A 42,303-nucleotide genomic window follows, 5' to 3' on the forward strand; every position below is an offset into this window, starting at 1 on the left:
TGCCCAAGGGCGTGACCGTCACCCACCGGACGGTCGTCAACGCCGTGGACACCATGGTCGCGCAGGCCGGAGCCGCACACGGGGCACGGATCCTGGTCGCCGCCTCGTTCGGTTTCGACGTCGCCACCTTCGAGACGTTCGCCGCGCTCACCACGGGCGGCAGCGCCGAGATCGTCCGCGACGTGCTGGAACTGGCCGAACGCGACCACTGGGACGTCGACGTCGTCTGCTCGGTGCCCTCGGCCCTCGCCGAACTCGTCGACCAGTTGCCCGGCCGGATCGACCCCACGGCCCTGAACATCTCCGGGGAGGTGCTGACCCCGGCCCTCGCGGCGCGCGTGCGCTCCCTGTGGCCCGCGGCGCGCGTCATCAACAGCTACGGGCCCAGCGAGACCTTCTACGCCACCAGTCACCTCCTGGACCCCGACGAGCCCTACCCGGGCGGCGTCCCCGTGGGCCGTCCCTTCCCCGGTGTCCGGGCGTACGTGCTGAGCCCCGCCCTCGCCCTGCTGCCCCCGGGCACCCCGGGCGAGCTGTACCTGGCCGGGGCGGGACGCGGCTACCACCGCCAGCCCGGCATGACCGCGGACCGTTTCGTCGCCGACCCCTTCGGGCCGCCCGGCTCCCGCATGTACCGCACCGGCGACCTCGCCCGCCTCACCCCGGACGGGGAACTGGACCACCTCGGGCGCATCGACACCCAGGTCAAGATCCGCGGCTACCGCATCGAACCGGGAGAAGTCGAAGCCGCCCTGACCGCCCACCCCGGCGTCGCCCAGGCCGCCGTCGTACCCCGGCAGGCCGGCGGCACCCGGTACCTGGCCGCCTACGTCGTCCCCGCCCCGGGCGGGAGCGCCCCGGACCCGGCCGGACTGCAGCGCCACCTCGCCGAGCGGCTGCCGGACTACATGGTGCCCGCCGCGTACGTGCCGCTCGACCGGCTGCCCCTGTCGCCCAACGGCAAGCTCGACACCAAGGCCCTGCCCGTCCCCGACCTCACCCCCACCACCGCCTTCCGGGCCCCCCGCAGCGCCCGGGAGAAGGCGCTGGCCGTCCTGTTCGCCGAAGTGCTGGGCGTCGGGCGGGTCGGCATCGACGACAACTTCTTCACGCTCGGCGGGCACTCCCTGCTCGCCACCCGGCTGATCAGCCGGGCGCGCGCCGAGTTGGGGACCGAGATACCCATCCGCACGATCTTCGACCTGCCGACCGTGTCCGCGCTCGCCGCGTGGTCCGAGGAGTCGGCCGTACCCCTTCGCCCCAACCTCCGCCAGATGACCGTCGAGGAGTGAGACCCGTGATTCCGCTGTCGTTCGCACAACGCCGCATGTGGCTGACGCACCAGCTCGAGGGAGGGGCGGAGACCTACAACATCTCCCCGGCGTTCCGGCTGACCGGGCCGCTCGACCCGGACGCCCTCGCGGCGGCCGTCCGCGACGTGGTCGGCCGCCACGAGACCCTGCGCACCACGTACGTGACCGACGAGGACGACGAGCCCCACCAGCGGATCCTGGCGGCCGCGGACGCGCCGGTGCCGCTGCCGGTGACCGACGTGACCCCCGGGGAGCTGCCCGCCGCGATCGACGAGGTCATCGCCCACCGCTTCGACCTGGCCGCCGAGATCCCCTTCCGGGCGCACCTGTTCCGCTGCTCGCCCGAGGAACACGTCCTCGTGCTGGTCATCCACCACATCGCCTCCGACGGGGTCTCCGGAGGACCGCTGGCGCGTGACCTGACCGCCGCCTACACCGCCCGGCGCGAGGGCCGCGCGCCGCAGTGGACGCCGCTGCCCGTGCAGTACAAGGACTATGCGCTCTGGCAGCGCGAACTGCTCGGCGACGTGAACGACCCCGGCAGCCTGGCCGCCGCGCAGATCGACCACTGGCGCAGGGAACTGGCCGGCGTGCCCCAGCCCCTGAACCTCCCCCTGGACCGGCCCCGGCCCGCCGAGCGCAGCTCCCAGGGCGAGGCCGTCGACGTCGTGGTGGACGCCGCGGTGGCGGCCGGCCTGCAGCAGCTGGCCGACGAGCGCGGCATGACCATGGCGATGGTGCTGCAGGCCGCGGTGGGCGTGCTGCTCGGCAAGCTCGGCGGCGGGGACGACATCACGATCGGCGGCCCGATCGCCGGGCGGACCGACGAGGCGCTGGCCGACCTCGTCGGATTCTTCGTCAACACCCAGGTGCTGCGCGTGGACCTGTCCGGCGACCCCACCTTCGCCGACCTCCTCGCGCAGGTCCGGGACAAGGCGCTGACCGCCTACGAGCACCAGGACGTGCCGTTCGAGACCCTGGTCGAGCAGATCAACCCCGAACGCTCCCTGGCCTACCAGCCGCTGTTCCAGGTGATGTTCGCCTGGCAGAACTTCGCCCGGCAGGACTTCGAACTGCCCGGGCTCAAGGTCGAGTTCGAGCAGTACCTCACCCAGACCGCCCTGTCCGACCTGTTCTTCAGCATCGCGATGGACGACACGGGCGCCCTGCGGGGCGACCTGCAGTACGCCACCCAGCTGTTCGACCGGGACACGGCCGAAGCCGTCGTCGCCCGGTTCGTCCGCGTACTGGACCAGGTGGCCGCCGACCCGCTCCGGCCGGTGAGCGCGGTGGAGGTGCTGTCGGCGGGGGAGCGGGAGTGGTTGCTGCGGGGGGTGAACGACACGGCGGTGGCGGTGGAGCCGGGGACGCTGCCGGGTGCGTTCGAGGCGCAGGTGGCGCGGGATCCGGACCGGGTGGCGGTGATCGCTGAGGGTGAGTCGCTGACCTACGGGGAGTTCAACCGGCGGGCGAACCGGCTGGCGCACTGGCTGGTGGAGCGGGGCGCGGGTCCGGAGCGGCTGGTGGCGGTGCGGGTGCCGCGGTCGGTGGAGCTGCTGGTGGCGGTGTACGCGGTGGTGAAGTCGGGAGCGGCCTACGTGCCGCTGGACGTCGACCTGCCCGAGGACCGGGTGCGGCATGTGCTGGACGGTGCACGGCCGTTGCTGGTGCTGGAGGGGGACCTGCCGGATGTGTCGGGGTATCCGGAGACCGACCCGGTGCGGGAGCTGCTGCCGGACCACGCGGCGTATGTGATCTACACGTCGGGTTCGACCGGTGGCCCCAAGGGGGTGCCGGTGGCGCACCGGTCGATCATGAACCGGATCCGGTGGGGCCTGGACCACTTCGCCGTCGGCGTCGAGGACCGCATGATGGTCAGCACCTCGGCCTCCTTCGACGCCTCGGTGCCCGAGATGTTCGCCAACCTGCAGATGGGCGCCAGTGTCGTCGTCGCACGCGCCGACGGGCACCGCGACCCCGCCTACCTGGCCGAGCTGATCCAGCGCGAGCAGGTGACCGGCGCCTTCTTCGTGCCGTCCCTGCTGGCCGCCTTCGTCGCCGAGCCCCTGGCCAAGCAGTGCACCAGCCTGCGCTGGATCGAGGTGGCGGCCGAGGCGTTCCCGGCCGCCCTCGCCAACCGCTTCACCGAACTGCTCCCGGGCTGCTCCGCCAACAACCTCTACGGCCCCACCGAGGCGACCGTCGAGGTCACCGGATGGCAGCACGTCCCCGGCGCCGACCGGGTGCCGATCGGCGCGCCCATCTGGAACACCCAGGTCTACGTCCTCGACGCCGCGCTGCGCCCCGTCCCGCCCGGCGTCGCCGGCGAGCTGTACCTGGCCGGCGTGTGCCTGGCCCGCGGCTACCTGGGACAGACCCCGCTCACCTCGGAACGGTTCGTGGCCTGCCCCTACGGAGCGCCCGGCACCCGCATGTACCGCACCGGGGACCTGGTGCGGTGGACCAAGGACGGCCAGGTCGACTACATCGGCCGCACCGACTCCCAGGTCAAGGTCCGCGGCTTCCGCATCGAACTGGGCGAGATCGAGCACGTGCTGACCGGCCACCCCGCGGTGGCCCAGGCGGCGGTCGTCGTGCGCGAGGACCAGAAGGGCGAACAGCGCCTGGTCGCCTACGTGGCGCCCGACCCGGACGCCGCGGTGGCCGACGCCGAGGCCCAGGTGGACGAATGGCGCCAGGTCTACGACGAGAGCTACGCCGACTCCGCCGAGAAGGCCTGGGGCGAGGACTTCCAGGGCTGGAAGTCGGTGTACGACGGCGAGCCGATCCCCGAGGAGCAGATGCGCGAGTGGCGTGACGCGGCGGTGGCGCAGGTCCTGCGCTTCGCCCCGCGCCGGGTGCTGGAGGTCGGTGTCGGCTCCGGCCTGCTCCTGGCCCGGATCGTCGGCGAGGTCGAGGAGTACTGGGGCACCGACATCTCGGCCACCGTCGTGGACCGGCTGCGGGCACAGACCGCGCGGGCCGGCCACGCGGACCGGGTCCGGCTGGCCGCGCAGGCCGCCCACGACGTCTCGGGGCTGCCCCGCGGCGCCTTCGACACCATCGTCGTCAACTCGGTGGTGCAGTACTTCCCGAGCGCCGCCTACCTGGACCTCGTGCTGGGCGAGCTGATGGACCTCCTCGCCCCGGGCGGCCGGCTGATCGTCGGTGACGTCCGCAACGCCGCCACCCTGCGGCTGCTGACCACCGCGGAGAAGCGGGCCGCGCAGCCGCACGCCTCGCACGAGGAGATACGCGCGCTCGTCGAGCAGGCGCTGCTCGCCGAGCGGGAGCTGGTGGTGGCGCCGGAGTGGTTCACCGAATGGGCCGCGGACCGTGCCGCCGGCGTCGACATCCGGCTGAAGGAGGGGCACGCCCACAACGAGCTGACCCGGCACCGCTACGAGGTCGTCCTGCACAAGCGGCCGGCCGCCCTGCGCGACCTGGCCGGGGTGCCCGCCCTGGCCTGGGGCCGCGACGTGACCGACTGGGCCCAGCTGGCCGGCCGCACGGGCGGCGGCCCGGTCCGGGTGACCGGGATCCCCAACGCGCGGCTGGTCGCGGAGGCCGCCGCCGCGGCCGCCTCCGGCGTGAGCGCACCGAACGCCCCGCAGGGCACGGCGGTGGATCCGCAGGAGATCGCCGACAGCGCCCGCCGGCACGGCGGGGAGGCCGTCCTCACCTGGTCCGCCGAGGCCGCCCACTGCTTCGACGCGGTGCTGCTGCCCGAGCCGGAGGCCGTCGGCGGGGTCTTCGTCCCCGGCCCGGCCACCGGACGCATGCGGATCAACGCCCCCGCCCTGGCCAAGTCGATCGGCCCCCTCCTGACCGAACTGCCCGAGTACCTGCGCGAGCGCCTGCCCGACTACATGGTCCCGGCCACCGTCGTACCGCTCGCGGAGATCCCGCTGAACCCCGCCGGCAAGCTCGACCGGCGCGCCCTGCCCGCGGAGCACACCACCACCGTGAGCAGCGGCGAGCCGCGCAACTCCCACGAGGAGAAGCTGTGCGCCCTGTTCGGCGAACTGCTGGGCCTGGAGCGGGTGGGCATCGACGACGACTTCTTCGTGCTCGGCGGGCACTCCCTGCTGGCCACCCGGCTCAGCGCCCGCATCCGCAAGCAGTTCGGCCTGGACGTGCCGCTGCGGACGATCATCCAGTACCCGACCGTGGCCGAGCTGGCGGCGCTGGTCCTCATCGGCGGCATCCCCGACGACCACAACGGTTCGTTCGAGGTCGTGCTGCCGCTCAACCGGGACCCCGGCACGGGCAAGCCGCCGGTGTGGTTCCTGCACGGCGGCGGCGGCCTCGGCTGGGCGTACTTCACCTTCGTCCCCTACGTCCAGGACCGCCCGGCCTACGCCCTGCAGTCCCGCGGCTCCAACGGCACCGACCCGCTGGCCGGTTCGGTCCAGGAGATGGTCGACGACTACCTCGCCGAGATCCTCCGCATCCAGCCGGAAGGCCCGTTCCACCTCGTCGGCTGGTCCTACGGCGGCCCGATCGCGCACGCCCTCGCGGTGGAACTGGACCGGCTCGGGCACCGGGTCGACCTCGTCGCCGTCCTGGACGCCCAGCCCGCGACCACCCACCCGGAGAGCGGGTTCAAGCAGGTCTCCGGCAGGACACCGGACCTGTACCGGGCCGACGTCGAGGAAGTCTTCGGCCAGTTCATGAACACCCGCAGCATGGACAGCTTCCTGGACACCATGTCGAAGGTGGGCGCCAACAACCTCAACAAGATGGGCGACTTCGAATCACCCGTCTACCGCGGCGACCTGCTGTACTTCAACGCCAGGCTCGACAAGACCGAGGAGGTCTCCTCCTGGGGGCCCGACTGGCGGCCGCACGTGCTCGGCTCCATCGAGGAGCACGCGGTGGACGCCACCCACCACGACCTGCACATGCCCAAGCCCGCGGGCCAGATCATGAGCGTCATCGCCGAGCGGCTGGCGCGGTGACCGGCACCGCGGGGCCCGCACCGCAGCGGGACCGGAACGTGCTGGTGTGCGCGCCGTTCGCCGGAGCGGGTCCGTCCTTCTTCCACCCGTGGCGGGCGCTGTCCGGCGGCCGGTGGCGCGTGGTCCCGGTCGAACTGCCCGGCCGCGAGCGGCTGATCCTGCGGACGCCGTACCGCAACGTCGCGGAGGCGGCCCGCAACACGGTCGACGACCTCGTCGCCGAGGCGGGCCCCGGGGCGCGGATCTCCCTGTTCGGGCACAGCCTGGGCGCCGTGCTCGCCTATGAGCTGACGCATCTGCTGACCGCGCGCGGCGTCGCCGTCGAGCGGCTCGTCGTGAGCGGCTCGCCCGGCCCGTGGACCCAGCGGGCGCGGCGCGCCACCGGCCTGCCCGACGAGGAGTTCCTCGCCCGCGTCGAGGAGTTCGCCGGCTTCCGGCACGAGGCCCTCGACCATCCGGAGATGCGGGAACTGATCCTGCCCGTGCTGCAGGCCGACTGCGAGATGCACGAGAACTACGTGCCGAGCACCGACGAACCGGTCACCGTGCCGATCTGCTCCCTCCGGGGCGCCCGCGACGGCCTGGTCAGCGCGGACCAGGCACACGAATGGCAGAAGGCGACCACCGGCTCCTTCCGCTACGCGGAGTTCCCCGGCGACCACATGTACCTGGTCGACCACGGCCGCGAGGTCCTGGACCTGATCGAGGCCGAGTCCGCGCAGGACAGCCCCTAGCGGGGCCCGCCGGCCGCGGTGCGCACACGGCGCACCGCGGCCGGCGGCACAGCCGCGCGCGGGTCCGCCCCAGCCTGCCCACCGTTCGACGAGGATGCCGAGGAGAGCACCCCATGGACGAGCCCATCGTCAGCCTGACCGACCCCGAGTTCGTGGAGGACCCGGTCCGCGCCTACGCGCGCCTGCGGGAGCGGTCCCCGCTCGTCCGCGTCGGATTCCCCGGCGGGCCACGCGTGTGGCTGATCACGCGCAACGAGGACATCAAGACGGCCCTGAACGACCCGCGGCTCGTCGTGGACCACAGCAACGTGCCGGGCCACCGCGGACCGAGCCTGGTGGACCAGATGGTCGCCTCCCTGGACCTGCCGGACGAGTTCCGGGACTACGTCGCGGCCAACATGATGCTCAAGGACGGCCGGGACCACGCGCGCCAGCGCCGCCTGGTCACCCCGGCGTTCACCGTCCGGCGCATCAAGCAGCTGCGCCCGCGCATCGAGGAGATCTCCGCCCGCCTCCTGGACGACCTGGCCCGCAAGGGGAGCGGTGACCTCATCGAGGACTACTCCTCCCCCCTGACCGGGACCGTCATCTGCGAACTCATCGGCATCGACGAGGCCGACCAGCCCCAGGTGCGCACCTGGATGAACGACTACGCCGACGCCGACGCCGACCTCGCCGGGAGCGCCCAGGGCATGGTCGACTACGTGCGCAAGCTCATCGTGCGCCGCAGGGCGGACCCCGCGGACGACATGATCTCCACCCTGGTGCAGACGAGCGACGAGGACGGCGACCGGCTCAGCGAGGCCGAGATCATCTCGATGGTGCTGCTCGTGGTGAACAACGGGCACCACTCCACGTCCCACTTCATCCCCAACGCGGTCCTCGCCCTCCTCGACAACCCCGAGCAGCTGGCCCTGCTCAGGGCCAGGCCGGAGGCGCTGCCGCACGCCGTGCACGAGCTGATGCGGGTGGCGAACCCCGTCCCGGCCGCCGGCCCCCGCTACGCCACGGAGGACCTGGAGTTCGCCGGGACGCCCATCCGCCGGGGCGACGCCCTCATCGGCTCCCTGGTCTCCGCCAACCACGACCCGGACGTCTTCCCCGAACCCGGACGGTGCGACGTGGAGCGCGTCCTGCCGCGCGGGCGGAGCCACCTGGCCTTCGGCGCGGGCCCGCACTACTGCACCGGCGCGGCCCTGGCGAACCTGGAGGGCGAGATAGCCCTCGACCACCTGATGCTCCGGCGCGACACCCTGGAGGTCACCGTGGACCGCGCCGACCTGACCTACACCGAGGCCACCCCCGGCGGCGCACGGCTGCTCGACGCGCTGCCGGTCCGGTTGTGAGCGGCTGACCGGCCCCTGGGACACCGGGCCCCCGGACGCGGCGGCGTCCGGGGGCCCGGCTCACGGGCGGCGGCGCGTCAGCGCCCCCGCTGGTCCTTCACGAGGTCGCCCAGCCGGTCCACGCCCAGGCCGATCTGCTCCGGGGTGAGCACACTGAAGGAGAGCCGGGCCTGGTGGAATCCCGAGGTGCCGGCGTAGAAGTGGTGCATGGGCGTCCACAGCACGCCGAACTTGGAGGCCGAGTACTCCAGCATCTCCTCGTCCGCCACGAACGGCAGGGTGACGACGACGAACATCCCGCCCTGCGGCGCGTTCCACGAGACCTCCCGCGGCCGTCCGGGCACCGGCGGGAACACCGACGCGAGCCGGTCGAGCACGGCGGCCAGGTTCCGCCGGTAGACCCCGGCCTCCCGGGCGGTGGCGCGCTTGAGGCTGCACCCGTTCTCGATCAGGTAGCCGCCGATCACCGCCTGGGCGACGGTCGAGGTGTTGAGCGTCACCATGCTCTTCAGCTTGGCGAGATGGTCGGCGAGGAGCACGGGGCCGGCGGCCCGGTCCCCCGCCGAGGACACGGGCTGGTCCGCGATGATGTACCCCACCCGGGCACCGGCGAAGGCCGACTTGGCGAAGGACCCGAGGTGGATCACCTGGCGGTGCTCGTCCAGGGACTTGAGCATGGGCAGCCGCGCACCGCCCGCGGAGAAGAAGGAGTAGGGGTTGTCCTCCAGCACGAGGATCCGCTCCCGCCGCGCCAGTGCCAGCAGGGCGACCCGGTCCGCCGTCGACATGCTCGCGCCGCTCGGATTGGCGAAGTCCGGGACGACGTAACAGGCGCGCGGGCGCAGTCCTTCACGCCGGGCCGCGGCGATCTGCCGCTCCAGGTCGGCCAGGTCGATGCCGCCCGGGCCCTCCCGGACCGGACGCAGGGGCGCCCCGGCCACGCGGGCCGCGCCGATGAACCCCACGTAGTTGGGCTCGGCCGCCAGGATGACGTCGCGGCCGTCCCGGACCAGGGCGCGCAGCAGGATCACCATCGCCTCCTGGCAGCCGGTGGTCACCACGATGCTCTCCGGGTCCACCGTCAGGCCCTCGTCGACCTGCAGTTGACGGGCGATCAGTTCGTGGATGAAGCCCTTGGTGCGGCCGTACTGGAAGAAGGTGCGCCGCACCTGCTCGGCGGGGAGGCCGACCTCGTCCTCCAAGTGGCGCCGGAACGTCGTGAGATGGCGGGAGAGGTCCTCGACGTCGTAGAAACCCTCGAACGGGCGGCCGGCGGAGAAGGAGACGGCGCTCGGATAGCGTCCGGCGAGTTCGTTGAGCAGGGTCATGGAGGTCAGCGCGGGGTCGTCCACCGACTCGTGCAGGTCCGTGATGCTCAGGAACGCGGGCGCCGGGTGTACGGCCATAGTCACGCCATCCTCATCCGTTGGACACGTTGGACACGTTGGACACGTTCGGCACATCGGGCACGTCGGGTGGGGCCGGAGCTGTGGGGACGGCCCGGCGGCAGGAGGGAACAGCCGCGCGCTCGGCCGTGTGCCGCACCGGGGAGACGGGAGCCGCCGCGGCGCTGGGCCCGCTCGGATGCGAGGCCGCCTCGTCGGGCCCTCATAGTAGACGCGCGGCGTGACGCACCGCAGTGCTTCGCCGCGCACACCGGACGGGCGGCCGCGCCCGTGCCTGTCCCGTCAGCGGGACACCGGGAGGAAAGAGACCGCTCTCCCTTACCGGAACCGCGGGGGACGGCCGGGGAACATTGACACCATTCCGTGCGGCGGACAGAGTGTTGAACCGCCGGGGAACCGCCGGGGAACCGGCGAAAAGGCGCGGGGGAGTTCCGCTGCGACCGGCCGGCGGCAGCCGGCCGAAGGATGGCCGGCGGACCCGCATTCCGTTCCCGCACGCCGTGAACGTGACACGTGAACCGCGTCCGCCGGTACGAGACTTTCATCGCCGGGCGGTCGCCCCCGTCGACCACGCCCGAACTGCCGGTGAGACCGCGCCGGCACCCCGGCCCACCACTTTTCCACGTCCGGAGCCATGAACCGCCGAAGCCCGTGAAGCGGGAATCCGCGACGGTTTCGAGAACGTGTCCCGCAAGGCGGCATCACCTCACAACCCGAAAAGGAAGTGACGCATGAACACACTGGGCGAGGGCGTTCTGGAGAAAGCCGCGGCGGAATACGCCGAACAGGGCTTCTCCATCATCCGCGGTGTCGTGCCGCGCGATCTGCTGGACGAGGTGCGTGCTCACGTCGACTGGCTCACCGGAAAGTACCCGGACTTGCGTCCCGAGCACTTGCACCACCCGTTGATCCGCAATGACGCCTTCTGGGCCCGGCTGGTGTCGGACTCCCGTCTGGTGGACATCGCGGAGTTCTTCCTGGGGCCGGATCTCGCGTGCTTCACCGCCCACTACATCTGCAAGCCCCCGTACGACGGGCAGCCCGTGCTGTGGCACCAGGACGGCGCGTACTGGACGCTGAGCCCGATGCAGGCGCTGACGGTGTGGCTGGCCGTCGACGAGAGCACCACCGAGAACGGCTGCCTGCGGATGATCCCCGGCAGCCACGAACTGCCGCTGCACAAGCCGCAGGTGCGCACCGACCAGCCCAACATGCTCTTCTCCAGCTCCGACGAGACCCTGGTACGGGAGTGGGCGGACAAGCGCGGTGTCGTGGACATCGAGCTCCAGCCGGGTGACGTGTCGATCCACCACCCCCACCTGCTGCACTACTCGGAGGCGAACACCTCCGCCAAGCGGCGCTGCGGTCTGGACATCGGCTACATCTCGACGGCGACCCGGATCCACAGCGAGGGCATCTATCTCGACCCGCTGCTCGTGCGCGGGACCGACGCCGCCGGCCTCAACCAGTACCGCCCCTTCCCGGTCTACCAGGAGGGCGAGACGATCCCCTTCGCCGGCCGGGAGGAGTGGAACGACAAGGTGGCCGTGCGCAACGAGGCGCTGCCGTCGAGCTCCTTCGCCCTGGCGCAGGAGAGCCCGATCGAGACGACCCGGCACATGATCGACCGGCTGCGCGAGGGCACCGTCAAGAGCTGACCCCCGCACACGGCCGATGGCCCGCCGCTCCTTCGCGGCGGGCCATCGGCCGGTCGGTGCTTGCGGCGGCGGGCCGTCCGCGGGCCGGTTGCTGCGGCGCGGCGGGGCCGCGTCGCTCACCAGTCGAACGTCTCCCCGTCACCCCGCTTCTCGACGCAGTACGTCCGGAAGGCCCTGGCCTTGGCCACCATGCCGTCGTCTCCGGTCAGCCGGGCGGCCTCCACGTACCAGTCGAAGGCGGCCGTGGCGTGCGCGTGCCGCTCGAAGTGCAGCTCGGCGAACCGGCGGAAGGCCGGCCGCATCGTCTCGGGGGTGAAGTCCCGCCCCGACTCGATGAGTTCGCGCAGCTCGGCGTCGGCCGGCTCGGGCCGCTCGACGATGCGGACCGGCTCGGTCGCGGGGACCGCGTTGCGGATCTCGACCGGCTCCTCGGAGTCCGCGAAGTCCAGGCACAGGGACAGCCGCGCGGTCCGGGAGGTGCTGCGCGCGGAGTGCGGGTCGGTCGAATGGATCTTCCAGACCTCGCCGCGGCGGATGTGGTAGACGGACTCGTTCTCGGAGTGCAGGGACTCCTCGCTGGTGCGCAGCGGGACCTGCAGCCGGGTGCCCGGCTCGGAGAACTCCAGGAAGTCCACGTGCGGCGAGATCAGCCCGTCCCGGAGGCTGAAGACACGCACCCACTGCAGCCGGTCCAGGGGGAAGTTGTCGGTCACCAGCGCCATGATGTTCGGCAGCCGCTTGCCCAGGTCCGTCAGGGTCAGCCGGCCGTCGTGCGGGCGGAACGCGGTGTCGGAGTCGGCGCCCGTGCCGTTCGCCAGCACATGCGACGACCACGAGCCGAAGGTGAAGGCGTCGTAGTCTCCTCCGTAGTCGTGGTGGTCCACGACGGACAACTCGGATTCCAGGTCGTACGCGTCGATGGGCAGCACCGCGAGCCGTTGCGACTTGAGCAAGGAAATCCCCTCCGGCAGATGGTCGTTCGATGAACGCGGAGGTTCGTGGGCGCCCTCCGGGGCGTCACAGTAATTCTTCGAAAATGCGATGGCAATGACGTGCCCGCCGGGGCCGCGCGTGGCCCCCGGGGCCGGTCCGAAACGCCGATCCGCTCGCCCGGGAGGGCCAGGGATGGCACGATGGGCAGCCTGAACTTCCCCTGGTGGACGCCGTTCCCGGGGTTCGTCGCCGCATTGTCCCGGCGCCCCCGCGGTGTCCCGTCGGCGGGACAACCGGCCGCCCGGGCGAAGGTCCGCGGCGCCCGGTCCGTGTCTTTCGCAATTCAATTCCGGGCTTTAACCTCGTCCGGTGACCGAAATTCTATGAACGTCCCGCGCGGCATGTGAATGCCCTCTGAAACGGGCTTTTGTGTCCCTCGGAGAAAGGAAAAGGTGGCGATGGAATCGCGACCGCGGGCTCACCGGCAAGGTGGACGACACGAGGCGACCGAGGCGCGCACGGCACCCGACGGTGCGCCCGAGGCGCTGGTGCCCGAGGCACTGGTGCAGGAGGTCTGCGCGCTGTGGGCGGAGCACCTCGCCGGCTGCGAGGTCGGGGCGGACGACGACTTCTTCGCACTCGGCGGCAACTCCCTGACCGGGATCGCGATCATCGACCGGGTCAAGCGCGACCACGGCGTCGAGCTGTCGGTGCGCGACTTCTACCTGGCCCAGACCCCCGCCCGGGTCGCCGCACTCATCGAGCGGGGAAAGGCGCTGACATGAGGCTGACGCCCGGCGCCGCGCGCGAGGTCGACCTCGACCGCGTCGACCTGTTCGACCTGGACCTCTACACCCACGGCGACCCCCACCCCGTCTGGGACGCCATGCGCGCCGAGGCCCCGCTGCACCACCAGGTCCTGGCCGACGGACGGGAGTTCTGGTCCGTGACGCGCTACGACGACGTCTGCCGGGTGCTCGGCTCCCACCAGGAGTTCACCTCGGAACGCGGGACGGTCGTCACCCACCTCGGCGTCGACGACGTCGCTGCGGGCAAGCTGATGACCTCCACCGACCCGCCCCGGCACACCCAGGTCCGCAGGGCGATCGGCTCCCGGCTCACCGCGCGCGCCGTCGCCCCCTGGGAGGACCGGATCCGGCAGGCGATCGTGCGGTTCCTCGAGCCGGCGCTCGACGGGGAGGTCTTCGACCTGGCCGAGCAGGCGCTGCGGCTGCCCGCCATCGTCACCGGGCCGCTGCTCGGCATCCCGGAGCGCGACTGGGACGAACTCGTGCAGCTGACCGCCATGGTGACGGCCCCCTCGGACCCGCACTTCCGGCAGGGCAGCGAAGCCGCGACGCTCGCCATCTCCCACCACGAACTCGTCGCCTACGTCACCGCGTGGGTCACACAGCGCCGCGCGGCGCAGGACGAGGACACCAGCCTCCTGGACCACCTCATGAACGCGCGGGCGGGCGAGGCGCCGCTGACCGACGAGGAGATCGCCCTCAACGGCTACAGCATCCTCCTCGGCGCCAACGTGACGACCCCGCACACCGTCTCGGGCACCGTCCTCGCCCTGGTCGAACGGCCCGAGCAGTTCGACAAGGCCCGGGCCGACCCGTCCCTCGTGCCGAACCTGGTGGAGGAGGGGCTGCGCTGGACCTCGGCCGCCTGCAACTTCATGCGCTACGCCGTCGCGGACACCCGGATCGGCGGCGGCACCGTCCCGGCCGGCGGAGCGGTCGTCGCGTGGATCGGCTCGGCCAACCGGGACGCCGCCCAGTTCACCGACCCCCACACGTTCGACATCACCCGCAGCGGCGCCAAGCGCCAGGTCGCGTTCGGGTTCGGCTCGCACTTCTGCATCGGCGCGCCGCTGGCCCGGATGACCCTGCGGGTCTTCTTCGAAGAGCTGCTGCGGCGCTGCGGATCGATCGACGTCGCCGGCGAACCCGAGCACCTGCGGTCGTACTTCATCGCCGGCATGACCCACCTGCCCATCGTCGTCGGGAAACGCAGGACGCCATGACATCCGGATCCGCCACCGCCACCTCACCCTGGTTCGTCCGGCCGCCGGCCCGCACCGGCCACCCCGCCCGGATCTTCTGCTTCCCCTTCTCCGGAGCCGGCGCCTCGGCGTTCGGCGCCTGGCCGGCCGCGATCGACGGGGCCGAGGTCTGCCCGGTGCAGTTCCCCGGCCGGGAGAGCCGGATGGCCGAACCGCACTACGGCACCTACGAGGAGCTCGCGGACGCGCTCGCCGAGGCGCTGGTGCCGCTGCTGGACCGGCCGTTCGCGTTCTTCGGGCACTGCGCGGGAGCCCTGCCCGCCTTCGAGACCGTGCTCCGCCTCGCCGACCGGGGGCTTCCCGTGCCGCAGTGCCTGTTCGTGTCGGGCCAGCCCGCGCCGCACCACGCCTCGCGCGACCGCATGCTCGCCATGACCGAGGCGCAACTCAGGGCCGAACTGGAGTCCTTCCTGCGCGACCGGGGGATCGAGCCGCGGCCGGACATGGTGGACATGGGCCTGGCGGTGCTGCTGCGCGACCACGCCGCCGCGGGCGCCTACCGGCGCACCGAACCGGTGACGCTCCCGTGTCCGGTCGTCGTCCTGCACTGGCGGGACGACCCCGACGTGGACCCGGACGACCTGCGGGCCTGGCGTCCCTACGCGGAGTCGGTCGACGTCCGGGTCGTCGACGGCGGTCACTACGACTTCATGCACGCGCCCGAGGCACTTGTGACGTCGCTGGGCTCCTGGCGCTGAACACGGCGGACCGCCCGTGCGCGCCACGGGCCCGGCAACCGGAAAGGATTCGTATGAGTGGCCCAGCCACCGGCATCGCCGTCATCGGGATGTCGTGCCGCTTCCCCGGAGTGAACGGCCCGGGGGAGTTCTGGCGCCTGCTGCTCGACGGCCGCTCGACCGTCGGCACGTTCCCCGAGCAGCGGGCGGCCGGCGTCCCGGATCCGGCCCACGCGGACGCCGGCACCCTGCGGGCGGGTTCGTTCTTCGACGCCATCGACGCGTTCGACGCGGAGTTCTTCGGCCTGGACGGCGCGGAGGCGGCCGCCATGGACCCCGTGCAGCGGCTGGGACTCGAACTGGCCTGGGAGGCCGTCGAGGACGCCCGGATTCCGGCGGGCGCGCTCGCCGGGCGCGAGATCGACGTGGTGGTCGGCAGCGCCCCCTCCGGATACGACCGGTTGCGCAGAGCGTCGGGCAGCGACCGGGACGACCACCACGCCGCGCTCGGCTCGGCCGGCGCGCTGATCGCCAACCGGATCTCCGGCCTGTTCGACGTCCGCGGCATGAGCTACTGCGCGGACTCCGGCCAGTCCTCCTCCCTGGTGGCGCTGGCGCTGAGCTGCGACCGGATCAGCAGCGGCGCCGTCGACACGGCGCTGGCCGGCGGCGTCGAGCTGATCGCCGATCCGGAGTCGGGACTGGCCCTGGCGAACATGGGCGCCCTGTCGCCCGACGGCCGCTGCTTCTCCTTCGACTCCCGCGCCAGCGGCTTCGTCCGGGGCGAGGGCGGCGCGTTCGTGCTGCTCAAACGGCTCGACCTCGCCGTCGCCGACGGCGACCACATCTACGCGGTGGTGCGGGGCTGGAGCGTCGGCAGCGCGGGCGCCACCGCCCGGATGCCGGATCCCAGCCCCGGCGCCCAGGCGGCGACCGTGCTGTCGGCGCTGGCACGCGCGGACGTCCCCTTCGACACCGTCGACTACGTGGAGGCCCACGGCACCGGCACCCGCCTGGGCGACCCGGCCGAGGCGGCCGGTCTGCGCGAGGTGTTCCGGGCGACCGGCCGCGAACGGCCCCTGACGCTCGGCTCGGTGAAGACGAACGTCGGGCACCTGGAGCCCGCCGCGGGCATCACCGGTTTCGTGAAGGCGGCCCTCTGCGTGGACCGCGGCCTGCTGGTGCCGAGCCTGAACTTCGTCTCGCCCAACCCCGCCATCGCCGACTTCCACCGCGACTTCGAGGTCCCGGGCACGGCCCGGCCCTGGCCGGGCCCGCCCGGACGGCCGCGCCGGGCGGGCGTGTCGTCGTTCGGCATGGGCGGGACCCACGCCCACGTCGTCCTCGAACAGACCCCCACGACACCCGCGGCCCGCGATGCCGGCACCAGCGTCCGCCCGCCCACGGCCCGCGCCGGGTCCGGGTCCGGCCTCCGCCCGCCCACGGCCCGCGCCGCCGGCCCCGGACCCGGCCCGGGGACCGCGCAGGTGCTGCCGTGGGCGCTGTCGGCCCGGTCCGAGGCGGCCCTGCGCGAACAGGCGCTCCGGCTGCGGGACTTCGTCGCCGCCGACGCCTCCCTGACCACCGCCGACGTGGGCCACTCGCTCCTGACGACCCGGACCGCGTTCGCGCACCGGGCGGTGCTGCTCGGCGGCGACCGCGACGAGGCGCTGGCCGGCCTCGACCGGCTGGCGGCCGGCACCGCCACGGCACGGACCGTGCGGGGCACGGTTTCCGGGCCGGCCGGACCGGTCGTCTTCGTCTTCCCCGGGCAGGGCTCCCAGTGGCCCGGCATGGGCCGCCGGCTGTACGCGCAGTCGGCGGAGTTCGCGCGGGGCATCGACGCCTGCGCCCGGGCACTTGAGCCGTGGGTGGACTGGTCGCTGGTGGACGTGGTGACCGCCGCCGAACCGGCCGTGGCACTGGACCGGGTCGACGTCGTCCAGCCCGTGCTGTTCGCGATGATGGTGTCGCTGGCCCGGGTCTGGCGCTCGTTCGGGGTGGTGCCCGACGCGGTGGTGGGGCACTCGCAGGGCGAGATCGCCGCCGCCTGCGTGGCCGGCGCGCTCTCCCTGGAGGACGCGGCGCGGCTGGTCGCCCTGCGCAGCCGCGCACTGACCGCGCTGGCCGGCACCGGCGGGATGAGCGCGGTGTCCGCGCCCCCGGAGTGGGTGCGCGAACGGCTGCGGCAGTGGCCCGGGCGGCTGTCCACCGCCGCGGTCAACGGACCTGCGTCGGTGGTGGTCTCGGGGGACGACGAGGCGCTGGAGCTGTTCGCCGCGCGGGCCGCCGAGGAGGACGTGCGGGTGCGCCGCGTCCGGGTGGACTACGCCTCGCACTCCCACCACGTCGAACACATCCGGGACCGGCTGCGCACGGCTGCCGCGGACCTCGCGCCGCGACCCCCCGAGGTGGAGTTCTGGTCCACCGTCACCGGCGGGCCGCTCGGCACACGGCCGCTCGACGGCGCGTACTGGTACGACAACCTGCGCTCCACCGTGCGGTTCGGCGAGGTCGTCGACCGGCTGATGCGCGCCGGGTCCGGGGTGTTCGTGGAGGTCAGCCCTCATCCGGTCCTCGAAGTGGCGATGGCGGAGACGGCCGACGCGCTCGCCGTCTCCCCGGTGACGGTGGGCAGCCTGCACAAGGAGGACGGGAGCCACGCCGACCTGCTGGCCTCGCTCGCCGAACTGCACGTGCGGGGAGCGCCGGTGGACTTCACAGGGCTGTTCGCCCCGCACCGGCCGCGCCGGGTCGCGCTGCCCGCCTACCCGTTCCAGCGGCGGCGCCACTGGCTGACCCCGCCCGACGAGCCGGGCCCCGCCGCCGGCGCGGACGGCACCGCGGGCGCGGGGACGGCCCGGCCGGACTCGGAACCGGCCGCCCTCGGCCTCGTGTGCGCCGAGGCGTCGGCCGCCTGGGGCGCCGAGGGCCCGCGCCCGACGGCCGGCGATCTCGCGGCACGCCCCGACAGCACCTTCAAGGACCTGGGCTTCGAATCCTCGACGGCGGTGCGGCTGCGCAACCGGCTCACCGCGGCGACCGGCGTACGGCTGCCGGCCACCGTCGCGTTCAGCCACCCCACGCCCCGCCGGCTGGCCCGCCACCTCCTCTCCCTCCTCGCGCCCCCGCCGGCCGCACGGTCCGCCGGACCGGAGGGGACGAGCCAGGAGGCCCGCAGCGACGACGAGCTGTACGCGCTCATCGAGCGCGGCTACGTGTAGCACCGCCCGTCCGCCCCGTCATCGGTGAAGGAGACCCAGTGGAGGAAGTCGACAAGCTCCGGTCCTACCTGCGGCGCGCCGTCGGTGACGCGCAGGAGCTGCGCGAGCGGGTGCGCGCGTTGGAGGAGTCGGCTCGCGAGCCCGTCGCCGTCGTGGGCGCGGGGTGCCGCTTCCCGGGCGGGGTGACCTCGCCCGAGCAGCTGTGGGACGTGGTGTCCGCCGGTGCGGACGCGACGGGCGAGTTCCCGCGGGACCGCGGATGGGACGTGGCGGCGCTGTACGACCCGGACCCCGAGGCGTCCGGCAGGACGTACACGCGCCGGGGCGGGTTCCTCGCCTCGCTCGCGGAGTTCGACGCGCCCTTCTTCGGCATCAGCCCGCGCGAGGCGCTGGCGATGGACCCCCAGCAGCGCCTGATGCTGGAGACCTCCTGGGAGGCACTGGAGCGCGCCGGGATCGACCCCGCGACCCTGCGGGGATCGGACACGGGCGTGTTCACCGGCGTCTACGGGGTCGACTACGGTCCCCGGCTGGGCAGCGGGACGGCGGCCGGGGTGGAGGGCTTCGGGATCGCCGGGACCTACACCAGCGTCGCCTCGGGCCGGGTGGCGTACGTGCTGGGCCTGGAGGGCCCGGCGGTCTCCACCGACACGGCCTGCTCGTCCTCGCTGGTCGCCGTCCACCAGGCCGTGCGCTCCCTGCGGTCGGGGGAGTGCGCGCTGGCCCTGGCCGGCGGGGTGTCGGCGCTGCCGAGCCCCGGCCTGTTCGTGGAGGTCTCCCGGCAGCGCGGCCTGTCCGCCGACGGGCGGTGCAAGTCGTTCGCGGAGTCCGCCGACGGCACCGCCTGGGGCGAGGGCGCGGGTGTGCTGGTGCTGGAGCGGCTGTCCGACGCGCTGCGCAACGGGCGGCGGATCTGGGCCCTGATCCGGGGCTCGGCCGTCAACCAGGACGGCGCGTCCAACGGTCTCACCGCGCCGAACGGTCTCGCCCAGCAGCGGGTCGTGCGCGCGGCCCTGGCCGACGCGGGCCTGGCCCCCCGGGAGGTGGACGCGGTGGAGGCCCACGGCACCGGCACCAGGCTGGGCGACCCCATCGAGGCGGAGGCGCTGCTGGCCACCTACGGGCAGGACCGGGAGCCCGGCGAACCGCTCCGGCTGGGATCGCTCAAGTCGAACATCGGCCATACGCAGGCCGCGGCCGGGGTCGGCGGCATCATCAAAATGATCATGGCGATGCGGCACGGCGTCCTGCCGCGGACGCTGCACGTGGACCGCCCCACCCCGCACGTCGACTGGACGTCCGGAGCGGTGGAGCTGCTGACCGAGCCCGCGCCCTGGCCCGCCCGGCCGGGACGGCCCCGCCGAGCGGGCGTGTCGTCCTTCGGGGTCAGCGGCACCAACGCGCACCTCCTCCTCGAAGAGGCGCCCGGGGCCGCGGAGGGCACCGCCCGTCCGTCCGGGGCCGGGGAAGGCACCGCCCGTCCGTCCGGGGCCGGGGAAGGCACCGCCCGTCCGCCCGCTGCCGCCGCCCCCGCACGGGTGTCCACCGACGGGGCGGCCCTGCCCTGGGTGCTCTCCGCGCGGTCCCAGCAGGCCCTGCGGGAACAGGCGCTGCGCCTGCTCGACCGGGTCGCCGGGGACGCCGGCCCCACCGCCGCGGCCGTGGGACACGCGCTGGTGGCGACCCGCTCGCTGTTCGAGCACCGCCAAGTGCTGATCGGCGCGGACCGCGACGAACTGCTCGCCGGTCTGACGGCCGTCGCCGCCGGGGACCGGCACCCCCGGGGCGTGGTCACCGGCGTCGCCCGGCCGCCGGGCGGCACGGTCTTCGTCTTCCCCGGCCAGGGATGCCAGTGGCCGGGCATGGGACGCGAACTGTGGGAGACCAGCCCGGTCTTCGCCGAGCAGCTGAACGCCTGCGCCGAGGCGCTCCGGCCGTGGATCTCCTGGTCGCTCGTCGACACCGTCTGCGGTGGCCCCGAGGCGGCCGACCTGGACCGGATCGACGTCGTCCAGCCCGTGCTGTTCGCGATGATGGTGTCCCTGGCGCGGGTCTGGCGTGCGCTGGGTGTCGAGCCGGACGCCGTGGTCGGCCACTCCCAGGGCGAGATCGCCGCCGCCTGCGTGGCGGGCGCTTTGTCCCTGCCGGACGCGGCCAGGATCGTCGCCGTGCGGTCCCGGCTCCTGGCCGGTGCCACCGAGGACGGCGGCATGGCCGGGATCGTGGCGACCGAGGACCGGGTCCGGCGGCTGATGGAGCCGTGGGGACCGCGCGTCGCGATCGCGGCGGTCAACGGGCCCTACTCGACGACCGTGTCGGGAGAGGCCGACGCGGTCGCGGAACTGGTGGCGGCCTGCGAGGCGCAGGGGGTGCGCGCCCGGCCGATCCCGGCCGGAGTGCCCGGCCACTCGCCGCTGATGGACCGCTTCGAGCCGGCGCTCCTCGACGAACTCGGCCCGATCCGGCCCGTGTCCGGCCCGGTGGCATTCCACTCGACCGTCACCGGTGGAACTCTCGACGGCTCCGCACTCGACGCCGCCTACTGGTTCCGCAACATGCGCGAGCCGGTCCGCTTCGACGCGGCCATGAGGAGCCTGCTCGCCGCCGACCATGGAGCCTTCATCGAGGTCAGCCCGCACCCGCTGCTCATGGTGAACATCCAGCAGATGCTCGACGACACCCCCGGGGCTCCCCGCGTGGCGACCGGCTCGCTGCGCCGCGGCCAGGGCGGCTTCACCCGGCTGTACCGCTCGGCGGCCGAGGCCTTCGTGGCGGGCGTCCCCGTGTCCTGGCCCGCCGCGCTGCCCGAACCGGACGGCGCCTGGGCGGAGTTGCCCTCCTACCCGTTCCAACGGCAGCGCTACTGGCTGGACACACCGCGCGAGACGACCACCGCCGCCGCCCTGTCGGAGCATCCGCTCCTCGACGCCGTGATCGACCTGCCGGACGACGCGGACAGCGGCGGCGTGGTGGCCCGCGGGTTCCTGTCGCCCGAGCGCCACCCCTGGCTCGCCGGGCACCTCGTCCACGGCACCGCCCTGGTGCCGGGCACGGTGCTGCTGGAGATGGCCGTGTGGGCCGCGCACCGGGCGGGCCACGACGTCGTGGACGAACTCGTCCTGGAGGAACCACTGGTGCTGTCCGGCCCGGCCGGGCGCGAGGTCCGCGTGGTCGTCGACGGCACCGGCGTGATCGGCGTGCACTCGCGCGGTGACGGCGACGCCGGATGGACCCGGAACGCCTCGGGCTTCGCCGGCTCCGACACCGGCGGGGCGCCGCGCCCGGACGCCCTCACCGCCTGGCCCCCCGCGGACGCCGTCGCCGTGTCCCCCGAGGCGGTGTACGCCCGGCTGTCCGCCCTCGGCTGCACGCCCGGGCCTTCGAACCGGGGCCTGCGGGAGGCCTGGCAGGCCGACGGCGCACTCTTCGCCCGGGTGGAGCTGCCGGCGGCCGCCGGGGCGCACGGGGCCGGCGGCTTCACGATCCATCCGGTGCTGCTCGACGCCGCGTTGCCGGCCACCGTCCTGGCCCCGGCCGCCGGCGACCGCGCACCGGGCCTGCCGCACCGGTTCCGGGGCGTCCGCCTGGCCGCCGCCCGCCCCGGCGCGCTGCGCGTCCGGCTCACCCTCACCGGACCGGACACGGTGTCCGTGACCCTCGCGGATGCCACCGGGGCACCGGTCGGCGGCATCGAAGCGCTGACCCTCAGGCCCGTGGACACCGCGGGACCGGCCGAGTTGGGCCCCGGCCACCCCGACGCCCTGTACCGGGTGGACTGGGTGCCGGCGCCGCACGCGCCGCACGGGACCGGGCGGTACGCCGTGCTGGGCGAGCCGGACGCGCTCACCGCGTCCCTGGCGCGGGGCGGGCCGGTCCCGGCCGGACCGGCCGAACTCGCCGCCTCCGGCGCCGCCATACCCCCGGTCGTCATCGCCGTGCTCAACGGCGCGGGCACCGACGGCGACACCCCGCCCGCGGCCGCCGGACACCGGCTCCGCCGGGTACTGCGGTGGACCCGCGAGTGGCTCCTGGACGACCGCTTCTCCGCGTCACGCCTGGTGGTCGTCACCGGTGAGGCCGTCCAGGACGGCCCGGAGCACCGCAGCGACCCGGCCGCGACGGCCGTCTGGGGTCTCCTGCGCAGCGCGCAGACGGAACACCCCGGCCGGTTCACGCTCCTGGACACCGACGGCCGCGCCGACTCCTGGGCCCGGGTACCGGCCGCGGCCGAAACGGGCGAGGACCAGCTCCGGATCAGGGCGGGCACCGTGACCGTTCCCCGGCTCACCCGCCCGGCCGCCGCGCCCCGTCCTGCCGGCCCGGACGGGGACCGTCCCGCCCTCGGGTCCGGGACGGTCCTGATCACCGGCGGCACCAGCGGCCTCGGAGCGCTGCTGGCCCGCCACCTCGTGGAGCGGCACGGGGTGCGCCGCCTGCTGCTCACCAGCAGGCGGGGGGCCACGGCCCCGGCGGTGGACGGACTGCGCGCCGCGCTGACCGGGGCGGGCGCCCACGTCGAGGTGGCGGCCTGCGACGTCACGGACCGCGCGGCGGTGGCCGCGCTGATCGCCGCCGTCCCGGACGAGCACCCGCTGACCGCGGTGGTGCACTGCGCCGCCGTCCTGGACGACGGCGTCGTCGAGTCGCTGACGGGCGACCGCGTCGACGCGGTGCTCGCTCCCAAGACGCACGGCGCCTGGCACCTGCACGAGGCCACCCGGCACCTGGACCTGTCCGCGTTCGTGCTGTTCTCCTCGATCGCGAGCCTGCTCGGCACGGCCGGACAGGCCGGCTACGCGGCGGCGAACGCCTTCCTCAACGGCCTCGCCGAGACCCGCCGGGCCCAGGGACTGCCCGCCACCGCCCTGTGCTGGGGCTACTGGGCCGAACGCAGCGAACTGGGCGCCGGCCTCGGGGAGTCGGACCTCGTGCGCCTGCAGCGGCAGGGTGTGCTGCCGCTGCCGTCGCACGAGGGCCTGGCCCTGTTCGACGCGGCGATCGCACGGGAGGAGGCGGTGCTGGTGCCCGCCCGGCTGCACCTGCCCGGGCCCGGCGCCGCGCCCACCGGCCGCACGGTCTCGCCACTCCTGCGCGATCTGCTCACGCCGTCCGCCGGTACGGACCGTCCGGACCGGGAGGAGGAGAGCCACAGCGTCGAACTCGCGCAGCTGGTGCTGACGAAGCCGGCCGCCGAGGCGGAGGCGGCGGTGCGTGACATCGTGCGGGCGCAGACCGCGCTCGTCCTCGGTCACGAGGACGGTGAACGGGTCGGGCCCACCGTCGCGTTCCGCGACCTCGGCCTCGACTCGCTCACCGCGCTGGAGCTGCGCAACAAGCTGTCGGCGGTGACCGGTCTGAAGCTGCCCGCCACGCTGGCGTTCGACCACCCGAACCCGGACGCCCTCGCACGGTTCCTGATCGACAGCGCCACGCCCGCCCCCACCGGTGCGCACCGCACCCCGGCCGACCGGCTGGCCGAGGAGATCGAACGGCTGGGCGCCCGGCTGGAGGAGGAGTTGCCCGCCCTCGCGGACGAGGAGAGGGCCACCCTGTCCGCCCTGGTGGGCCAGGTGCAGGGCCGGGTCCGCGCGAGGGCGGGCGAGGCACCGGTGACCGGCATCACCGACCGGATCAGCACGGCCTCAGCCGGCGAGCTTCTCTCGCTGCTGGACCAGGAACTCGGCTAGGGGAGAGCGATGAGTGACGACAACAACGCCGAGGTTCTCGACTACCTCAAGCGGACCTCGATCGAGCTGATCGAGACCCGCCGGCGGCTGGAGGAGCTGACGGAGGCCGCCGCCGAGCCCATCGCGGTCGTCGGCGCCGCCTGCCGCTTCCCGGGCGGGGCGGCGTCCCCGGAGGAGCTGTGGGAGCTGGTGCGTGCGGGCCGCGACGCGGTGGCCGGCCTCCCCGAGGACCGCGGCTGGGACCTGGACGCCCTGTACGACCCCGATCCGGACCGGCCCGACACGAGTTACGCGCGCTCCGGCGGCTTCCTGCCCGACGCGGGCGACTTCGACGCGGAGTTCTTCGGCATCAACCCGCGCGAGGCGCTGGCCGCCGACCCGCAGCAGCGGCTGCTGCTGGAGACCTCCTGGGAGTCCCTGGAACGCTCCGGCATCGACCCGCGGACCCTGCGCGGCAGCGCCACCGGTGTCTTCGCGGGCCTCGCCTACTTCGGCTACGGCGACCACCACACCACCCCCGAGGTCATCTCCGGCTACGGCCAGACCGGTTCCCTGCTGAGCGTGGCGTCCGGACGCGTCGCCTACGTCCTCGGCCTGGAGGGACCCGCGGTGTCGACCGACACCGCGTGCTCGTCGTCCCTGGTGGCGATCCACCAGGCGGTGCAGTCGCTGCGGCAGGGCGAGTGCGGGCTCGCCCTCGCCGGGGGAGTCACCGTCATGGCGACCACACAGGTCCTGCGTGAGATGTCCCGGCAGCGCGGACTCGCGCCCGACGGCCGGTGCAAGGCGTTCTCCGACACGGCGGACGGCGCCGGGTTCTCCGAGGGCGCCGGGGTCCTGGTCCTGGAGCGGCTGTCGGACGCGCGGCGCAACGGACGCCGCGTCTGGGCGCTGATCAGGGGCTCGGCGATCAACCAGGACGGCGCGTCCAACGGCCTGACCGCGCCCAACGGCCCGTCGCAGCAGCGGGTGATCCGCGCCGCGCTGGCCAACGCCCGGGTGCGGGCGAGCGACGTCGACGTGGTGGAGGCACACGGCACGGGGACCAGGCTGGGCGACCCGATCGAGGCGCAGGCGCTGCTCGCCACCTACGGGCAGGACCGCGAGCGCGACCGGCCGCTGTGGCTGGGATCGCTGAAGTCCAACATCGGCCACGCGCAGGCGGCCGCCGGCGTCGGCGGGGTCATCAAGATGATCATGGCGATGCGGCACCGGACCATGCCCAAGACCCTGCACGTGGACCGCCCCAGCACCCATGTGGACTGGTCGGCCGGGGCGGTGGAACTGCTGACCGGGGCCATGCAGTGGCCCAGTGCCCCGGGCCGCCCCCGAAGGGCGGGGGTGTCCGCCTTCGGCGCCAGCGGCACCAACGCGCACCTGATCCTGGAGGAGGCCCCCGCCGAGGTGACGCCCGCCGCCGCGGACGAGCCGGCCGGCGAGGCACCCGCCGGGGGCGCGTCCACCGCCGGCCGCCCGACGGGGCAGGCCGCGGAGCAGGCCACGGTGGTGCCGTGGATCGTCTCCGCGCGTTCCGCCGGGGCGCTGCGGGCCCAGGCGCGCAAGCTGCACGGCTTCGCACTCGCCGACCCGCGGGCCGACATCGCCGCCGTGGGACGCTCGCTGGCGTCGACCCGGGCCCGGTTCGAGCACCGCGCGGTGGTGCTCGGCCACGAGCGCGACGATGTGCTGCGCGGTCTCACGGCGCTCGGCGAGGGCACCGAGTCCGCCGACGTGGTGCGCGGGATCGCCGGGGAAAGCGGCGGCACCGTCTTCCTGTTCCCCGGGCAGGGCTCCCGCTGGGCCGGCGCGGCGGCACGCTGGTACGACGCCTTCCCGGTCTTCGCCCGGAGCCTCGACGAGGTGTGCGCCCGCTTCGACGCCCATCTGCCCTTCGCCCTCCAGCCCTTGCTGCTGTCCGACCGGCCCGCCGACGACCTGACCGACCGCACCGACCTCGCCCAGCCGGCGCTGTTCGCCCTCCAGGTCGCCCTGTACCGCCTGATCACGCACTACGGCCCGCCCCCGGGCCGGCTCATCGGCCACTCGGTCGGCGAGATCGCCGCCGCCCACGTCAGCGGCGCCCTCGACCTGGACGGTGCCACCCGGCTCGTGGCCGCCCGCGGCAGGATCATGCAGACCGTCCGGGAGCCCGGCGCGATGCTGGCCGTACGGGCACCGCAGGACGAGGTGCGGGCCCTGCTCGCCGGCTACGACCGGGTGGGCGTCGCCGCCGTCAACGGCCCCGCGTCGGTCGTCGTCTCGGGCGTCCGCGACCAGGTCCACGCCCTGCGCGACCGGCTGGTCGCGGGCGGAACCTCCGCGAAGCTGCTCGCCGTCGGTCACGCGTTCCACTCCCCGCTGATGGACCCCGTCCTGGACGCCTTCGCGGCCTCCCTCGGCGAACTCGGCGGCGGCGCCGCGCGGATCCCCGTGGTCTCGTCCCTGCTGGGCCGCGAGGCCACCGCCGGGGAGCTGACGTCCGTCGCGCACTGGGTGCGCCACGTGCGCGAACCCGTCCGCTTCCACGAGGCGCTGCGGCACGCCCGCGAGTCCGGCGCGGACGTCTTCGTCGACGTGGGCCCCGGCTCCGCGCTGGCGGGCCTCACCCAGGAGGCCTTCGCCCACGAGGGCGCCGACGACGTGCTGGTCGTACCGGTGTCGCGCCGGGACCGCGCACCGCGGGAGGCGTTCGTCGCGGCACTGGCCCGGCTGCACGTGCGGGGCGTGGACGTGGACCTCGGCGCCCTGCTCCCGGCGGGCGGAGCGGTGGACCTGCCGACGTACGCCTTTCAGCGGCAGCGCTACTGGCTGGACTTCCGGGCCGTCGCGGGCCGGTCGGACCTGTCCGCCGCCGGGCTCAGCGCGGCCGATCACCCGCTGCTCGGAGCCGAGGTCGACCTCCCCGGCACCGGCGAGGTCGTCCTCACCGGCCGGTGGTCCCTGCGGACGCAGGCCTGGCTGGCCGACCACACCGTGTTCGGCGCGGTCGTCGTACCGGCGACGGCCCACCTGGACCTCGCCCTGTCGGCGGGCCGCCGGGCCGGCGCACCCGCCGTCGAGGAACTCTCCCTCGAAGTGCCCCTGGTCGTGCCGGACTCCGGGGAGGTGCGGGTGCGGATCGTCGCCGGCGCCGCCGACGAGACGGGACGCCGCCCGCTGGAGGTCTTCTCGCACTCCGGCGAGGACGGCCCGGCACCCGGTGGCTGGACCCGGCACGTGACGGGCCGTCTGGCGCCCGCCGCGGCACCCGGCTTCGGGGACGGCGAGGACGCGGCGCCGCTCGCCGTGTGGCCCCCGCCCGGCGCGGGGCGGATCGACATCACGCAGCTGTACGACTCCTTCGCGGACGCCGGCTTCGACTACGGCCCCGCGTTCCGCGGCCTGCGCGAGGTGTGGCGGCGGGGTGAGGACCTCTTCGCGACCGCGACGCTGCCGCGGACGGACGGCACGCCGGCCGGCGACGGCTTCGCCCTGCACCCCGCGCTGCTGGACTCCGTGCTGCACGCGGTGGTGGCCGGCGAGGTCATCGCCGTGGACGGTGCCAGGGGCTGGATGCCCTTCTCGTGGAGCGGGGTCGACGCGGCCGGGGAATGCGGCCCGGCCGTGCGGGTGCGGATCTCCCCGGCCGGGGACGGCGCGGTGTCCGTGCTGGTCGCCGACGATCAGGGGCGGACGGTCGCCCGCATCGGTGCGCTGACCTTCCGGCCGGCCGGCCCCGAGCAGGTCCGCGCGGGGCGCGGCGCGCACGGGTCCGCGCTGTTCGCGGTGGAGTGGCAGCCGGTCCCGCCGGGCGCGGGCCCGGCCACCGGCGGGACGCGGATCGTCGTCGGTGCGCCGGACGGCCTGGCGGCCCGGGCCGCCGGTGCGGCCGGCCCGTCCGCCGTGCGGTGCCGGTCCCTGGAGGACGCCGTGTCGGGCGGTGCCCTCACGGGCGCGGAGCCCGCGCAGATCGTCCTCTGCCTGGACGACGACGGCCCGCACGACCCCGAAGCGGCCCCCGACGGCACCGAGGGCACCGATCGCACCGACGGCACCGACCGCACTGACGCCCCCGACGGCCCCGGCGCGGCCGGGGACGCCGGTCCGCTCGGCGCGGTCCGCCGCACCGGCCTGCGCGTCCTCGACGCGGTCCAGCGGTTCCTCGCCGACGAACGCTGCGCCGGGGCCACCCTGGTCCTCCTCACGCGCCTGGCCCAGGACACCGGCGGCCTCCAGGGCGGCGGGAGCCTCCAGGGCGCCTCCGCCTGGGGCCTGCTGCGCTCCGCCCGGACCGAACACCCCGGCCGGTTCCGGCTGGTGGACATCGACGACGAGCAGAGCTCCTGGGACCGCCTCCCGGACGCGCTCGCCCTCGACGCGGACCAACTGGCCCTGCGCGACGGGCAGTGCCTCGCCCCCCGCCTGGCACCGGCCGCGCCCGCGCACGGCCGGATCGAGCCGCCCCCGCCCGGACCCCACCGGCTCGGCATCCCGGACAAGGGGACACTGGAGAACCTGGCCTGGGTCCCCTGCCCCGAAGTCGAGGCGCCCCTCACCAGCGGGCAGGTACGGGTCGCCGTGCACACCGCGGGGCTCAACTTCCGCGACGTCACCATCGCCCTCGGCCTGGTGGAACGGACCGCCATCGACGCCGGACTCGGCAGCGAGGGCTCCGGGACCGTCCTGGAGGTGGCGGACGACGTGCCGGGCCTGACCCCGGGCGACCGGGTGACCGGCATCTTCACCGGCGCCTTCGGCCGTGTGGCCGTGGCCGACCACCGCCTGCTCGTCCCCGTCCCCGACGGCTGGAGCCACGCGGAGGCGGCGTCCGTGCCGGGCGCCTTCCTCACCGCGTACCACGCGCTCGTGCACCTCGCCGGGCTGGAGAAGGGGCAACGGATCCTCATCCACGCCGCGGCCAGCGGTGTCGGCATGGCCGCCGTCCAGCTGGCGCGGCACATCGGCGCCGAGACGTACGCCACCGCGAGCCCCGCCAAATGGCCCGCCCTGCGGGCCATGGGGCTGGACGACGACCACCTCGCCTCCTCGCGGGACCTGGAGTTCGCCACCGCCTTCCGGCGGGCCACCGGCGACCGCGGCGTGGACGTCGTGCTGAACTCCCTCGCACACGCCCACGTCGACGCCTCGCTGACCCTGCTCCCCGCCGGCGGCAGCTTCATCGAGATGGGCAAGACCGACATCCGCGACCCCGCCCGGGTCGCGGCCGACCACCCGGGCGTCACCTACCAGGCCTTCGACCTCTACGAGGCGGGCCCGGACCGGATCCACGCGATGTTCCGGGCCGTCATGGACCTGTTCGCCCAGGAGCGGCTGCGCTTCAACCCGGTCTCCGTCCGGCACGTCCGCGACGCCCGCGGCGCGTTCCGCGAGATGAGCCAGGGACGGCACACCGGCAAGCTCGTCCTGGAGCTGGCCGACGACTTCGGCGGCGGGACCGTCCTGGTCACCGGCGGGACCGGGGGCGTGGGATCGCTGGTGGCGCGCCATCTCGTGACGGCGCGCGGGGTGCGCAGCCTGGTGCTGGCCAGCCGCCGCGGCATGGCCGCCGAGGGAGCCGCCGCGCTGGTGTCGGACCTCGTGGCCGCGGGCGCGACGGTGAAGGTCGTGGAGTGCGACGTCTCGGACCGGGCCGCGGTGGCGGAGCTGCTCGCCGGCCTGCCCGCTGCGCCGACCGCGGTCGTGCACACGGCCGGGGAACTGGCCGACGGCACCGTCGCAGCGCTCACCGCGGACGGGCTCGACCGGGCGCTGCGCGCCAAGGCCGGCGGCGCGGCCCACCTCGACGAACTGACCCGCGGGCGCCCGCTGAGCGCGTTCGTGCTGTTCTCCGCGCTCGCCGGCACGCTCGGCGCCGCGGGACAGGCCGCCTACGCCGCGGCCAACGGCTTCCTGGACGCCCTGGCGGTGCGCCGCAGGGCCGCCGGCCTTCCCGGCACGTCGCTGGGCTGGGGCTGGTGGGAGCAGCGCAGCGGCATGACCGGGCATCTGGACCAGGCCGACCTGTCGCGGGTGAGGCGGATGGGTGTCGCCGCCATGCCGACCCCCGACGCGCTGGACCTGTTCGACGCGGCGTGCGCGCACGGCGCGCCGGTCCTCGTCCCGGCCCGGCTGGACCTCGCCGCGCTGCGCGCCCTGCCGCGCGACGAACGGCCGCCCCTGCTGCGCGAGACGGCCGACGCGGGCCGGGCCCGCCGCCCCCGGACGGCCGCCCCCGAGCGGGCCCTCGCACCCGGACTGCCCGCCGCCCTGGCCGCGCTCCCGGAGCACGAGGCGCAGACCGCCGTCCTCGACTTCGTCCGGGACCAGGTCGCCCTGGTGCTGGGGCACCCCTCCGGCACGGCCGTCGACGCGGACCAGGCGTTCACGCCCATGGGATTCGACTCGCTCACCTCGGTCGAACTGTGCAACCGCCTGGGCGCCGCGACCGGACTGCGCCTGCCGACCACCCTGGTCTTCAGCTACCCCACGCCGCGCGAACTGGGGCTGCACCTGAGCGGCCTGGTGCGCCCGGCGGCCCGGACCGAACCGGACGAGGACGCCGCGATCCGGGAGGTGCTGCGGACCGTCCCGATCGACCGGCTGCGCGAGGCGGGGCTGCTCGAACCGGTGCTGGCCTGCGCCGGCCCCGCCCGGCCCGGCCCCGAGGCCGGGCACGACCCGCAGGACGGCCCGGGCGCGGCGGCGCTGACGGGTCTCGACATCGACGCCCTGGTCGACCTGGCCCTGGACGAGACGGGGAAGTGACATGGACGACTCCGCAGACCGCACCGCGGACGGCGCGAACGACGCGGACCGGGTGCAGCGCGCACTGCGCACCCTGCTGCACGAGCGCGACCGCCTCCGCCAGGAGAACGAGGCACTGAAGGCCCGGCACACCGAGCCGATCGCCGTGGTCGCGATGGCGTGCCGCTACCCGGGAGGCGTCTCGTCGCCCGAGGACCTGTGGACCCTGGTGCGCGACGGCGTCGACGCCGTGGACGAGTTCCCGCAGGACCGCGGCTGGCGCGACGTCTACGACCCGGACCCCGCCGCCGTGGGCCGTTCCTGCACCCACGAGGGAGGCTTCCTGGACGGCGTGGCGGACTTCGACGCGGGGTTCTTCGGCATCAGCCCGCGCGAGGCGCTGACGGTCGACCCGCACCACCGGCTGCTGCTGCAGACCTCCTGGGAGGCCTTCGAACGGGCCGGCATCGTCCCCGCCGACGTGCGCGGCACCGACGTCGGCGTCTTCACCGGCGTCAGCTCCTCCGAGTACGGCTGGCGCTTCCTGGAGGCGCAGCACGGCGAACTGGAGGGCCATCTGCTGTACGGCAGCGCCCTCAGCGTCGCGTCCGGCCGGGTCGCCTACCACCTGGGCCTGACCGGACCGGCGGTGTCCCTGGACACCGCCTGCTCGTCGTCGCTGGTCGCCCTGCACATGGCGGCGCAGTCGCTGCGCTCGGGGGAGTGCTCGCTCGCGCTGGCGGGCGGGGCGTCGATGATGCCCACCCCCGCGATCTTCGTGGAGTTCTCCCGGCAGCGGGCGCTGTCCCCCACCGGGCGGTGCAGGGCCTTCGCGGACGGGGCCGACGGCACCGGCTGGGCGGAGGGCGCCGGCGTCCTGCTCCTCGAACGGCTCTCCGACGCCCGGCGCAACGGCCGCACGGTGCTGGCCGTCCTGCGCGGCAGCGCGGTGAACCAGGACGGGGCCAGCAACGGGCTGACCGCCCCCAACGGCTTGGCGCAGGAGCAGGTGATCCGCACGGCCCTGGCCAACGCGCGCGTCTCCGCCGCGCAGGTCGACCTGGTCGAAGCGCACGGCACCGGGACCGTCCTGGGCGACCCCATCGAGGCGGGCGCCCTACTGGCGGCCTACGGGCAGGACCGGGAGCGCGACCGGCCGCTGTGGCTCGGATCCCTCAAGTCCAACATCGGCCACGCCCAGGCCGCGGCCGGGGTCGGCGGCGTCATCAAGGCCGTGCTCGCCATGCGCCACGGCTGGCTGCCGAAGACACTGCACGTGGACACGCCCTCCCGGCACGTCGACTGGTCGTCCGGGGCGGTGCGGCTGCTGGAGGAGGGGCGCGCGTGGCCCGAGCGGGACGGTCCCCGCCTGGCCGGCGTGTCGTCGTTCGGCGTCAGCGGCACCAACGCCCACGTCATCCTCGAGGAGCCCCTGCGGGAGCCGGCGGAGCGGGGCGGCCCCGGCCCGGCCCCGGCCGGTGGCCTCGTGCCGTGGGTCGTCTCGGGCAGGGACGCGGCGGCCCTGGCACGGCAGGCGGGCCGGCTGCACGACTTCGCCGCCGCCGGCACGGACCTCGCCGATACCGCCTGGTCGCTGGTCTCCGGCCGCTCGCGCTTCGCGCACCGCGCGGTCGTCCTCGGCCGCGACCGGCGGGAACTGCTGAGCGGCCTGGCGTCGCTGCGCGACGGAACCGACGCCGGCGCAGTGGTGCGCGGGGTCGCCGCCGACCTCGGCCCGGTCGCCTTCATGTTCCCCGGCCAGGGCTCGCAGTGGGCCGGCATGGGACGGCAGCTGTACGCCGCGTTCCCGGAGTTCGCCCGCTCCCTCGACGCGTGCGCGGACGCCCTGGCCGAGTGGACCGACTGGTCGCTGCTCGACGTGGTGCACGGCGCCGAGGGGGCACCCACGCTGGACCGGGTCGACGTGGTGCAGCCGGCCCTGTTCTCGGTCATGGTCTCCCTGGCCGCCCTGTGGCGGTCCTGGGGTGTCGAACCGGCCGCGGTGATCGGGCACAGCCAGGGCGAGATCGCCGCCGCCCACGTGTGCGGCGCGCTGTCCCTGCGCGACGCCGCCAGGGTCGTGGCGCTGCGCAGCCGCGCCCTGACCGCTCTCGTCGGCCACGGCGGCATGGCGTCCGTCACGGAGTCCGCGGACCTGGTCCGGGCGCGCCTGGCACCCTGGGGCGACCGGGTGAGCCTCGCCGTCGTCAACGGCCCCCGCTCGGTGGTGGTGTCGGGGGAACCGCAGGCCCTCGACGAGTTCGTCGGGAAGATGACCGCCGAGGGCGTCCAGGCCCGGCGGATAGCCGTGGACTACGCCTCCCACTCGCCGCAGGTCGCCCGGGTCCGCGACCAGGTGCTCGGCCGGCTCGCCGGCGTGACCCCGAGGACGTCCGCGCTGCCCTTCTACTCCACCCTGCACGGCCGCAGGACGGACACCGCGGAACTGAACGCCGGTTACTGGTACGCCAATCTGCGCGAGACCGTCCGCTTCGAGACCTCCGTGCGGCAGCTGGCCGACGACGGGTTCCGGGTGTTCGTGGAGATGAGCCCCCATCCCGTACTGACCTATCCGGTGCAGGAGATGGTGGAGGACCTGGACGACGCCGTGGTCCTGTCCTCCACCCGGCGCGACCGGCAGGAGGCCGACGCCGTGCTGGACTCGCTGGCCCGACTGCACGTCCGCGGCGGGCGCGTGGACTGGGAGGCTCTGGTCGGCGGGGGGCGGCGCGTGGAACTGCCGACCTACGCCTTCGACCGGCAGCGCTACTGGCTGAGCTCCGCGCACCCGGCCGTGACGGTGGAACTGCCCCCGGCGACGGACCAGGCCCCCGCCGACGGCGCCCCGGTCGCTCTGCCGGAGCTGCTGGCCGGCCGGTCCGGCGGCGACGCGGAGGCGATCGTCCTCGGCCACGTCCTCGACCGGGCCGCAGCCGTCCTCGGCCACGCCTCGGCCGACGCCCTGGACCCCGACGGGGAGTTCCGGCAGTTCGGGTTCGACTCGCTGCTCTCGGTCGAACTGAGCAAACGCCTCGCCGCGAGCACGGGACTCAAGCTCCGCGCGAACCTGGTGCTGCGCCACCCGTCTCCGCGGCTGATCGCCCGGCACATCCTGTCCACCCTGGCCGAAGGCGACCCCGCGTGACACCGCGCGCCCTGCCGGGCCCGCGGTCCCTGCCCCGTCCGTACGTTCCGTGCGGTCCGTTCACTCCGGTAGTTCCGTTCGTCCCGTTCCATCCGTTCGTTCCGTTCCATGGCCTGTGCCGAGGGGTTGATTCGCGTGCCTTCGTTCGATGCGTCGTCCGCGCACCAAGGAATGTGGCTGGCGCAGCAGATGGCGCCCGACCTGCTCAATCACGCGCTGGCCATGTGGGAGGTGGACGGTGAACTGGACATCCCGGTCATGGAAGCGGCCATGCTGCGCGTGCTGGACGAGGCGGAGGTCCTGCGGGTCACCTTCCTCGACGACGGCGGCGGCCTGCGCATGGTCCCCCGGGAACTCGGCGACTGGCGGCCCTTCCACCTCGACCTGAGCGGTGAGACCGACCCCGAGCAGGCCGCGCGCGAGGCACTGGCCCGCATGGTGCGCCTCCCCTACGACCTGGAGCGGGACCTGCTCCTGCGGCTCGGCGTGGTCACCCTCGCCCCGGCCAGCTCCCTGGTGGTGATCTCCTACCACCACCTCGTCTCGGACGGCTACGGCGCCGGCGGTCTGCTGTCGCGCCGCATCGCCGAGGTGTACACCGCGCTGGCGGCGGGCTCCCCGGTGCCCGACCCCGCCCACCCGTGGGACGTCGCCTCCTACGCGGCCCTGGCCGAGGACTACACCGCCTCAGGGAAGGCTGCCGAGGACACCGCGTTCTGGCGCGCCCACCTGGCGGACGCGCCCCCGCCCGCACAGGTGCCGGGCGTGGCCCTGTCCGACGCCCGGCGCGCCCGGCTCTCCGAGCCGCTGAGCGGCGCCGACCGCTGGTCGGAGGTGGCCGGGGCCATCGGCATGGTGAGCCGGACGCTGACCGTCCCACGGGCCGAGGCGGATGCCTGGACCGAGACCGCCAAGTCCCTCGGCGTGTGGATGTCCTCGCTGCTGACCGCGGCCGCCGCCGTCTTCCTGCGCCACCGCTGCGACCGCCCCGAGTTCCTCCTGTCGCTGGCCGTGGGGAACCGCGCGGGGGCGGCGGGCCGGACCCCCGGTCTCGCGGTCAACGTGGTGCCGCTGCGGATGAGCGTGCCGCTCGGAGCGCCGTTCGCACGGATCGCCGACGCGGTGGTCGACGAGACGTACGAGGTCTTCGGGCAGACCGGCTGCCACTACTCCGACATCCAGCGCGCGTGCGGCACCGTCCTCAGCGGCCGGGGCAGCTTCGGGGCGGTGCTGAACGTCGTGGACTTCGTGGAACAGCTCCGCTTCGGCGGGCACCCGGCGCGCTACTTCTCCGCGACCACCGGCACCTTCGACGAACTGTCGATCGGCTTCTGCACCGACGGGAGCCCCGACAGCGACCTGTTCCTGCGGCTCGACGCCCCGGCGGACCTGTACTCCCGGGCCGAGCTGCGTGCCGTCGGAGAGGACCTGCTCGACCACGTCCGGGCCGTCCTGGCCGCCCCCGCGCAGACCCCGGTCGGTGCCCTGCGCGCGCTGCGCGGCACCGAGCGGCACCGGCCGCCGGTGGCGGAGGGCACCGGCACGTCCCTGCCGGGGGCGACGGTCCTCGACCTGTTCGACCACCAGGCCGCCCGCGCCCCCGGCGCCGTCGCGATGGTGTCCGGCGACACCACGGTGACGTACGGCGAACTCGCCGAGCGCTCCGGCCACCTGGCCCGGGCGCTGCACGCCCGGCAGGTCGGCCCCGAGACGGTCGTGGCGGTCGCGCTGCCCCGGTCGGTGGAACTGGTCGTCGCCCTGCTGGGGGTGGTGCGCGCGGGCGGCGCCTATCTGCCCGTCGACCCCGCGGGTCCGGCGTGGGGCGGCACCGCGGCCGGGCCCGGCGTCCTGCTCACCGACGCCGCGACCGCCGCGGCGCTCCCGGCCGGTCCGCAGCGCACGGTCCTGCTCCTGGACGAGCTGTGCGCCGAGACCGGCGACGACGGGACGGACACCGCCCTGCCGGCGCCGCACCCCGGCCGGCTGCTGGCCGTGCTCCCCGGTCCGGCACCGGACGGTTCGGTCGCCGAAGTCGCCGTCACGCACCGCACCCTGGAGCGGTTCGTCCTGGACCGCCACTGGCGCGACGGGGCCGGCGGGACCGTGCTGTGGCACGCCCCGATCACCGCCGGCGCGGCCGCCCTCGACGTCTGGGCGCCGCTGGTCCACGGCGGCCGGATCGTGCCGGCCCCGCCGGGCGAACTGGACGCCGACGCCCTGCCCGCACTGCGGGAGACCCACCAGATCACCACCGTACGGCTGACCGCGGACGTCTTCTCGGCGCTCGCGGCCGACCGTCCCGAACGCCTGGCCGGGCTGCGGGAGGTGTGGACCGGTGGGGAGCGTGTCCCGCCGGCCGCGGTGCGGCGCGTCCGCGAGGCCTGCCCGGACCTGACGGTCGTCGACGTCCACGGCCCGGTCGAGGCGGCCTCGTTCGCCGTGCGGCATCCCCCGGCCGCCGAGGCGCCCGGCCACTCGGCACCCGCCGGCGGCAGGCCCCTGGACCACACGGTGCCGCACGTCCTGGGCCCGGGGCTGGTGCCGGTCCCGCCCGGGGTGGCGGGGGAGCTGTACCTGGCCGGGCCCGGCGTGGCGCGCGGCCGTCCGGGGCGGCCCGGGCAGACGGCCGCGCACTTCGTGGCCTGCCCGTTCGGCCCGCCCGGCGGGCGCATGTACCGGACGGGGCACCGGGTGCGCCGGGACGAGGAGGGCCGCTTCGCGTACGTGGGACGGGCCGGCGCCCGGGCGGACGTACGCGGTTTCGGCATCGAGCCGGCCGAGGTCGAGGACGCCCTGGCCGAGTACCCCGCGGTGGCCCGGGTGCTCGCCGAGGTCACACGGGACGAGGCCGGGCAGGACAGGCTGGTGGCCTACGTGGTCGCGGGCGGTGCGGCCGCCCCGACGGCCGAGGAGCTCCGCGCGTTCGCCGCCGGGCGGCTGCCGGAGGCGATGGTCCCGTCGGTGTTCGTGGTGCTGGACCGTCTGCCGGTCACCGCGGACGGACGCACGGACCGTGCGGCCCTGCCGGAGCCGTGGTCCGGCGGCGACTCCTACCGGGCGCCGCGCAACCACACCGAGCGGGTCCTGGCCGGGGCGTTCGCCGACGTGCTGGAGGTGGCGCGGGTCGGCATCGACGACGACTTCTTCGACATCGGCGGCAACTCGCTGCGGGCGATCCGCCTGGTCGGCCTGATCCGCGCCGAGCTGAACCAGGAGGTGTCCATCCGCAAGCTGTTCGCGGCGCGCACCATCGCCGGTCTCTCGGACCTGTGGGGGGACGTGGCCCCGTCGAGCCGGCCCGCTCTGCGCCGGCGGACCAAGGACGGCCAGGTGCTGTGAGCGCGCGGGCGGACCGCCGCCCATTCCCCCTCCCCGTCCGGCCCGGGACAATGGGAGGAGACGACTTCGCTGTCCCGCCGACGGGACAGACGCCGGCCGTGTCCGGCGCGTGAAGGCCCCTCGTGCCGCACCGGGCCGGCGGCTCCCGAGGGACGTCACAGCCCGCCCCCACGTCGGTTCTGCTGGGCGCGGAAGATCACCGGTCGACGATGCGGACGGCGCATCGCGCCGCCATGCCAGCGGGAGAGTCCTCTATGAGTCAGCGTGAACACCACATCCACGACGTGGTCGGCATCGGGTTCGGTCCGTCCAACCTGTCGCTCGCCATCGCCCTGCGGGAACACTGGACGAGCGGTCAGGAGGGGGAGGTCAGCGCCCTGTTCCTGGAGCGCCAGTCCTCCTTCGGCTGGCACCGCAACATGCTGCTGCCGTCGGCGACCATGCAGATCTCCTTCCTCAAGGACCTGGTCACCTTCCGCAATCCGACGTCGAGTTACAGCTTCGTCGCGTTCCTGCACGCCTCGGGGCGGCTCCCGCAGTTCGTCAACAACCAGGACTTCTTCCCCACCCGCGAGGAGTTCCACCAGTACCTGGAGTGGGCGCAGGCCCGCGTCGCCGACCGGGTCCGCTACGGCTCGGAGGTGACGTCGATCCGGCTCGTCCCGGGCGACGTCCCGCAGGACGACCGCCTGCGGCTGGAGATCGCGGACGGGCAGCACCGGGCCGGGCGCGTGATCGAGACGCGGAACGTGGTGGTCTCCACGGGCCTGGTCCCGAGCATGCCCGAGGGCACCGAGCGGGACGAACGGGTGTGGCACAGCTCGGAGTTCCTCGACAAGTACCGCCGGATGGACCCGTCGGCGCTGCGCCGGGTGGCGGTGGTCGGGGCCGGCCAGAGCGCCGCCGAGATCACCCGCTTCCTCTACGACGAACTCCCGCACGCCGAGGTGTACTCGGTCATCCCCTCCTACGGGTACTCGGTCGCGGACGACACGCCCTTCGCGAACCAGATCTTCGACCCCGGCGCCGTCGACGACTACTACTTCGGCACCGACCAAGCCCGTGAGGCGTTCTGGCGCTACCACCGCAACACCAACTACTCGGTCGTCGACGACGAGGTGATCCGGGACCTGTACCGCAGGGCGTACGACGACGAGGTGCGCGGGTTCAAGCGGCTGCAGTTCCTGAACCTGACGCGGGTCACCGGCGTCAAGCGCGTGGGCGCCGAGACGCGTGTCTCCCTCCAGGTGGGGCCCGAGGCCGAGGTCCGTGAACTCGACTGCGACGCCCTCGTCTGCGCGACGGGGTACAAGGGCATGGAGCCCACGGGCCTGCTCGGCGAGCTCGACCGCTACTGCGTGCGCGACGGTGCCGGCCGCTACCGCGTCGAGCGGGACTACCGTGTCGTCACCGACCCGGAGTTGAGGTGCGGCATCTACCTGCAGGGCGGCACCGAGCACAGCCACGGGCTGACATCCTCGCTGCTGTCGAACATCGCCGTCCGCAGCGGCGAGATAGCCGATTCGATCGTCGCCCGGCGTGCCGGGCGGATCGCCGGAAGTCCGGTCGCCGTTCCCGCCGAGGTCGGTGGCGACTTCCTCTGAACGCCCGACCGACGAGGGGAACGCGATGAGCAGCCTGGCCGAAGAACGGTGGATACGCCGCTTCCACGACGACGACGGGTGCGCGACGAAGCTCGTCTGCTTCCCGCACGCCGGCGGATGGGCGAGCGCGTACGGCGGCTGGAGCGCGCGGCTGCCGTCCGATGTCGGCGTGCTCGCCGTGCGGTACCCGGGCCGCGAGGACCGGCTCGGCGATCCGTTCCCGTCCGGGCTGGAGGCCCTGGCGGACGAGGTGACGGAGGCACTCGACGAGCTGTCGCGGCACCGGCTGGTGCTGTTCGGCCACAGCATGGGCGCCTCGGTGGCCCACGAGGTGGCGGTGCGCCTGCACGCGCTGGGGCGTCCGCCGGCCGCCCTGTGCGTGTCCGGCAGGCGCCCGCCGCAACTGCTGGACGGCCGGCGCCGCCTGTTCGGCACGGACGAGGAGATCGTCGAGGGGCTCGTGCGCTTCGACGAGAGCAGGGCCGCGGTCTTCGCGGAGCCGGAACTGCGCGAGGTCCTGATGCCGGCGATCCGCGCCGACTACCGGATGGTGGACGAGTACACCGGGGGCGACCACCCGCCGCTGGACTGCCCGGTGTACGGCTACACCGGCGAGGACGACTCCGAGGTGACCCCGGAGCAGATGCGCGGCTGGGCAAAGGTGACCAGGGGTGCCTTCCGGCTGCTGGTCCTGCCGGGCGGGCACTTCTATCTCCGGGCCCAGGAGCCCGCCGTGCTGGCGGGCCTGCGGGACGCGCTGCGGCCCGTCCGGAACCTCGTGGAGAAGGCGTAGACGCGGGCCCCGGAGACCGGGGGATATGTCTCTCCGGGGCCCGCGCGTACGGCACCGAGCCGTGGTGGCGCGGTGGTGTCATCATGGCACCTGTTTGGCTCCATGGCAAGCCCCGTCGCTGCGGGGGTCGGGCGCGAGGCGCGCACGCCGAGGTCGAAGGCGGTTCCATGCGCACCCGGTGAACTGCGGTGTCTCCTGGTCATTGGGCTGCCGTTGCCTCGATGCCGTCGGTGTTGCGCCAGGGTGGCGCAATCCGGTGCTAGACGTGGCGCCAGATGATGTCATCATGGCGCTGGTTCGGCGTGCCGCCGATCGTCCGCACTCACCGGAGTTGAATCGCCTTGGCCACCTTGCTCTACCGCATCGGCCGCTTCGCCTTCCGGCGGCGAGGCCTCACCGTCCTGCTGTGGTTCCTCGTCCTCGGCGGTGCCGGCGCCGCGGCCTCGACCGCGCCGCCTCCGCCCGCCGACACCTTCTCCATGCCGGGTACGGAGTCGCAGCGGGCCGTCGACCTGCTGAACGAGAAGTTCCCGGCCGCCGGCGCCGACGGAGCCTCGGCCCGGGTCGCGCTCCGCGCGCCGGGCGGCGGCAAGGTCACCGATCCGGAGGTCCGCAGAAGCGTCGCCGCGCTCGTCGCCGACCTGAAGAAGGCCCCCCAGGTGGCCGCGGCCACCGATCCGTTCGCGTCGGACGCCGTCAGCGAGGACGCCACCACCGCCTACACGGTCGTCACCTACGAGGTGAGCGCGCTGGAGGTGTCCGACACGGCGCACGACGCCCTCCTCGAAGCCGCCGACGACGGCCGCGCGCGCGGGCTCACGGTCGAGATGGGCGGCGACGCCGTCCCCGTGGAGCAGGCGGCCGGCGGCACCGCCGAGAGCATCGGCGTCGCCGTCGCCGCCCTGATCCTGCTGGTGACCTTCGGCTCACTGGTGGCGGCGGGCATGCCCCTGCTCACCGCCGTGATGGGGGTGGGCATCGGCGTCAGCGCCATCGGCGCCCTCGGCAGCACCCTCGGCCTCTCCTCCACCAGCACCACCCTGGCCTTGATGATCGGCCTGGCCGTCGGCATCGACTACGCCCTGTTCATCGTCTCCCGCTACCGCACCGAGCTGCTGGAGGGCCTGGACCGGGAGGAGGCCGCGGCGCGGGCGGTCGGCACCGCCGGCTCGGCCGTGGTCTTCGCCGGCCTCACCGTCATCGTCGCCCTCGCCGGCCTCGCCGTCGTCAACGTCCCGATGCTCACCAAGATGGGTCTGGCGGCGGCCGGCACCGTCCTGATCGCCGTACTGGTCGCGGTGACCTTCGTCCCCGCGCTGCTCGGCTTCGCCCCGGTCCGGGTGCTGCGCCGCGCCGACCGGCACCTGATCACGGGCAAGCCGCTGTCCGAGCGCCGGCAGCGCAAGGCCGACCGGGCGGCGGCCCGGCAGCGGCCGAACCTCGGTTCCCGCTGGGCGGGTTTCGTCCTGCGCCGCCCGCTCGTCGTGCTGCTGGTCGGCGTGGTCGGCCTCGGTGCGGTCGCCGTGCCCGCGACCCGGCTGGAACTGGGCCTGCCCGGCGAGGGCACCATGGCCCCCGACACCACCCAGCGCAAGGCCTACGACATGCTGTCGCAGTCCTTCGGCCCCGGTTTCAACGGTCCCCTGCTGGTCACCGTCGCGGCGGACGGGGCACGCGGCGTCGGCAAGGACGTCGCCGCCGAACTGTCCAGCGAACCCGGAGTCGCCGAGGTGGGCCCGGTCGTGCCCAACACGTCGGGCGACACCGCGATCATCAACGTCGTGCCGGAGGAAGGGCCCACGGACGACCGGACCCGGCAGCTGGTCGAGAAGCTGCGCGACGACCTGTCCGGCTTCGCGCGCACCCACGACGCCGAGATCCTGGTCGGCGGGCAGACGGCCATGTTCCTCGACTTCTCCCGGACCCTCGACGACGCGCTGCTTCCGTATCTCGCGCTCGTGGTGGGCCTCGCCTTCCTGCTGCTGGTCCTCGTCTTCCGCTCCCTCACCGTGCCGCTGAAGGCCGCCCTCGGATTCCTGCTGTCGGTGTCCGCGGCGCTCGGTGCCGTCGTGGCGATCTTCCAGTGGGGCTGGTTCGCCGACATCGTCGGCGTGGACCAGCCGGGCCCGATCATGAGCACCATGCCGATCATCATGATCGGGGTGGTCTTCGGACTCGCCATGGACTACGAGGTCTTCCTGGTGACCCGGATGCGCGAGGCCTTCGTCCACGGGGAGCCGACCCCCCAGGCGGTCGTCACCGGCTTCCGGCACGGCGGCCGGGTGGTCGCCGCGGCGGCGCTCATCATGACCAGCGTCTTCTCCGGGTTCATCGTGGAGGACAACGTCTTCGTGCGGATGATCGGCCTGGGGCTGGCGCTCGCGGTGCTCTTCGACGCCTTCGTCGTCCGCATGGCCATCGTGCCCGCCCTCTTCGCCCTCCTCGGCGACCGCGCCTGGTGGCTGCCGCGGTGGCTCGACCGCGCCCTGCCCGACATGGACGTGGAGGGCGAGAAGCTGGCGCACCGGCCCCCGGCCGCACCCCGGCAGGTGCCCGTCCCGTGACCGGCCCGCGCGGCGGCCGCCCCCCCGCCCCCCCCCCCCCGGGGCCCCCCCCCCCCCGGCCGGGCCCCCGCCGCGGCGGCCCGCGGTGCGCGGGGCCCCCCGCCCCCGGGAGGCCGCGGGCGGGG

At 74.4% G+C, this 42,303-nt stretch carries 17 protein-coding genes and 1 pseudogene (1 of these 18 cut by a window edge); 16 read left to right on the forward strand and 2 right to left on the reverse strand.

All coding sequences use genetic code 11. The features are described 5' to 3' along the window. From ACIGAN_RS14410 to ACIGAN_RS14425, 4 genes are all read left to right on the forward strand, one after another. On the forward strand, positions 1-1,292 hold the end of the coding sequence (locus tag ACIGAN_RS14410) for an amino acid adenylation domain-containing protein (protein WP_399857442.1). 6,448 nt of this gene lie to the left of the window's left edge; the window shows 1,292 of its 7,740 coding nt (coding positions 6,449-7,740); its start codon lies beyond the left edge, outside the window; it ends in the stop codon at positions 1,290-1,292. Positions 1,293-1,297: 5 nt separating this feature from the next. Beyond that, on the forward strand, positions 1,298-6,274 hold the full coding sequence (locus tag ACIGAN_RS14415) for an amino acid adenylation domain-containing protein (RefSeq protein ID WP_399857444.1): 4,977 nt from the start codon (positions 1,298-1,300) through the stop codon (positions 6,272-6,274). Beyond that, positions 6,271-7,008 carry a thioesterase II family protein gene (locus ACIGAN_RS14420; RefSeq protein WP_399857446.1) on the forward strand — a complete coding sequence of 246 codons (738 nt, stop codon included), beginning with the start codon at positions 6,271-6,273 and terminating at the stop codon, positions 7,006-7,008. Before ACIGAN_RS14415 ends, ACIGAN_RS14420 begins: the two co-directional genes overlap by 4 nt. A gap of 113 nt (positions 7,009-7,121) precedes the next feature. Continuing rightward, positions 7,122-8,354, forward strand: coding sequence for a cytochrome P450 (locus tag ACIGAN_RS14425; RefSeq protein WP_399857448.1), 1,233 nt, complete (start codon positions 7,122-7,124; stop codon positions 8,352-8,354). Positions 8,355-8,431: 77 nt separating this feature from the next. Here ACIGAN_RS14425 and ACIGAN_RS14430 read toward each other — a convergent pair whose 3' ends face one another. Further along, on the reverse strand, positions 8,432-9,760 hold the full coding sequence (locus ACIGAN_RS14430) for a PLP-dependent aminotransferase family protein (RefSeq protein WP_399857450.1): 1,329 nt from the start codon (positions 9,758-9,760) through the stop codon (positions 8,432-8,434). A 731-nt stretch (positions 9,761-10,491) separates the two neighbouring features. On the opposite strand from ACIGAN_RS14430, the gene ACIGAN_RS14435 reads away from it, so the two are divergent. Further along, on the forward strand, positions 10,492-11,418 hold the full coding sequence (locus ACIGAN_RS14435; protein ID WP_365098968.1) for a phytanoyl-CoA dioxygenase family protein: 927 nt from the start codon (positions 10,492-10,494) through the stop codon (positions 11,416-11,418). Positions 11,419-11,534: 116 nt separating this feature from the next. Here ACIGAN_RS14435 and ACIGAN_RS14440 read toward each other — a convergent pair whose 3' ends face one another. After that, a complete protein-coding gene (locus ACIGAN_RS14440) occupies positions 11,535-12,371 on the reverse strand; it encodes a putative nonproteinogenic amino acid hydroxylase (RefSeq protein WP_365098969.1) in 837 nt (278 codons plus the stop codon). Positions 12,372-12,809: 438 nt separating this feature from the next. On the opposite strand from ACIGAN_RS14440, the gene ACIGAN_RS14445 reads away from it, so the two are divergent. The 11 genes and pseudogenes from ACIGAN_RS14445 (at position 12,810) to ACIGAN_RS14495 (ending at position 42,178) form a co-directional block, all read left to right on the forward strand. Continuing rightward, on the forward strand, positions 12,810-13,136 hold the full coding sequence (locus tag ACIGAN_RS14445) for an acyl carrier protein (protein WP_399857453.1): 327 nt from the start codon (positions 12,810-12,812) through the stop codon (positions 13,134-13,136). Beyond that, positions 13,133-14,383 carry a cytochrome P450 gene (locus ACIGAN_RS14450; protein ID WP_365098971.1) on the forward strand — a complete coding sequence of 417 codons (1,251 nt, stop codon included), beginning with the start codon at positions 13,133-13,135 and terminating at the stop codon, positions 14,381-14,383. Before ACIGAN_RS14445 ends, ACIGAN_RS14450 begins: the two co-directional genes overlap by 4 nt. Then, the gene (locus tag ACIGAN_RS14455) at positions 14,380-15,120 is read left to right on the forward strand and encodes a thioesterase II family protein (protein ID WP_399857455.1); all 741 of its coding nucleotides are present in this window, start codon (positions 14,380-14,382) and stop codon (positions 15,118-15,120) included. The genes ACIGAN_RS14450 and ACIGAN_RS14455 overlap by 4 nt, the downstream gene beginning before the upstream one ends. A 53-nt stretch (positions 15,121-15,173) precedes the next feature. After that, complete coding sequence (locus ACIGAN_RS14460) at positions 15,174-18,323, forward strand: type I polyketide synthase (RefSeq protein WP_399857457.1); 3,150 nt, start codon at positions 15,174-15,176, stop codon at positions 18,321-18,323. Positions 18,324-18,406: 83 nt separating this feature from the next. Beyond that, a pseudogene (locus ACIGAN_RS14465) lies at positions 18,407-24,010 on the forward strand (SDR family NAD(P)-dependent oxidoreductase); the annotation flags it as partial. 9 nt (positions 24,011-24,019) lie between these two features. Next, a complete protein-coding gene (locus ACIGAN_RS14470; RefSeq protein WP_399857459.1) occupies positions 24,020-30,754 on the forward strand; it encodes a type I polyketide synthase in 6,735 nt (2,244 codons plus the stop codon). Position 30,755: 1 nt separating this feature from the next. Continuing rightward, positions 30,756-33,878: a type I polyketide synthase gene (locus tag ACIGAN_RS14475; RefSeq protein ID WP_399857461.1), complete on the forward strand. Its 3,123-nt coding sequence runs from the start codon at positions 30,756-30,758 to the stop codon at positions 33,876-33,878. Between the two features lie 135 nt (positions 33,879-34,013). Then, entirely contained in the window at positions 34,014-37,217 is a 3,204-nt protein-coding gene (locus ACIGAN_RS14480) for an AMP-binding protein (protein WP_399857463.1), read from the forward strand. Positions 37,218-37,471: 254 nt separating this feature from the next. Beyond that, entirely contained in the window at positions 37,472-38,821 is a 1,350-nt protein-coding gene (locus ACIGAN_RS14485) for a lysine N(6)-hydroxylase/L-ornithine N(5)-oxygenase family protein (protein WP_399857465.1), read from the forward strand. Positions 38,822-38,846: 25 nt separating this feature from the next. Next, positions 38,847-39,614 carry a thioesterase II family protein gene (locus ACIGAN_RS14490; protein WP_399857467.1) on the forward strand — a complete coding sequence of 256 codons (768 nt, stop codon included), beginning with the start codon at positions 38,847-38,849 and terminating at the stop codon, positions 39,612-39,614. 341 nt (positions 39,615-39,955) lie between these two features. Next, positions 39,956-42,178, forward strand: a complete 2,223-nt coding sequence (locus ACIGAN_RS14495) for an MMPL family transporter (protein WP_399857469.1) — start codon at positions 39,956-39,958, stop codon at positions 42,176-42,178. Positions 42,179-42,303 lie beyond the last annotated feature (125 nt).

The sequence above is a fragment of the Streptomyces sp. NPDC085931 genome, from assembly GCF_044540565.1.
GTDB lineage: Bacteria > Actinomycetota > Actinomycetes > Streptomycetales > Streptomycetaceae > Streptomyces.

What these genes read in the sequence shown, in the direction of transcription:
- ACIGAN_RS14425 (WP_399857448.1), top strand. Translation starts at nt 7,122, where the DNA reads ATGGACGAGCCCATCGTCAGCCTGACCGACCCCGAGTTCGTGGAGGAC.
- ACIGAN_RS14430 (WP_399857450.1), bottom strand. Translation starts at nt 9,760, where the DNA reads ATGGCCGTACACCCGGCGCCCGCGTTCCTGAGCATCACGGACCTGCAC.
- ACIGAN_RS14435 (WP_365098968.1), top strand. Translation starts at nt 10,492, where the DNA reads ATGAACACACTGGGCGAGGGCGTTCTGGAGAAAGCCGCGGCGGAATAC.
- ACIGAN_RS14445 (WP_399857453.1), top strand. Translation starts at nt 12,810, where the DNA reads ATGGAATCGCGACCGCGGGCTCACCGGCAAGGTGGACGACACGAGGCG.
- ACIGAN_RS14450 (WP_365098971.1), top strand. Translation starts at nt 13,133, where the DNA reads ATGAGGCTGACGCCCGGCGCCGCGCGCGAGGTCGACCTCGACCGCGTC.
- ACIGAN_RS14455 (WP_399857455.1), top strand. Translation starts at nt 14,380, where the DNA reads ATGACATCCGGATCCGCCACCGCCACCTCACCCTGGTTCGTCCGGCCG.
- ACIGAN_RS14460 (WP_399857457.1), top strand. Translation starts at nt 15,174, where the DNA reads ATGAGTGGCCCAGCCACCGGCATCGCCGTCATCGGGATGTCGTGCCGC.
- ACIGAN_RS14470 (WP_399857459.1), top strand. Translation starts at nt 24,020, where the DNA reads ATGAGTGACGACAACAACGCCGAGGTTCTCGACTACCTCAAGCGGACC.
- ACIGAN_RS14475 (WP_399857461.1), top strand. Translation starts at nt 30,756, where the DNA reads ATGGACGACTCCGCAGACCGCACCGCGGACGGCGCGAACGACGCGGAC.
- ACIGAN_RS14485 (WP_399857465.1), top strand. Translation starts at nt 37,472, where the DNA reads ATGAGTCAGCGTGAACACCACATCCACGACGTGGTCGGCATCGGGTTC.
- ACIGAN_RS14490 (WP_399857467.1), top strand. Translation starts at nt 38,847, where the DNA reads ATGAGCAGCCTGGCCGAAGAACGGTGGATACGCCGCTTCCACGACGAC.